Origin of the sequence: Fodinibius sp., from assembly GCF_034521915.1 — a bacterium.
Lineage (GTDB): Bacteria > Bacteroidota > Rhodothermia > Balneolales > Balneolaceae > Fodinibius.
In genome coordinates, this window is the sequence record NZ_JAXHLU010000004.1 from 230,686 (window position 1) to 288,016 (window position 57,331).

57 protein-coding genes, 1 tRNA gene and 3 pseudogenes (2 of these 61 running past the window's edge) are annotated in these 57,331 nt (G+C 41.5%); 26 read left to right on the forward strand and 35 right to left on the reverse strand.

Annotated features, from left to right (window positions below; all coding sequences use genetic code 11):
- The 4 genes and pseudogenes from U5J89_RS03645 to proS form a co-directional block, all read right to left on the reverse strand.
- Positions 1–228: the 5' portion of a VanZ family protein gene (locus U5J89_RS03645; RefSeq protein WP_322574247.1), read on the reverse strand. It extends 177 nt beyond the left edge of the window; 228 of the gene's 405 nt are visible here — the first part of the coding sequence; its start codon is at positions 226–228; its stop codon lies off the left edge, out of view.
- Entirely contained in the window at positions 225–1,742 is a 1,518-nt protein-coding gene (locus tag U5J89_RS03650; protein WP_322574248.1) for an NAD(P)H-hydrate dehydratase, read from the reverse strand. Before U5J89_RS03650 ends, U5J89_RS03645 begins: the two co-directional genes overlap by 4 nt.
- Entirely contained in the window at positions 1,736–2,410 is a 675-nt protein-coding gene (locus tag U5J89_RS03655) for a hypothetical protein (RefSeq protein WP_322574249.1), read from the reverse strand. Before U5J89_RS03655 ends, U5J89_RS03650 begins: the two co-directional genes overlap by 7 nt.
- Before the next feature lie 12 nt (positions 2,411–2,422).
- A pseudogene (gene proS, locus U5J89_RS15885) lies at positions 2,423–3,890 on the reverse strand (proline--tRNA ligase).
- 185 nt (positions 3,891–4,075) lie between these two features.
- Here proS and U5J89_RS03670 point away from each other — a divergent pair.
- Positions 4,076–4,149, forward strand: a tRNA-Met gene (locus U5J89_RS03670).
- Positions 4,150–4,213: 64 nt separating this feature from the next.
- On the opposite strand, the gene U5J89_RS03675 is transcribed toward U5J89_RS03670, so the two are convergent.
- Together U5J89_RS03675 and U5J89_RS03680 are read right to left on the reverse strand one after the other, a co-directional pair.
- Complete coding sequence (locus U5J89_RS03675) at positions 4,214–4,783, reverse strand: M23 family metallopeptidase (protein WP_322574252.1); 570 nt, start codon at positions 4,781–4,783, stop codon at positions 4,214–4,216.
- 359 nt (positions 4,784–5,142) lie between these two features.
- Positions 5,143–5,796, reverse strand: coding sequence for a response regulator transcription factor (locus U5J89_RS03680; RefSeq protein ID WP_322574253.1), 654 nt, complete (start codon positions 5,794–5,796; stop codon positions 5,143–5,145).
- A 197-nt stretch (positions 5,797–5,993) separates the two neighbouring features.
- On the opposite strand from U5J89_RS03680, the gene aspS reads away from it, so the two are divergent.
- Both aspS and U5J89_RS03690 read left to right on the forward strand, forming a co-directional pair.
- On the forward strand, positions 5,994–7,799 hold the full coding sequence (gene aspS, locus U5J89_RS03685) for an aspartate--tRNA ligase (RefSeq protein ID WP_322574254.1): 1,806 nt from the start codon (positions 5,994–5,996) through the stop codon (positions 7,797–7,799).
- 12 nt (positions 7,800–7,811) lie between these two features.
- The gene (locus U5J89_RS03690) at positions 7,812–8,522 is read left to right on the forward strand and encodes a DUF429 domain-containing protein (protein WP_322574255.1); all 711 of its coding nucleotides are present in this window, start codon (positions 7,812–7,814) and stop codon (positions 8,520–8,522) included.
- 35 nt (positions 8,523–8,557) lie between these two features.
- Here the strand turns inward: U5J89_RS03690 and sthA are convergent, their stop codons facing one another.
- Positions 8,558–10,015, reverse strand: a complete 1,458-nt coding sequence (sthA, locus tag U5J89_RS03695; RefSeq protein ID WP_322574256.1) for a Si-specific NAD(P)(+) transhydrogenase — start codon at positions 10,013–10,015, stop codon at positions 8,558–8,560.
- Between the two features lie 238 nt (positions 10,016–10,253).
- On the opposite strand from sthA, the gene U5J89_RS03700 reads away from it, so the two are divergent.
- The 6 genes from U5J89_RS03700 (at position 10,254) to hflC (ending at position 16,249) form a co-directional block, all read left to right on the forward strand.
- Positions 10,254–10,862 carry a superoxide dismutase gene (locus U5J89_RS03700; RefSeq protein ID WP_322574257.1) on the forward strand — a complete coding sequence of 203 codons (609 nt, stop codon included), beginning with the start codon at positions 10,254–10,256 and terminating at the stop codon, positions 10,860–10,862.
- A gap of 135 nt (positions 10,863–10,997) precedes the next feature.
- Positions 10,998–11,459 (forward strand): BrxA/BrxB family bacilliredoxin, encoded by a 462-nt coding sequence (locus U5J89_RS03705; protein ID WP_322574258.1) that lies wholly within the window; start codon positions 10,998–11,000, stop codon positions 11,457–11,459.
- Positions 11,460–11,691: 232 nt separating this feature from the next.
- Positions 11,692–13,182: a hypothetical protein gene (locus tag U5J89_RS03710; RefSeq protein ID WP_322574259.1), complete on the forward strand. Its 1,491-nt coding sequence runs from the start codon at positions 11,692–11,694 to the stop codon at positions 13,180–13,182.
- Entirely contained in the window at positions 13,124–14,227 is a 1,104-nt protein-coding gene (locus tag U5J89_RS03715) for a PP2C family protein-serine/threonine phosphatase (protein ID WP_322574260.1), read from the forward strand. Before U5J89_RS03710 ends, U5J89_RS03715 begins: the two co-directional genes overlap by 59 nt.
- A gap of 52 nt (positions 14,228–14,279) precedes the next feature.
- Positions 14,280–15,299, forward strand: a complete 1,020-nt coding sequence (gene hflK / locus U5J89_RS03720) for an FtsH protease activity modulator HflK (RefSeq protein ID WP_322574261.1) — start codon at positions 14,280–14,282, stop codon at positions 15,297–15,299.
- 2 nt (positions 15,300–15,301) lie between these two features.
- Positions 15,302–16,249 carry a protease modulator HflC gene (hflC, locus tag U5J89_RS03725; RefSeq protein WP_322574262.1) on the forward strand — a complete coding sequence of 316 codons (948 nt, stop codon included), beginning with the start codon at positions 15,302–15,304 and terminating at the stop codon, positions 16,247–16,249.
- A 73-nt stretch (positions 16,250–16,322) separates the two neighbouring features.
- On the opposite strand, the gene U5J89_RS03730 is transcribed toward hflC, so the two are convergent.
- From U5J89_RS03730 to U5J89_RS15890, 3 genes and pseudogenes are all read right to left on the reverse strand, one after another.
- Positions 16,323–17,654, reverse strand: coding sequence for an AarF/ABC1/UbiB kinase family protein (locus U5J89_RS03730; protein ID WP_322574263.1), 1,332 nt, complete (start codon positions 17,652–17,654; stop codon positions 16,323–16,325).
- 3 nt (positions 17,655–17,657) lie between these two features.
- The gene (locus U5J89_RS03735) at positions 17,658–18,356 is read right to left on the reverse strand and encodes a TetR/AcrR family transcriptional regulator (protein ID WP_322574264.1); all 699 of its coding nucleotides are present in this window, start codon (positions 18,354–18,356) and stop codon (positions 17,658–17,660) included.
- 28 nt (positions 18,357–18,384) lie between these two features.
- Positions 18,385–18,660 (reverse strand): annotated as a pseudogene (locus U5J89_RS15890) (LexA family protein); the annotation flags it as partial.
- 243 nt (positions 18,661–18,903) lie between these two features.
- Between U5J89_RS15890 and U5J89_RS03740 the strand changes: the two are divergent.
- On the forward strand, positions 18,904–19,350 hold the full coding sequence (locus U5J89_RS03740; protein WP_322574265.1) for a sterol desaturase family protein: 447 nt from the start codon (positions 18,904–18,906) through the stop codon (positions 19,348–19,350).
- Here U5J89_RS03740 and U5J89_RS03745 read toward each other — a convergent pair whose 3' ends face one another.
- Entirely contained in the window at positions 19,351–19,932 is a 582-nt protein-coding gene (locus tag U5J89_RS03745; RefSeq protein ID WP_322574266.1) for a DinB family protein, read from the reverse strand.
- Positions 19,933–20,059: 127 nt separating this feature from the next.
- On the opposite strand from U5J89_RS03745, the gene U5J89_RS03750 reads away from it, so the two are divergent.
- Positions 20,060–20,953 (forward strand): YihY/virulence factor BrkB family protein, encoded by an 894-nt coding sequence (locus U5J89_RS03750; protein WP_322574267.1) that lies wholly within the window; start codon positions 20,060–20,062, stop codon positions 20,951–20,953.
- Between the two features lie 17 nt (positions 20,954–20,970).
- Here U5J89_RS03750 and U5J89_RS03755 read toward each other — a convergent pair whose 3' ends face one another.
- The gene (locus U5J89_RS03755) at positions 20,971–22,086 is read right to left on the reverse strand and encodes a glycoside hydrolase family 3 protein (RefSeq protein WP_322574268.1); all 1,116 of its coding nucleotides are present in this window, start codon (positions 22,084–22,086) and stop codon (positions 20,971–20,973) included.
- A gap of 367 nt (positions 22,087–22,453) precedes the next feature.
- On the opposite strand from U5J89_RS03755, the gene U5J89_RS03760 reads away from it, so the two are divergent.
- Positions 22,454–23,188 carry a hypothetical protein gene (locus U5J89_RS03760; protein ID WP_322574269.1) on the forward strand — a complete coding sequence of 245 codons (735 nt, stop codon included), beginning with the start codon at positions 22,454–22,456 and terminating at the stop codon, positions 23,186–23,188.
- Positions 23,189–23,300: 112 nt separating this feature from the next.
- Here U5J89_RS03760 and U5J89_RS03765 read toward each other — a convergent pair whose 3' ends face one another.
- From U5J89_RS03765 to U5J89_RS03785, 6 genes and pseudogenes are all read right to left on the reverse strand, one after another.
- Positions 23,301–25,445 (reverse strand): CHAT domain-containing tetratricopeptide repeat protein, encoded by a 2,145-nt coding sequence (locus U5J89_RS03765; protein WP_322574270.1) that lies wholly within the window; start codon positions 25,443–25,445, stop codon positions 23,301–23,303.
- Between the two features lie 33 nt (positions 25,446–25,478).
- Positions 25,479–25,670: pseudogene (locus tag U5J89_RS15895) on the reverse strand (tetratricopeptide repeat protein); the annotation flags it as partial.
- 44 nt (positions 25,671–25,714) lie between these two features.
- Positions 25,715–26,521 carry a hypothetical protein gene (locus U5J89_RS03770; protein WP_322574271.1) on the reverse strand — a complete coding sequence of 269 codons (807 nt, stop codon included), beginning with the start codon at positions 26,519–26,521 and terminating at the stop codon, positions 25,715–25,717.
- A gap of 97 nt (positions 26,522–26,618) precedes the next feature.
- Positions 26,619–26,804 (reverse strand): hypothetical protein, encoded by a 186-nt coding sequence (locus U5J89_RS03775; RefSeq protein WP_322574272.1) that lies wholly within the window; start codon positions 26,802–26,804, stop codon positions 26,619–26,621.
- A 57-nt stretch (positions 26,805–26,861) separates the two neighbouring features.
- The gene (locus tag U5J89_RS03780; RefSeq protein WP_322574272.1) at positions 26,862–27,047 is read right to left on the reverse strand and encodes a hypothetical protein; all 186 of its coding nucleotides are present in this window, start codon (positions 27,045–27,047) and stop codon (positions 26,862–26,864) included.
- Between the two features lie 54 nt (positions 27,048–27,101).
- Positions 27,102–27,287 carry a hypothetical protein gene (locus U5J89_RS03785; protein ID WP_322574273.1) on the reverse strand — a complete coding sequence of 62 codons (186 nt, stop codon included), beginning with the start codon at positions 27,285–27,287 and terminating at the stop codon, positions 27,102–27,104.
- A gap of 452 nt (positions 27,288–27,739) precedes the next feature.
- Between U5J89_RS03785 and U5J89_RS03790 the strand changes: the two genes are divergently transcribed.
- On the forward strand, positions 27,740–28,306 hold the full coding sequence (locus tag U5J89_RS03790) for a sigma-70 family RNA polymerase sigma factor (protein WP_322574274.1): 567 nt from the start codon (positions 27,740–27,742) through the stop codon (positions 28,304–28,306).
- On the opposite strand, the gene U5J89_RS03795 is transcribed toward U5J89_RS03790, so the two are convergent.
- The 3 genes from U5J89_RS03795 to U5J89_RS03805 all read right to left on the reverse strand — a co-directional run bounded on the left by U5J89_RS03795 (position 28,307) and on the right by U5J89_RS03805 (position 32,163).
- Positions 28,307–28,921, reverse strand: coding sequence for a DUF6992 family protein (locus tag U5J89_RS03795; protein WP_322574275.1), 615 nt, complete (start codon positions 28,919–28,921; stop codon positions 28,307–28,309).
- 4 nt (positions 28,922–28,925) lie between these two features.
- Positions 28,926–29,597, reverse strand: a complete 672-nt coding sequence (gene pdeM, locus U5J89_RS03800; RefSeq protein ID WP_322574276.1) for a ligase-associated DNA damage response endonuclease PdeM — start codon at positions 29,595–29,597, stop codon at positions 28,926–28,928.
- Positions 29,598–29,700: 103 nt separating this feature from the next.
- Positions 29,701–32,163 carry a ligase-associated DNA damage response DEXH box helicase gene (locus U5J89_RS03805; protein ID WP_322574277.1) on the reverse strand — a complete coding sequence of 821 codons (2,463 nt, stop codon included), beginning with the start codon at positions 32,161–32,163 and terminating at the stop codon, positions 29,701–29,703.
- 158 nt (positions 32,164–32,321) lie between these two features.
- Between U5J89_RS03805 and acs the strand changes: the two genes are divergently transcribed.
- Complete coding sequence (acs, locus tag U5J89_RS03810) at positions 32,322–34,220, forward strand: acetate--CoA ligase (protein ID WP_322574278.1); 1,899 nt, start codon at positions 32,322–32,324, stop codon at positions 34,218–34,220.
- Between the two features lie 60 nt (positions 34,221–34,280).
- Here the strand turns inward: acs and U5J89_RS03815 are convergent, their stop codons facing one another.
- The 3 genes from U5J89_RS03815 to U5J89_RS03825 form a co-directional block, all read right to left on the reverse strand.
- A complete protein-coding gene (locus U5J89_RS03815; RefSeq protein ID WP_322574279.1) occupies positions 34,281–34,649 on the reverse strand; it encodes a hypothetical protein in 369 nt (122 codons plus the stop codon).
- A complete protein-coding gene (locus U5J89_RS03820; RefSeq protein WP_322574280.1) occupies positions 34,618–34,932 on the reverse strand; it encodes a hypothetical protein in 315 nt (104 codons plus the stop codon). The genes U5J89_RS03815 and U5J89_RS03820 overlap by 32 nt, the downstream gene beginning before the upstream one ends.
- Positions 34,933–35,052: 120 nt before the next feature.
- Complete coding sequence (locus tag U5J89_RS03825) at positions 35,053–36,267, reverse strand: alanine dehydrogenase (protein WP_322574281.1); 1,215 nt, start codon at positions 36,265–36,267, stop codon at positions 35,053–35,055.
- A gap of 190 nt (positions 36,268–36,457) precedes the next feature.
- Between U5J89_RS03825 and rsmA the strand changes: the two genes are divergently transcribed.
- From rsmA to U5J89_RS03845, 4 genes are all read left to right on the forward strand, one after another.
- Positions 36,458–37,234, forward strand: a complete 777-nt coding sequence (rsmA, locus tag U5J89_RS03830) for a 16S rRNA (adenine(1518)-N(6)/adenine(1519)-N(6))-dimethyltransferase RsmA (RefSeq protein WP_322574282.1) — start codon at positions 36,458–36,460, stop codon at positions 37,232–37,234.
- Positions 37,235–37,489: 255 nt separating this feature from the next.
- Entirely contained in the window at positions 37,490–37,783 is a 294-nt protein-coding gene (groES, locus tag U5J89_RS03835; RefSeq protein WP_095606959.1) for a co-chaperone GroES, read from the forward strand.
- Between the two features lie 55 nt (positions 37,784–37,838).
- The gene (gene groL, locus U5J89_RS03840) at positions 37,839–39,527 is read left to right on the forward strand and encodes a chaperonin GroEL (protein WP_322574283.1); all 1,689 of its coding nucleotides are present in this window, start codon (positions 37,839–37,841) and stop codon (positions 39,525–39,527) included.
- Positions 39,528–39,703: 176 nt separating this feature from the next.
- Entirely contained in the window at positions 39,704–41,488 is a 1,785-nt protein-coding gene (locus tag U5J89_RS03845) for a sodium:solute symporter family protein (RefSeq protein ID WP_322574284.1), read from the forward strand.
- An 86-nt stretch (positions 41,489–41,574) separates the two neighbouring features.
- On the opposite strand, the gene U5J89_RS03850 is transcribed toward U5J89_RS03845, so the two are convergent.
- The 6 genes from U5J89_RS03850 to U5J89_RS03875 form a co-directional block, all read right to left on the reverse strand.
- The gene (locus U5J89_RS03850; RefSeq protein ID WP_322574285.1) at positions 41,575–42,528 is read right to left on the reverse strand and encodes a hypothetical protein; all 954 of its coding nucleotides are present in this window, start codon (positions 42,526–42,528) and stop codon (positions 41,575–41,577) included.
- A gap of 45 nt (positions 42,529–42,573) precedes the next feature.
- Positions 42,574–44,322, reverse strand: a complete 1,749-nt coding sequence (locus U5J89_RS03855) for an ATP-dependent DNA ligase (RefSeq protein ID WP_322574286.1) — start codon at positions 44,320–44,322, stop codon at positions 42,574–42,576.
- A gap of 168 nt (positions 44,323–44,490) precedes the next feature.
- A complete protein-coding gene (locus U5J89_RS03860) occupies positions 44,491–45,474 on the reverse strand; it encodes an MBL fold metallo-hydrolase (RefSeq protein ID WP_322574287.1) in 984 nt (327 codons plus the stop codon).
- Entirely contained in the window at positions 45,471–45,908 is a 438-nt protein-coding gene (locus U5J89_RS03865; RefSeq protein ID WP_322574288.1) for a hypothetical protein, read from the reverse strand. Before U5J89_RS03865 ends, U5J89_RS03860 begins: the two co-directional genes overlap by 4 nt.
- Positions 45,909–45,918: 10 nt before the next feature.
- Positions 45,919–46,866 carry a TerC family protein gene (locus U5J89_RS03870; RefSeq protein WP_322574289.1) on the reverse strand — a complete coding sequence of 316 codons (948 nt, stop codon included), beginning with the start codon at positions 46,864–46,866 and terminating at the stop codon, positions 45,919–45,921.
- 85 nt (positions 46,867–46,951) lie between these two features.
- Entirely contained in the window at positions 46,952–47,890 is a 939-nt protein-coding gene (locus U5J89_RS03875) for a hydrogen peroxide-inducible genes activator (protein WP_322574290.1), read from the reverse strand.
- Positions 47,891–48,061: 171 nt separating this feature from the next.
- Here U5J89_RS03875 and U5J89_RS03880 point away from each other — a divergent pair, with 171 nt between their 5' ends.
- Genes U5J89_RS03880 through U5J89_RS03895 form a run of 4 tightly spaced genes read left to right on the forward strand, consistent with a single transcriptional unit; the run spans position 48,062 to position 50,183 of the window.
- Complete coding sequence (locus tag U5J89_RS03880; protein WP_322574291.1) at positions 48,062–48,337, forward strand: acylphosphatase; 276 nt, start codon at positions 48,062–48,064, stop codon at positions 48,335–48,337.
- Positions 48,338–48,345: 8 nt separating this feature from the next.
- Entirely contained in the window at positions 48,346–48,888 is a 543-nt protein-coding gene (gene thpR / locus U5J89_RS03885; RefSeq protein ID WP_322574292.1) for an RNA 2',3'-cyclic phosphodiesterase, read from the forward strand.
- Between the two features lie 55 nt (positions 48,889–48,943).
- On the forward strand, positions 48,944–49,759 hold the full coding sequence (locus U5J89_RS03890) for an alpha/beta hydrolase (RefSeq protein ID WP_322574293.1): 816 nt from the start codon (positions 48,944–48,946) through the stop codon (positions 49,757–49,759).
- Between the two features lie 4 nt (positions 49,760–49,763).
- A complete protein-coding gene (locus U5J89_RS03895; RefSeq protein ID WP_322574294.1) occupies positions 49,764–50,183 on the forward strand; it encodes a secondary thiamine-phosphate synthase enzyme YjbQ in 420 nt (139 codons plus the stop codon).
- 13 nt (positions 50,184–50,196) lie between these two features.
- On the opposite strand, the gene U5J89_RS03900 is transcribed toward U5J89_RS03895, so the two are convergent.
- From U5J89_RS03900 to U5J89_RS03910, 3 genes are read right to left on the reverse strand one after another with little or no spacing between them, the layout of a single operon-like run.
- Positions 50,197–51,081, reverse strand: coding sequence for a glycerophosphodiester phosphodiesterase (locus U5J89_RS03900; RefSeq protein WP_322574295.1), 885 nt, complete (start codon positions 51,079–51,081; stop codon positions 50,197–50,199).
- On the reverse strand, positions 51,071–51,403 hold the full coding sequence (locus U5J89_RS03905) for a hypothetical protein (protein WP_322574296.1): 333 nt from the start codon (positions 51,401–51,403) through the stop codon (positions 51,071–51,073). The genes U5J89_RS03900 and U5J89_RS03905 overlap by 11 nt, the downstream gene beginning before the upstream one ends.
- Position 51,404: 1 nt before the next feature.
- Positions 51,405–51,752 (reverse strand): hypothetical protein, encoded by a 348-nt coding sequence (locus U5J89_RS03910; protein WP_322574297.1) that lies wholly within the window; start codon positions 51,750–51,752, stop codon positions 51,405–51,407.
- An 80-nt stretch (positions 51,753–51,832) separates the two neighbouring features.
- On the opposite strand from U5J89_RS03910, the gene rlmB reads away from it, so the two are divergent.
- A complete protein-coding gene (rlmB, locus tag U5J89_RS03915) occupies positions 51,833–52,582 on the forward strand; it encodes a 23S rRNA (guanosine(2251)-2'-O)-methyltransferase RlmB (protein ID WP_322574298.1) in 750 nt (249 codons plus the stop codon).
- 3 nt (positions 52,583–52,585) lie between these two features.
- Here the strand turns inward: rlmB and U5J89_RS03920 are convergent, their stop codons facing one another.
- Both U5J89_RS03920 and ndk read right to left on the reverse strand, forming a co-directional pair.
- A complete protein-coding gene (locus U5J89_RS03920; protein WP_322574299.1) occupies positions 52,586–53,767 on the reverse strand; it encodes a DUF1343 domain-containing protein in 1,182 nt (393 codons plus the stop codon).
- A 63-nt stretch (positions 53,768–53,830) separates the two neighbouring features.
- On the reverse strand, positions 53,831–54,262 hold the full coding sequence (ndk, locus tag U5J89_RS03925) for a nucleoside-diphosphate kinase (protein WP_322574300.1): 432 nt from the start codon (positions 54,260–54,262) through the stop codon (positions 53,831–53,833).
- A 136-nt stretch (positions 54,263–54,398) separates the two neighbouring features.
- On the opposite strand from ndk, the gene U5J89_RS03930 reads away from it, so the two are divergent.
- The 3 genes from U5J89_RS03930 to U5J89_RS03940 all read left to right on the forward strand — a co-directional run.
- The gene (locus U5J89_RS03930) at positions 54,399–56,246 is read left to right on the forward strand and encodes an adenylate/guanylate cyclase domain-containing protein (protein WP_322574301.1); all 1,848 of its coding nucleotides are present in this window, start codon (positions 54,399–54,401) and stop codon (positions 56,244–56,246) included.
- 147 nt (positions 56,247–56,393) lie between these two features.
- Positions 56,394–56,837 (forward strand): methylglyoxal synthase, encoded by a 444-nt coding sequence (locus U5J89_RS03935; protein ID WP_416208496.1) that lies wholly within the window; start codon positions 56,394–56,396, stop codon positions 56,835–56,837.
- A protein-coding gene (locus tag U5J89_RS03940; RefSeq protein ID WP_322574303.1) for a thioredoxin domain-containing protein crosses the window boundary here: on the forward strand, positions 56,838–57,331 show its 5' portion. Its footprint extends 1,597 nt past the window's final position; 494 of the gene's 2,091 nt are visible here — the first part of the coding sequence; its start codon is at positions 56,838–56,840; its stop codon lies beyond the right edge, outside the window.

A 57,331-nucleotide genomic window follows, 5' to 3' on the forward strand; every position in this document is an offset into this window, starting at 1 on the left:
TACCCTTTTTGATTTATGTATTTGATAGTATAATCCCACGGATAGTGACCAACTACCAAAAAGCACGGCGTGGCCTAATTTGTCGTAGCTCCAAAGTTTATTTTGTCCCATAACATCGGCGGGCAGCAATGTTAGCAGCAGCATTCCGAGAGTCAGAGTAATTACCCCAATTGGCAATAAATAACTGTGATCCGATAAAAAGGAATAAATAGAAGAAGATATATTCATATAAAATCGCTTGGTTCAGGTAAATCCTGATGGTGTTTTAAATAATTTTCAAGTTTTTGTTTTCCATTTAATAAGCCTTGAGCACAGCTCGTAGCAGGTTCTTCACCTAATGCCAATCGAGCACTAACTTTGCCGGCCAATACATCACCGCTTCCGGCTCTGGAAAAATATCTGGTGTTGTAGTTTGTTAGATAACATTTGCCCGCCGGTGTTCCGATGATTGCGGGCATGCCCTTTGCAAGTAAGGTAACGCCAGTAGTTTGGGCATATTTTCGAACAGTCTTTAGCCGGGATTCTTTTTGTAGCCCGGTACTTTTTATCAAGCGATTTAATTCCCCCGGATGGGGTGTTAAAATCCATTCTGACTGCTCAGGTTTGGGAAGTTCATCCAGCTGTGCCAAACACCAGAGCCCGTCAGCATCAATAACGGTAGGACTCGTAATTTGAGTTAGCACTTCTTGTACAAAAGTAACAGTGGATTGTTCGCGTCCCAATCCCGGACCAAGTAGCAGGCTACCCTCTTTTTCAGATATTATTTCAACAACTTGGTTTGTATGATCATCTTTGAAAAAGAAGTCATTTCGACTTCCTACCGGTTTTTTTATGATGGATGGCAGTGTTTGCTCATAAATAGGCAGTATTCCTTTGGGGCAAATCAGAATTACAGCTCCCAACCCTTCAGCCCAGGCACTTTGGGCAGCCATAATCGCAGCTCCCGTTAAACCCTCAGATCCGGCTACGATATAAAGTACGCCGGAATTATACTTGTGCTGGCCGGGAGTAGGAGATTCTATCTGAATCCAACTTTCATCAAGCAGGTAGGTATTACAATCTTCTTTAAACTGGTTCGGGAATGGAAGTTCACAGTAATGAATAGTGCCCGCATGCTTTGGACCATCTTCGAGATAGAGTCCTAATTTTTGACCGCCAAAAGTAAACGTAGTGTCAGCGTTGATGACAGTTCCCATAATTTTTCCGGAGTCTGCATGGAGACCAGTCGGAATGTCCATCGCAAAAACAGGCTTAGGTTGTTGGTTTGCCCATTCTACGGCCTTGACATAATCGCCTCGAACATCGCTGGTTAACCCGGTGCCGAGCATGCCGTCAATAATAAAATCGAATTGTTCTGGCGAATTGAATTCTTCCCAACTTTCAAAAAATGTTAGCTTTTCATTGGAATTGAATTTCCTGAGAAGCTCCAAGTTTTTCTGGGTATCAGGGGAGAGATCATCTGATCCGCTTAAAAATACGATGGTTGCGTCTACATTGTGTTGGAGCAGGTATCGTGCTACTACAAGAGCATCACCGGCGTTATTTCCTTTACCACAGAGAAAAACACCGTGCGTTAATTCTTTTTGCTGAAGCAGTATTTTCGCAGCCGAAGAGCCGGCAATTTCCATCAGCGTAAAACCGTCGATTCCCATCTCTTCAATGGTACGCCGATCAATTTTTTGGCTCAGTTCAGCATCGAAAAGATAATGAGAATAGGGCGCGTCAAGTATCTCCTTTACCATATATTTATAAATATGATTAGCTCAATGATTGTAAGTAGAATTCCGGCAATAGCTCCGCCAAATAATTCGGTTAGTGAGTGGACACTAAGATGATACCGTGCCCACATCATTACGGGTAAAAGTAGTAAAAGGTGGATTAAGGATAAAATTAATGTGATGAGAGAATATTCTGTTATCCCCCAAAGAAACATCAGGTAGTAAATAGTACCTGCTACCGACACCGATGCTGAATGCACACTCACTTTCCATCTCAGGTTTAGAAGGAATGAGATCGTCAAATTGGCCAGGAAAACAAATGAGAGTATAAATACAAAAAAATGAAGCGTTGAGGTGAGCTGGTAGATAATAAGGGAAGCGATGGCAGCGCTGATAATCGAAAAAGCATACAGCAAGGTCCGCGTTTTTCGCAGGGGCAAATCCAGGGAATGGATAATTCCACGTCGAAACATAAAAAGGGTAAGCAGAAATGGTAATACGCTGTAGCAAATCACAGCGATACCGGTAACTTTTAGTGTCGTAAATAGTGATTGGCCTAAAAGAAGGCAGGTGCCCAAAAATACGGCGGGCGGCATCAATAGAGGATTGCCGAGATCAGAAATCAGACGTGCTGAACCTTCCTCGGCAAATCGATCAAAAATATTAAGCGTATTATCTACGGGCGATTGCACTATAGCCACTGTTTAATAGGCACGAGCAAAAAGAACTTTTTGCTTGGATGGTTTCCCCGTGACCATACATTCACCCTCTTCGCCATCTTCAAGTGGAATACAGCGGATCGTTGCCTTTGTTTCGTCCTTGATTTTTTCTTCGGTTTCGGCCGTTCCATCCCAGTGTGCATAAACAAAACCACCTTCATTCTCGATGACCTTCTTGAATTCATCATAGGAGTCGACGGTGTGCGTGTTTTCCTGAATGCGGTTTTGGGCCGACTCGTAAAGATCTTCCTGAATGGTGTCCAACAGCTCATCAACTTTTTGGGCAATGCCCTCCCGACTGACGATATTTTTGTCCAACGTATCGCGACGGGCTAATTCTACATTGTTGTTTTCTAAGTCACGTGGACCGATAGTCAAACGCAAGGGGATGCCGGCTGCCTCATGCTCATTAAACTTCCAGCCCGGACTCATATTTTCGCGGTCATCCAGCTTGATACGGATATTCAGAGCGTCAAGTTCGTCAATGATTTCCTGGCAATATTCAAGTACTTGTTCCTTTTCTTCATCACTTTTCCAGATAGGAACGATAACGACTTGGTTTGGGGCCAACTTAGGAGGTAATACAAGTCCCTGATCGTCGGAGTGGGTCATAATCAATCCGCCAATCAATCGTGTAGAAACGCCCCAGCTGGTGGCCCATACATATTCGTGCTCACCGTCTGAGCTTTGGAATTTTACATCGAATGCTTTGGCAAAATTTTGTCCCAGAAAGTGAGAAGTACCGGCCTGCAAGGGCTTTGTTATCCTGCAGCAGCGTTTCAATACAATAGGTGTCTACGGCTCCGGCAAATCGTTCTGATTCCGTTTTTACGCCTGTCTTTACCGGCATGGCCATATATTCCTCGGCAAAGGTGCGATAGACTTCCAGCATCTGCCGGGTCTCCTCAACGGCCTCTTCTTTAGTGGCGTGTGCGGTATGTCCTTCTTGCCACAGGAATTCCATAGTACGAAGGAACAGGCGCGTGCGCATCTCCCAGCGAACAACATTGGCCCACTGGTTAATAAGGATGGGGAGATCACGATACGATTGAATCCAGTTGCGATAAGAATCCCAGATGATCGTTTCAGAAGTGGGTCGGACAATCAATTCTTCCCCGAGTTTAGAATCGGGATCCACCTCTACACCGTCATCGGTACTTTGCAGGCGACTGTGTGTAACCACTGCGCATTCTTTAGCAAAACCCTCGACGTGCTGGGCTTCTTTTGATAAAAATGATTTTGGGATGAACAGCGGGAAATAGGCATTCTCATGGCCGGTATCTTTAAACATCTGATCCAGCGTATCCTGCATGTTTTCCCAAAGGGCATAGCCGTTGGGACGTATGACCATGCAGCCGCGCACAGGAGAGTGGTCGGCCAGCTTGCCTTCACGAATTACATCTTGATACCATTGTGAAAAATCTTCGGTTCTTTCGGTAATTTTCTTTGCCATGAGAAATAACGGAATTCAGTGCTTAGGATGTATTTTAAATTTGTAAGCTGGAAAATAAGGCGATTTCGAAGAGCCTCAAAAAAAGATGTCGGTTTTCCATTAGATGGATTGAAAAAAGTTAGAGGCAGGACTTAATATTTAATCAGAATTGCTTTATATTTGGCAACTCTTGATTTGATCGGCATGCCGTGGTAGCTCAGTTGGTGAGAGCGTCGGATTCATAACCCGGAGGTCGACGGTTCGAATCCGTCCCACGGTACAGTAACAACAAAACCCGAAGTTTCAAAGCTTCGGGCTTTGTTATTTTAGGAGCGTAAAATCGGTTACTTAGAATCCGATTTTTTCTCTTTTTCATTTCGTTTTTCTGCGTATAAGTCTACCTGAATCTGTAGCGGCGTGTCATCTTTCCAGGCGCCGACATGGATGTGGGGACCGGTGGAGATGCCGTTGTTGCCCACTTTGGCGACCACGTCTCCGGCGTCAACCTGTTCTCCTTCCTCAACCTTTATTTCACGAACGTGAACGAGGATCACCTTAGTACTGTCATTATTTTCAATGAAAATCCTACCGGGCTCGGCATCCCGATTCATTTTGCCCGGGGTGTTGGTGATTTTGGGATGATTAACTAACGTAACGGTACCGCTGACAGGGGCCAATACGTTCTTTCGCCAGCCGATGTAGTCTTTGTTTTCTTTTCCGTCGTTCTTGAAAGCTTGCAAAATTCCATTTTCGGTAGCTGTAATAGCAATGAAGTCACGTGCAAGCTGATCACCCAATCCCAGATGATCTTTGTAGGTATGTTCCCGGGAGAATATCAGTTCACCGTCATCGGTTTCTATGACGGGATGGATGAGCACTGTTTTTGTAAGCGTGTCATTTTGAACATCAGACAAAGCATATTGAGCTGTTGCTGGGCTGGAAACAAAGATTAAGATCGACAAGGAAATACAAATTGATGCTAAAGAGAGACGGTTATTAGATGTTGTATGCATAGTCAATTCCAATGATTTGTTATTGGATTTTATGAATAAACAGGTAATTGACTACGAGGTGATGGGTGGGATGTTTCGGTGAGAAGAAATGGAATACAGAGGTATAAAAAAAATTAGCAGTTATCCTGTCACAGATAACTGCTAAATATCATCTACAGACGGCTATTACCCCATTTGCATCTATAATGTAATTCACATGGGTTCCACGGTCAATAGCTATAAGTTGGTATTTTTGCTACGAAAAAGTACGTACGTAGAAATTAATCAACTGAAACCAAGTTGTGTTGGATAGCATAACGCACCAACTCTGCGATATTATTAAGTTCCAGTTTTTCCATCAGGTTGGCCCGGTGCGTATCGACGGTACGGGGACTGATATACAGTTCTTGGGCTATCTGTTTACTAGTCAGACCATCCACAATGAGCTGTAAAATTTCTTGTTCGCGATCGGTTATATGTTGATGGTCGTAGCTTACAGATTGACTACTTTTATTTAAAAACGATTCTTTCATTAAATTAGAAATCGGATCGCTAAACACCTGTTGTCCTTTTACAATAGCTCGAATGCCATGCAGCAAATCGGCTTTTTCGGTATTTTTTAAAAGATATCCATCAACGTTGGCCTCAAGTGCATCACGTAAAATATCTTTGTTAATGTGCATGGAGAGAATGAGAATTTTTGTATCTCCCTCTAATTCCCGGATCTCTTTTGCCGTTTCAATTCCATTTTTATCGGGCATATCAATATCGAGGATGCAGATATCGGGGTGGGTTTCTTGGAATAGTTGAATGCATTCCTCTCCTGTTGAGGCTTCACCTACAATTTCAATACCCTCCGATGAGGATAAATAGGTACTGATACCGAATCGTATGATCTCGTGATCATCTGCTATGAGTATAGAGATTTCAGTCATGGGTAAGCCTCGTGTATACCAACCCGGCTAATGATATTTTTTATTTGGGGTACTCTTTAATGGTATAAAGTAAACAAAGCATTTGAAATTCAGAAATGACTGCTGAATTAGAAATAACAATAAGCGATTGGTTGTCATATTACTTATTTTCAAAACTTCTTAAACCGATTTGAAATTATTAGAAAGTAGAAATATTTATGACCTGGAAACGAACGCATCATTGCTCAGAGTTAACATTGGAAAATACCGGCGAAGAAGTTGTACTCAATGGGTGGGTAGCAACACGACGCGATTTAGGCGGTGTAATATTCATTGATCTGCGTGACCGTCGGGGCATCACGCAAATTGTTTTTTATGAAACGAATGAACAGCTTCATGAAAAAGCCGAAGAGCTGCGAACGGAATATGTTGTTGGGATTAAAGGAGTAGTTGAAAAACGCGGCGAAGAAAATATTAATCCGGAATTGACAACCGGCGGTATTGAAATCCGCGTTACTGATCTTGAAATTTATTCCGAGGCTGAAACAACACCTTTCGAAATTAAGGACGGTATAAAAACCAGTGAAGAACTCCGACTTAAGCACCGTTATCTGGATCTTCGACGTCCGGAGATCCAGGAAAATATGATCATGCGTTCTGATTTCTATCAGTCAACACGTTCGTTTTTCTATGACAATGATTTTTTGGAAATCGAAACACCTGTGCTGATGAAAAGTACCCCCGAAGGTGCTCGTGACTATCTGGTACCCAGTCGTGTAAATCCCGGTAGATTTTTTGCTCTTCCCCAAAGTCCGCAGACCTATAAGCAGTTGCTGATGGTTTCCGGTTTTGATCGCTATTTCCAAATTGTTAAGTGTTTCAGAGATGAAGACCTGCGTGCCGACCGGCAGCCGGAGTTTACACAGATTGATGTAGAGATGTCTTTTGTGGATGAAGAAGATGTCATGGAGACCACCGAGGGTCTCATGAAAAAAATAATGAGTGAAACGGTTGGAGAAGAGATCGAGACTTCATTTGATAGAATGACCTATGACCAGGCAATAAAAAGATATGGCACCGATAAGCCGGATACGCGATTCGGTCTTGAGTTTGCCGACTTTTCTGATCTTGTTGCTAATTCTGAATTTAAGATATTCTCCAATACTGTTGACAAAGGTGGAGCGGTACTGGGTATCACCGTTCCCGACCAGGGAGATATGGGACGCGGCGCCATAGACCGTTTAACTGAGCGGGTAAAAGAAGAAACCGGTGCGGCAGGGCTTATCTATATCAAGCTGAATGAAGATGATGGTGTAAAATGCAGTGTGGGTAAGTTTCTAAAGGACGAAACGGTTGATGCGATGGTTGAAAGGGCTGATGCAGAGATGGGTGATCTTGTGCTCATTCTTGCAGGACCTTCTCCCGAAGTGCATAAACAGATGGGACAGCTCCGCCTTATGATGGGTAAAGAGCACAACCTGATTAATGAAGATGAATATAAGTTTTTGTGGGTTACTGATTTTCCATTGGTAGAATACAGTAAAGAAGATCACCGATATCATGCCCTGCACCATCCCTTTACAGCACCAAAGCCCGAGGATTTGGATAAGCTCGATGATCAGCCTGAAAAAGTTCGATCCCGGGCGTATGACTTGGTGCTTAACGGTTACGAGATTGGCGGTGGTTCTATTCGTATTCACGATCGGGAACTGCAAACCCGCATGTTTGAGTTGTTAGGAATTGAGAAAGATGAGGCTCAGAAACGCTTTGGATTTCTACTGGATGCGTTTAAATACGGGGCACCGCCTCACGGAGGTATAGCACTTGGTGTAGATCGTATTGTAATGATACTTTGCGGTGGAACCAGTCTGCGCGATGTGATTGCGTTTCCTAAAAACCAGAAAGCGCAGAGTCTGATGGATAATAGTCCCGATTTTGTGGACGAGGAGCAGTTGGATGATCTGCATATTGAACTAAAAAAGTATGCCAGGGAAGCGGCACAAGAACAGGAATCAGAAAATTAAATTTTGGTTGATTTGAAAACATTAGGAATTGACGGATGCCGGGCGGGATGGATTGCCATTAGCTTAGATGATGAAGGAGCCGGTTATTGGCTACTGGAATCAGATCAGCAGTTAAAAGAGTATTTTGAGGAGTTTGATCGCATTTTTATAGATGTACCGATTGGTTTGGCTGAAGAGGAGTATGTAAGAGAGTGTGATGATGAGCTTCGCGATATCTTGGGACCCGATTACCAGGCCAGTGTTTTTAACCCGCCTATACGTCCGGCTTTGTATTCTCCGACCTATGGCGAAGCATCAATGACGAGTTACGAAATTACGGGTAAAAAGATTTCTACCCAGGCCTGGAATATCACTCCGAATATCAAAACGGTAGATCATTTTTTACAAAATAATGAAGAACTGCAGGATAAAGTTTTTGAGAGTCATCCCGAGCTTCTATTTCGCATTTTAAATGGTAATAACTCCATCCTGCAAAAGAAGGCAACAAAAAAGGGATTGCGCCACCGGTTAAAATTGCTGAAAGATCGAAGCGAATATGCGGATGATTTTTTCCGGGATATTAAAGAGGAGTACCGACGCAACCAGGTGGATGAAGATGATATCGTAGATGCAATGGTTTTGGGTTGGTTTGCTCTTCAATCAACCGAGAAAGATATGAAGACCTTGCCTGAAAACCCTCCTACAGATTCTGCCGGATTGCCTATGGCTATTCACTATGTGTAGAATTTCCTGGATCAGAAAAGAGAATGAGAAAACTATTACTCATTCTTATCCTCAAGAATATTCTTGTATTTAACACCTGCTTTATAAACGCGGTTTACTCCGTTAAAGGCGGCAATACGATAGGCTTCACTTAGTGTAGGATAATTCATTACGTGATTGATAAAATATCGGATATCGCCATCATATGACATGACTGATTGTCCCAGGTGGATAAGGTTGGCAGCATCTGCTCCTAAAATATGTACGCCCAGCAGTTTCAGGGAATTAGTGCTAAAGACCAGCTTAAGCATACCGTTGGAATTATTGCTCATATTTCCTTTAGCAATATTTTTGAAATAGGCTCGTCCAACAGTGATATCCAATCCCATTTCTTCGGCATCCTGTTCTGTAATACCAATGTTTGAAATTTCTGGAATAGCATAGATGCCGTATGGTATCTGGTCGGGTACCTCCAGAGTCGGAATACCAAACATGTTACAGGCTGCCAACCTGCCTTGCGAAAATGAGGCCGAAGCCAGACGTGGAAATCCGATTACATCTCCTGCGGCATAAATATTGTCAACATTTGTCTTATATGAGTCATCGGTTACGATAAAATTCCTGTCATCGGTCTCAACACCAACGGTATCCAGGTTAAGGCCCTCGATATTTGGTTTTCGGCCTCCCATAAAGAGTACGTGTTCTGTTTCGATAACTTGCAGGCGCTTATCCTCCGATTTGGATCTGAATTTTACCTCAGTATAATTTCGCAAAGCGCTGAAAGATACATCTTCAACACTCACATTCTTCTTTATCGTAATACCTTTTTGTTTTAAAGAATCTTGCAGATGCTTTTTAATTTCGTGATCTAAAAAGGTGAGATAGTCTTTTTTTCCACTCAACAGCGTAACACGAGTTCCCAGCGCTGCGAAAATAGTGGCGTATTCTATAGCATTAACTCCAGATCCAATAACTACCAACCGGCGGGGAATGTGCGTGATTTCCAAGATGGATTTATAGTCAAGCACTTTGTCATTATCTACCTCGAAGTTCTGGGGTGGAATGGGGCTACTTCCTGTACTGATCAGAACATAATCTGCGGTATAGGTTTCTGTAGATCCAATATGTGTTTCTACCTCTACCGTATGTTTGTCTTTTAGGCTGCCAAAACCGCGGGCTACATCCACCTTATTTTTGATCAGGTCATTTTTGACTTTCTGATTTTCTTTCTCCAGGATTTCCTGCTTGTATTGCAGTAAATCGCCCATCTTAAAGCGTTCATAGGGCTTTTTGTGTTCGTGATCGCCAAATTGCTCATTAAAGTCGAGGATATTTTTTGCAGCCTCTCGGAGGGCCTTGCTGGGGACAGTCCCCGTATTGATCCATGTTCCCCCTAGGTATTTTTTATGGGATTCAACAACTAAAACGTTCTTATCAAATTTTGAACTTTGCATGGCACAGGAAAAGCCTGCGGGTCCTGTCCCGATAATAATGATATCGTAATCTCGACTCATAATGGAATATGAAAACTAAAAAGTGAAATTGAATTTATATCTCAAAAATAGAACAAAATGATGAGCAAATCTCCATTTTTTAGATTCAATCAAGTAACGTAAAATGGAACGATTTACAATCTATTTTTGATTGGTACTATGCATTAAAGGTGCTAAATTTAAGGTATTGCACCGAAACGAGATAACATTATTACAATTTATTTTATTAACAACTATTTAAAACCAAAAACTTATTATTATGGCTTACGAACTACCTGATTTACCATATGATTACGATGCACTGGAACCGCATATTGATGAGCGGACGATGAAAATTCATCACGGCAAACACCATCAGGGATACACCGATAAGGTAAATGCTGCCTTAAAAGGATCTGAATTTGCCGATCTGCCTATCGAGGAAGTTCTGCAGCGTATTACAGAGGTACCTGAAGATATTCGACAAGCCGTGATTAACAATGGCGGTGGATATGCAAACCATAAATTGTTCTGGACTATTCTTTCTCCCAATGGCGGTGGAGAACCCACAGGTGATATTGCAGGTGCTATTAAAGAAGATTTTGGGAGCTTTAAAGATTTCAAAGAAGCATTCAACAATGCAGCCACCGGTCAATTTGGGTCTGGCTGGGGTTGGTTGTGCGTGAACAGAGATGGTAGCCTTGAAGTACTTTCTACGGCCAATCAAAATAGCCCGTACATGAATGGACTAACACCTATTTTGGGCGTTGATGTTTGGGAACATGCTTACTATCTGCACTATCAGAATGAGCGTGGTAAGTACGTCAAGAATTTCTGGAACTTGGTCAATTGGGATCAAGTGAATGAATATTACAACGACGCTACCTAAATAATTAGTTGTGTGTTGAAAAAAAGTATAAAAGCACTCCGTCGTTTAAAACGGAGTGCTTTTTCTTCTTACATACTTCATATATGAGCCTTATATTTGATCTTTAACACAAAGCCGAAATAAATACATTTACTTATGCAATTTGGACTTGGAGCAGGCCCCGACGTTTCTTGGATGCGAGAAGAATTAACAGACTTGGGTATTGAGGAGTTGGAAACTGTTGAAGATGTGGATCGTGCTATGGATGAATATGATGATGGCACGATGCTGATGGTGATAAATTCTGTTTGTGGATGTGCTGCAGGTAATGCGCGTCCGGGTGTAAAAATTGCGCTTGAAGAATCGGAGATTCAGCCTGATCATATGGTGACGGTTTTTGCCGGTCAGGATAAAAAGGCCACAGAACGGGCCCGGGAGTATTTTAGTGAGTACCCACCATCTTCTCCCGCTTTCGCCTATTTCAAGGATGGCGAAATTAAGGCAATGATTCCGCGCCATCGTATTGAAGGACGCACCAAAGTAGAAATTGCCGATGATTTAAAGATGGTGTTCAAAGCTTTTGACGGTGAGGAGGAAACCGAAGAAGCAGAAAACTAAGTCTGTACAGTTATTTTACAGTTTTAAAGCCGGTGGGGTTTATCCTATCGGCTTTTTTATTTTTGAGAAGCCGCTATTTGCATTTCCACTGGATTGCATAAAAAAATAGGGAAACAATAGAGTCGGAATTCCGTAGGGTATTTTCGATGATGATTGTATATTGAATTCTACTTCATTTTTATATTAAAATAGCAGTTACAGAGGGATTGTAAGAAACGAAAGTCACTATTATATGGGGCAACGGTTATCATATTGGATATTCTTGGGTGTTATTGGATTTGCAGTATTCTTTGTACTGCACTCTTTTATTGCTTTTAACGCCGGAGCTCCCATAGAGCAGAGCAAGTCTACGATTGAGCATAAAACCGCTGAGCTTTCTCAGCGTCTTGGCTTTTCGATAGATAGCCTGCAAATTATGACTGAGAGAACCCAGCATTTGAATTATTATAAAATGCTGCAGGACTCAGCCAAGGAAGACCTCCCGTCACCGGCAGAACTCAACAAGAATGGCGTGCATCTTACAGGATGGAAGGTGAGTATCGGAACCGCCCAGGATGAGGATGATGGTTTTTCGCACGAAGCAAATAATTTTATGAGTGAGTTGGGACGTCTTGATATCCGTTACGATCAAGAGGGAAACGTGCGCCGGCTGTCGAAATATACTGATAATCCCAATCCAACATTTGTTCCGGGCGATTCCCTGTTCTCAATTGCCAATCGGATTGTGCAGGATATATTAGGATACAATCTTCAGAATTATCAGCTTGATTACGTAGATATAAGGGATACGCTGCTAACAACAGAACCCGGGTTTGGGCAGCAATCAATGGAGTTGTCTGATTCTCGTGTTGGTAATAATATGGTATTCCGATGGAATAAGAAGGGCGTGGATATATCAGGTCCCCAGGAGCTGTCACTCGAAGTCAGGCCCATTATTCGGGAAAATAATACGCCCAATATGGCAAGTATTCAGTATGGGGTTTCCATTGAGAGTTTTAAGGCATTGGATAAACTTGAGCCCGAACAGATTGATCCGGTTCAAAGTATCAGTTATGTGGATTTGGCAACAACGTTTGGCTCACTGGCAATTCTGGCTATCCTTGTCGTTTTCCTGGGGATAAAGTATATAAATAAGGGACAGGTAGAGTGGCGACGGGCAATTTTTATGTTGGTTAGTGTTCTGCTGGGTGTTTTGGGATGGAGAGTATTTTATCTCATAAATACTATGAATGATTTCTGGAATCAAACGAGCGAAGCCCTCTTTATACTGAATAATCTCATCGTTGCCGCAATTTTGGGATTATATGCAGCTTTAGCCTATATCGGATGGGAAGCGATGGCACGATCCCGAGATGAAGAGCAGTTACATTTGATAGATACCTTTTGGCGAAAACGATTTTTCTTTCGGGAAACCGGAGAAGGGCTCCTTCGTGGATACGCTTTGGGTGGCGGATTATTGGGAATACTTAGCGTTAGCTTATTCTTACTGGGTACTCAATATTATCAGGCGGATAGCCAGAATAGTTTTACAGAAGCAATTATGCAGCCCAAACTGTTGACTATAAATATGGCTATTTGGATTAACGTGTGGTTGGTTTCGCTGGGACATGTAGGAGTAACGTCTGGATTTCTGCAGTCAAAAATCAACAATCGCTGGCTGTTTTATGGAGCTGGAATGCTGCTTGCTTGGAATTCTTTTTTCAGGATCAGGCATTCTATTTGAGCTCATAGGGACAGAATGGTACGACTTAGTAGTTTTCTCAGCTATAGGAGGAGTAACGCTTTTTGCGGTGCAAGGATCGGGACTTCTGTCATTTGCAACAGGCTGGTGGGTATTTATGTCGGTATTACTGGTCATGCCGTATTGGGGCTCATCAAGTATGAATGTTGCCTATATCGCGTGGACACAATTCTTTATTCTGGGATTACCCCTGATCTATGGATTAATTGCTTATAAATATGGAAACTCCATTTCCGAAATGGGTGGATATATTCCCGAATATCAAGAGCGGATGGCAAATCACTTGCGAGTTGAAAAAGAGATTGAGATTGCTCGCGAAAGTCAATTTAAATTAATGCCTCTTCGTCCGCCAACTGCAGAAGGAATTGATGTATATGGATTTTTTATGCCATCATTCGAAGTGGGGGGAGATTACTACGACTATATCATAAGTAGTAATGGTACGGCAAATAGTCAGGTCTTAAATATGACTATTGCCGATGTTTCCGGAAAAGCAATGAAGGCGGCGATGCATGCCGTTTTTACCAGTGGATTATTGCTCTCACGTCTGCATAAAGATGCCCCGGACTCCATTTTGCGAGAAATTGCCCCAACTCTTCATACCCGTACTGACCGGCAGACATTTATTACTTGTATAATCGCACAATATCATCTTGAAAGCAGAATACTGAAATTAGCGAATGCGGGCCATTGCTTACCCATTCTTAAGCGCGATGGAAAGGCAGAATTTATCAATACGCCGGCCCCCAAATATCCCTTGGGATTACAATCGTCCGTTGATTATCAGGCGTATGAGGTACAGCTACAGAAGGGAGATTTTCTCTTACTATATTCTGATGGATTGCCTGAGGCTGTAAATCCCCAGGGCGAACGTTTCGGTTTCGATAGTTTGGTTACCCTTGTAGAATCACTGGATACCGATAACCTTCCCAGCAACGAAATATCGATGGATATTAAACGGAAAGTTCAGAAATTTAGCGACTATCAATTGGCTGATGATACCACTATCATATGCCTCAAGATATAGGGACGTGTGAATCGAAGATTTGAACATTTTCTAACAAGAAAACCAATTTTATATGGCACAAGACAATAATTTTTCCGGCATGGATATGCCGCCACAGCTCAAGAAGTTGGGCAGCAATATTCAATATATCATATTGGGAGCATTCGTTGTGGTATTAGCTTTTTCCTCCTTTTTTACGGTAAATCCTGAAGAGGTGGGAATTGTAACGCGATTTGGTGAGTTTACACGAACGGCTTATCCCGGCCTAAATTTTAAGGTACCTTTTGTTGAGGATGTTCGCTATGTACCCATTCAACGTCAGTTAAAACATGAATTCGGATACCGAACAACGAGCGCCGGAGTGCGGTCTAGTTATCAAAAACAGGGGTACAGGGATGAATCGCTTATGCTTACCGGAGATCTCAATCTTGCGGATGTAGAATGGGTTGTGCAGTATAGAATCGACGATCCGTATGATTTTCTCTTTAAAATTCGGAATCCCGAACAAACACTGCGCGATATTTCAGAATCTGCAATGCGTCAAATTGTTGGAGATCGTACCGTAAATGAGGTTCTAACTGTGGGACGTGCTGAAGTTGCTATGAAAGCACAGGAATTAATCCAGAAGATTTGTACCGAGTATGAATCGGGTATTCAAATAGAGCAAATTGTTCTACAGGATATTAATCCACCCGATCCGGTAAAACCATCTTTTAATGCCGTTAATGAAGCTCAGCAACAAAAAGAAACGCTGATCAATGAGGCAAAATCTGAATATAACAAGGTAATACCCCGTGCTAAGGGACGAGCTCAGGAAACGATTCAGCGAGCAGAAGGTTATGCGGTTAATCGCGTAAATCGTGCCCAGGGTGAAGCCTCTCGTTTCAATCAACTTTATCAAGAGTATGTGAAGGCTCCCGAAGTTACGAAGCGGCGTCTATATCTTGAAACGCTGGAGGAAATTCTCCCCAAATTAGGCAACAAAATTGTAACCGATCAAAACGGAAATAGCGTTTTGCCGTTGCTGCAGATGCAGATGGATGGCGTGAACGTCAATAAGTCAAATGCTAACTCAAACAATCAGGGTAATTAGATATGAAGAACTGGAAAAGCATTTCACTACTTGTTGTTTTAGGAGCATTATTTCTTGTAGCATTTGATGGATTTTACATTGTGGATGAAACTGAGCAGGTAGTCATTACACAGTTTGGCGATCCCGTGGGTGATACGGTCTCTGATCCGGGTATGAAATTTAAAATTCCCTTTATACAGACAGCCCACTATTTTGATGAGCGGTATCTGGAGTGGGACGGTGATCGTAATCAGGTTCCAACGAAGGACAAAAAGTTCATTTTTGTGGATACCTATGCCCGTTGGCAGATTACCGATCCGCTTCAGTTTTTTAAGCGACTACGCGATGAGCGGGGCGCCCAATCTCGTCTTGATGATATTTTGGATGGAGAAACCCGGAATGCGGTAGCTTCTCATGATCTTGTAGAAGTAGTACGGACCTCCAACCGTGATCCAAAGTCGGATGCTACAATTACAGAAATTGTGGAAGATACGTTGGCTGATATTTCGTTTGGCCGTGACTCTATCCAAACTGTTATTCAGCAGTTGGCAAACGAACGAGCTTCGGACCTGGGCCTGAAAGTGCTTGATTTTAGGTTTAAACGGATCAACTATGTTGAAGATGTGCGTCAAACGGTTTACGATCGAATGATAAGTGAACGTAACCGTATTGCTGATAAATTTCGGTCAGAAGGTGAGGGTGAGGCCGCCCGAATAAATGGTGAAAAAGAGCGTGAATTGCAGACGATAGAATCTGAAGCATTTCGTGAAGCAGAAGAGATCCGCGGAGAGGCTGATGCTCGTGCGACGGCCATTTATGCAGAAGCATATAACCAAACGAATGCGGCGCAAAGACTCTACAACTTTACCCGAACAATGGAGTCGTATAAGAAAGCACTTGATAGTCAAACATCGCTTATTCTTTCAACGGACAGTGACTTCTTTAAATTCTTGAATGATATTCAGGAATAATAGAGAATGAATATCTAATAAATAATTAGCCTGCGGTTTAAACCGCAGGCTTTTTTTATTACCTGAACTAAATTTAAGCCTGTTTTTCTCGGCTCATAGTGTCAACCATACTGTGAGTAAGTCTTTTACTGCGTTTAGTATTAATCTGGGCTTTTAACTTCATCAATATACTGTAAAGGCCCATGTGGACTCTTGTACTATAGATGAAGTTTTTGTCGCCGCGTGGCTCATTTTGAATAGGCAACTCCTGAGAAAAACGCGTTATTTTTTGTTTAAAATCGGGATCACCGAAATCGAACTCATCTCCCATATAGGGTTTGGCAAAAATATCGCCATAGGCTTTGCAAAATTGGAAAAACTCTTCTTCTGCTTCCGGATTTTTAGGATTTTCTTTGATGATATCCAACTTGTAGTAAAGTTCCCGAATTTCCTGTTCATCCTGCTTCAAATGTTTGGGCAACAGCTGCATATAGTTGTGCGTGAATTCCTCAGAGAATTTTTTAACGCAACCAAAATCAATTACGCCCAGCTTTGCATCATCACGAAAGAAAAAGTTGCCCGGATGAGTATCAGCATGGATGAAATCCCGCTGCTCAACTTGATCGTGAAAGAAATCCCATAGCAGTTGGCCAAAGTGATTGCGTGCTTCCTGACTTGGATTTGTGGCTAAAAACTCTTTGAGATGCTGGCCCTCAATATAAGTCATAGTCAGCACCTTGTCAGTAGATAGCTCTTCAACATATTCAGGCGTAATAATTTCACCATCAGAAAAGCGCTTGTTAAAATATTTCAGGTATTCCGCCTCCTGATGGTAATCCGTTTCTTCCATCAGTGTTTTTTCAATCTCTTCAAAATACGCATCAAAATTACCGTTAGCGCTGACGATTCTCTTCATTAACGTTTTCGCCATCGACATATCTGAGTGGATGGTATTTTTGACATTGGGATACTGAATTTTAACCGCTACTTTCTGCCCGTTTTTAAGTTGCGCTTCGTGTACCTGCCCAATGGATGCGGCAGCGATAGCTTCAGTATTAAAATAGGCGAATAGATTTTCGGGATAATCTCCAAGCTCCTTTTTGATAATTGATCGGGCCAGCGCTTTATTGATGGGAGGAACGCTGTACTGCGATTCGCTCATCACTTCGGCAAACTCTTCAGGCAGTATCCCCTCGTCCATACTAAGAGATTGTGCAATCTTCAGGGCTGTGCCGCGTAGTTTCGTAAATTCATTAAATACTTCACGTGCATTCTGGGTGTGGAACTGCTTGCCTTCTTCCTCAGACTCCTTTTTCCCAACCGACTTTTTGAGGTATCGCTTGGCGTAGTTCGTTCCTACTTTGAGTCCGGTTTTTGCAAATATTTTGCCGCGCTGAAGTTTGGAGGATGGAAAATCATTACTCATAAATTATCGTATTTCTATTTTAGAACAGAGTTGTTTTACAATGGGAATATTGTTGATAAAGGCTTTTTTGTTGGCATTTACAAATTTTGCTAAATCAAAGCTTTTATCGATTACAGGATTATACATTAGTTCTTCGAGCACGGCGGTAGCTTTATCGGTGAGCTCCATGCTAAGCTCCTTATCTTCGCTCGTATCATTTAACCAGAACCGAAGCAGTTCAAGGTATTGTCTTCGTAGAAAAGCGTATGAATAGGAATTTAAAACCAAGGTGGATGAGACCGATATACGGTCATCATTTTGAAGAAACTGCTTGATAAGTCTTTCCAACTCTTTTTCATAATCTGTTTTGGTAAAACTATTTAGAATAAAATCAGAGAGCGTGGCTTCTACAAAAGCTTCTTTTTCTTGAAGCATATCAAAATTGGAAAACGCAAAGTTCGAGAGTTTTTCGCTCAGAGTATATGATTCAAAATCGTCAATTTCGTCGATCATCATCTCATAGCGGATAACCAGCGAAGCGTAATAAAATTTGAGAATCGACTTTTTATTGGGAAAATAGTTAAAAACCTCGGCAGGGGTAATATCAATTTCTTTAGCAATATCCTTGATGTAGAACTGGCCATCACCCTGCATAAACAGATCAGTAGCAGTGTCAGATATTGCAAATTTTGTCTCAAATGTTTCAGGATCAAAAGTGCTCATACTTAAATTTATTTGTGGATGGCATGTGTTACCACACCCCGGATTTCAAATCAGTCTTTCTGGTGATTTTTTTCTTGTCAGGTTGATTATCTTCACTCGTTAAAAATACACTGCCACTTTCTTTTATCAGTTTGCGAACAGTCATCTCGCCTTCGAGTATTGCTATAATAAGATGATAAAAAACTGCTTTAATTGACCGGTCTATAACGAGAATATCATCCGAAAAAATTCCAATATTATTGAGTCTGTTACCTTTTACATGCATAAAAAACGTAGCGGCCGGTCGTTTTATGATATAATCATCGAAAGAAAGCGGTTTTTCAAAATATTAACGTGTCAGTAATGGAAATCTTGTCTATTTCCGAAAGCGGTTGGGATCTTTTTTGGGGTCACGATCTATATTTCCAGAATAGATATCGGTAATGCGAAAATCTTCCATATCCTTTTTACATAATTTCTTTTATTAATAACAAAGGCTACTTGGGATTAAGTCCCGATTTTGATATTTATATCGAAAATCAGGACTGAAAACTGAATACATACTGTCATGGAAATTCTAATATTTTTGGGCTGGTTGTGTCTTGGCTTTGCCGGAATGGAAATTATATCGTACTTGGTTCACCGATTTATCTTTCATGGATTATTATGGAAAATTCACCGGTCCCACCACGAATCAACTCATGGAATATTTGAGCTCAATGATGTTTTTTCGTTGTTTTTTGCAGCCGTATCAATCTATTTAATGTACAGCGGAAGTGCAGCGCCCCTTCAATCAGCAGTATTTGCGGTGGGAACGGGAATTGCTGTTTATGGAATTCTCTACTTTATAATTCACGATCTATTTGCCCACAAACGATTTATGCCGTTTAAAAGTGACAGTAAAATTATGCGTCTTGTCAGATATGCTCACCAGCGACATCATCAGTCAATTGACAAGGATGGACAAGAGCCCTATGGATTATTTTTATTTCCATACGATAAATATAAAAAGTGATTATTCTGACTGGTTGTTTTGAAGGGCTTTTAATGTTTGTTCGGCCTGCCACTGGTGCCTCCGCTGATGTGCCTCAAGCAGAAGGAAACATTCAGAGAGCGTCATTTTAATTATTGAAAAGATAGGATGGGAAACTTTCGATCGCCCCAAGTGAACGTTTTTCTGGTGTGCAGTTTCGAGTTGTGCAATCAGGCGATTCTGTAAATTAAGGTACTCATCGAGCAAATCCATGCGATTATATCCTGATGTATCAACAGGTTTCATCGATTTAATTGTTTTCAATTTTATTTTGTACGGTGGTTCAAAATATGAAATAATTTTTTGGGCAAGCCATCTGGGTGGGAATGACCGGTTGACAGAATTAGCAGTATCGGCATTTTTAGATATTGCTGATGCAATATTGTCGAAATACAGATCCCCGTAATTTATGAGATGACTGTAACATTCTGCAATACTCCACCGGCCTTCTGCGGGAGCTTTTAGAAATAGGTTTTTATCAACAGATAAAATAAATTCTTCGGCAGTATCCTTGGTATTTTCAAACTGTTGTATAAACCATTGATAGCTGTATTGTTGAAGCATAACACATTCTGTTTTTGCTTACTAAAATCAGTTTACAAATAATTCGCCACCGGTATCAGAGAATCCTTTTTATCTCTTACATTAAGATAATTTCGGAATAAATAAAATCTTCATAAAAAAGGTATTGATGAAGTTATTAAAGATTATTTGGGAATTGTTAAAGAAAACCTATGATCAAGCAGGTCAAATAAACATTGGTTTACACGGCGCTGCCATTGCTTTTTATGCTATATTTTCGACGGCTCCCTTAGTCATAATCACTTTATGGATATTAAATATGGTGATTGGGAGTCAATTGGGGACGATGGAGGTTGAGCAAACAATGGAATCGGTGGTTGGAGCTGAGCTGACAGATACAATAGAACAGATTGTAGCATCAGCAAATGAGGGAACATCGGGATTATGGTCGTCAATAGTTGCAATTATTACGTTGCTTTTTGGTGCAACAACCTTGCTTTCGCAGATTAAACAGACATTAAATGTAATTTGGGGAGTTAAAAATCCTAAATTGAATTCTGTCTGGCTTTTTTTGTGGGATCGGTTAACGGGATTATTATTCATAGGTGCGCTAAGCCTGCTTTTTTTGACTGGATTAGTTTCTGAAAGTATTATTTATGGATTAGGCGATCTCTTAATTCCTGTTTTGGGTAGTACAAACGTATACCTCATTCAGATAGGAACATCACTTACAAATGTTGTGCTTGCCATTACGTTTTTTGCAGCAATGTTCAGGATACTGCCAGATCTTGATGCCCGATGGAGAGATGTGGCTGTTGGTGCAATAGTAACAACCGTTTTAGTATTAGCAGGAAAATCACTTGTTGATTGGTATTTGAGTGCTGCTGCGCTGGAACCTATGTATAAGGCGGCTGGCTCATTTGTAATATTTCTGATTTGGATTTACTATAATGTACAAGTGGTTCTTATTGGCGCTGTTTTTACCCGGGTGTATACCAGTCGATACGGTGGAAAAATAAAACCTTATTGGGAAGCAACACTTGATGAAGATTTGTGGTTATAGAACATTCCTGCTACTATTTATTCATCCTGCCTTTTTAATTCCATAATTCTATTGTAGGATCGCTCAATCTGATTACGGTTAATTTCACCGGCATCGAGCAGTTCTTTGATGATTTTGTGTGCTTTGGGAACAATATCAGGATCGTAAATGGAGTTGTTGGCAAATACCAGAATATCAACTCCGGCATTCACAGCTTTTTTTATAGTTGTTTTGAGGCCATATTCATTTCGAATCGCTCCCATCATGAGATCATCAGAAATGACCACACCGTTATAGTTTAACTCGTTTCGCAGTAATCCGGTAATGGTAGGTTTGGAAAGGGTTGCAGGATAATCGGGATCAATATTACGGTTAAAGATATGCGCAGTCATAATGGCGTCACCCAAGTCCCTATTGATAAGCTTCCGGTACGGGATCAATTCCTTTTTAGACCAGGTTTCGGTTACGTCAACCACGCCCAGGTGGGAATCTTTTTTTGAGCTTCCGTGTCCGGGAAAATGTTTTAGCACCGACCATATGCCGTGTTTGTTTAACGTTTTGATATAGATAGAAGCATGCTGTACAACTGTCTGAGGATCCGCAGAAAAGCTGCGTTCTAAGCCGCCAATGACAGGATTATCTGGATTGGTATTAAGATCAACAACCGGCGCAAAATTCATATTGATTCCCAAATTTGCTAATGTCTGACCCATTTTTTGAGCATAGAACCTGGTGCTGTCAATATTATCCACTTGCCCAAGATATTCTGCTGATTTGATTTCGGGAAATCCCATTGACGACTTAAGTCGGGCTACCTTTCCTCCTTCTTGATCAATAGAAATGATAAGTGGAATATCGGATAATTGTTTTAGATCGCTGATAAGTCTTTTAAGCTGTCTCGGTGATTGTATATTTCGTTCCGAAGATTTTGAGGGAACGTCATAGTCAAAAAGGATAATTCCACCCAGATGATATTTTTTTATATCACGTACAATATGATTTGTATCAGCCAGCGTAGTTCCGCGAAATCCTGCTAAAAGCATCTGCCCGATTTTCTCATCAAGAGATACATCTTTTTCGGCTGATAAAGTTTGACTGAAGGAAGGATTTGTAATCAGAAGGGATAGAAGACTAATCAGTAATAATCGAAACATATAGTGGCTTTACTTGATATTGGAGTTTAAAAAAGAAGTAAGATAGCATGTTAATAGTATTTTATTTCGTTGGGTAAAAAATGACAACAAATCTCGGCAAAATATGGTGTGAAATTGGATGGTTGTTGCAATGTAAATCATTAAAATTTTTTAATATTCAAAGTGTAAAGCACCGTAATTAAGTTTAAAGCAATGTACAGTAAATAGTAATTTTGATTAGGATGATTGTGAAGGAAAATTCTGTAACAAATAAGTAACAATTAACTCTTGTAATATGAACAAAAAGGAAAAGAAATAATGAGGTTCTTTAACATATATATACGCGCGAGCAGACTGATTTTGCGTGTTAAATTTTAGGAAAAAAGCCATGATTGAGAGTTTTAATAAAAAAGAGTTGGAAGAGAAAATTGACCAGTATGTAAATGGGAAGCTTTCCGCTCAAGAAGTTGATGAATTATGGGCTGAGCTAATTCAGGATGGTTATCATTTGGATTATCTCAAAAGCGTAGCTAATCTCAAAGCAGTAATTGAACAGAAAAGGGAAGAGCAAAAAGAGCATACAAATCAAAAGCCATATTGGTATTATGCGGCAGCTGCAGCTATTGCTTTACTTATTGCTGTTGTTGGGGTAATGAATATTTCCACACAGCAACAATCTTCAGTGGAACCAATATCGAGTATAGAACTGGATTATTATCGTTCTGGCGATGGTATGATTTCTTCATCGTCAGATAAAGAGGTAATACGAAATGCAATAAAGCTTGCGAATACCGGCCGTGAAAACGAGGCGATATCATTATTGGAGTCTGAGCTGAAAAACGCTTCAGAGCCTGGATGGATTGCAGAACTGAGTCTTAATTTAGGCTCTCTGCAGTATAACAATGGCAATTATCGTAAAGCTATTGAGCATTACGAAAGAGTAGTAGCTCATAAAGATAATGTAGATGTGCTCATGTTAGAGAAGGCATACTGGTATATCGGAAATGCACACTTCCATTTAGATCAGCTGGTTGATGCAAAGATGAATATTGAAAAGGCCTATGAGTTAAATGGAGCTTATCGCCGAGTTGCTAAAAGTTATTTAAACGCTTTGTCAGATTGATTTGATACTGTATAGTATTTTAATGACGAACATATTCAAGTAACTATTCATCATTCCTTGTTTGTCTGAGAGAGAAGATCAACTTTCCGTTAAGAAATTACCAGTCATCCAATTAGTGTTTTGAAAAGATAATTCCTTGTTGGGTAAGATAAGAAAGTCCAACCATGAGCAGGAAGTAGAAGATAAATATTCCGGCCATTGCCAGGTTTTTATTCTGCTGAGGTTCCACAATAGGATCAGTATTTCCGATTAACATATAAGGACCCCAGAAATGTGGATCAGCATTTTTAGTGTTTAAAAAGTGTTTTTTAGCAGCTCTTAAAGCTTCAGCTTTTGATTTTCCCTCATTTAGGTGAGAATAGAACTGAATAGCAAACTCCGAAGCAAGCATATCATTAACCGACCATAAGTTGAGTATTAATGATTCGGCGCCTGCATACCGCAGTGCCCTGCTGATCCCCATTACGCCAGTTCCCTGTATATATGATCCGGATCCCGATTCACATGAGTTAAGCATTACCATTTCGTTACTGAGATCCAGCTCAAATAACTCATAGGCAAAAAACCGATCCTCAAAAGTGCTGTCGCTGCTAGCCGTAGATTTGCTAAAATAAACAGTAGAAAACATTGGGTCGCGTTCCGATACTTCGCTGTGTGTGGCTAAATGGATGACTTGAGAATGCGGGGCGGTTCGCTTAAAAGTAGATTTAGTTGATTGCTCATTGATGAAGGTTTCTACCTGTGATAAATTAGTAAGACTTTTTGCAATCTGGATGACTTCGGATTGAGCATAAGGTAGTGGTACTAATGATTGATTATTGTAGTTGTCAAAGTTTGATACCCCGTATCCCACATAATTCATTTGAGCTTTGGAAGCTGATGAAGAACGGGTTGGGGTCTTAAAATCCTCCAGGGTGGTCAGGTATTGTGTTTTAAATTTTTCGATGGCATAGGTTGTTTCACCGTAGCTGTAGCTTTTAGACGGCTTTTCCATGGGGAGGATATCCAGCGGAAGCTGATAGAAGTAACTGTCGGGGATAAGGGTGATTTTATCGATGTAATCGGGAATCTCTTTTAGGTCCAGGATTTGGGAAATCTTATAAAGAGAGTCAAGATTTGTTTTATGTGTTGCAATCTGTTGAGCTGCATTACTAAACAGCTCTCTCATATTGTCATCCAGATCAATCGTTTTAAGATCAATATCAGTGCGGGATATTTTTGCGATATAGTATTGATCTTTGAGTTCTGTTATATGCAGCAACAGTTCCCGGGCCGATAGTTTATTTTGAATTTGGCGAATAGAGGTAGGGTTCAGATCGATATTTTTACTCAGTCGGCGGTCGTACTTGCGCTTCTTGGTATTTAGCTGATTGATCTGCTGTCGAATTTGAAATTGCTCTTCTTCAGGTGCTGTTAAGAGTTTTTTGCGAACGACGTCGAGCTGATTAGTGATCTGCTTATATTCTGTTAGTTCCGATTCATTCAGGAGACTCGATTTAACCAACGGATTTTGATAAAGCGAAGCATCATTAATGGTTTTTAGCTGATCAAGTTTTTCAACGGCCTTGCCGGGTTGCCCCGTATCCATATAAATAGATGCAGCAAGTTCAAAAGCATCGAGATATTCATCCTCAACATGCCAAAACCCGGATTTGAGGTCAGTGCTGCTCTGTGCTCTTACAACAATTTGTTTAAGCGTAGGCTCAAGAATATCAAGTGCTTGATTTTCGCTACCAGTTTTAGATAGATAATCAGCCTCAACCTTTTTGGCTTTTACAATTTGATTGAAATCGAGCTTATTTAAATCAAAAGATTTGAATTTGTCAATTAGGGTTTTGGCTTGATCTAAATTCTCTTTTTTTAGGTAAATTTGTGCTTTGTTAATAAGGGCATCGATATAGCTTATTCCCTTATCTTCTGAAGTTAATCCTAAAATTTCGTCGTAAGTTGTTAAAGCCTTTTTATATAAACTTTGATCTTCAAAGTTTGATGCAATTTCATTTAATAGTCTTGTATATAAAGGAATATTATTAACAGGATCTAAGTATTTTTTAGCTTGGCTATAATTATACTGTGCTTTTTTAAAATTCTGTTCTGATTTTCTATAAAATGAACCATAGAGGGTGTATACTGAGCCTAAATCTGACTTATTACCTTTATCAGAAGCTAACCTTAAAGCAGAATCTAAATATTTAAGTGCATTTTGGTAGTTCTGTGATTCACGGTAGAAAACAAATAGGTTCCGTAATATTTTCAAATGATGTTCATAATTTTCCTGTTTTTTTGCTATTTCAAGGGATTTGAATTGTAAGTTTAAGTATTCATCATATCTGCCAAGTTTATTATATGTTAATGCAAGGTTATTGTATAAAGAGGATTTAGATATAGTAAGATTTTTTTTATCAATCTCATTGAGAACCTGCTTATAAATTTTTTCTGCTGCTTTTACTTTACCAATGCTATAAAGATAAACCCCCTGCAATTGTTTAATATTGATTTGTTCTTGTTCTTTGTTGAGATATGTGACTAATGGTAAGTGTATGCTTGACGAACTATTTGAAGGCTTCGGTCATAAAATCCCAAGCGGTACATGGAATAATCAAGGTATCGATATACTTTAAGCCTGAGATTAGAATTAGGGAATAATCTATCCTTAATCAGATTGTCATATAGTGTAGCTGTTTGCCCGTAATTATAGTTTAAGTATAATACTCGCAAATAGCTTGCATTGTAGAAGGTAGATAAAAGGCTCTGTTCATTATTGTTTTTGGACCAGTTTTCTTCTAAGGCTGATAAAAGGGAGTTGCTTAATTGGTCATGAGCTCGGAAAAGTAAAAATAGATGGGTGAGAGTAAATGTACCACTTGATACTATAGATTTATCGATAGTATCTTTATTAATAATAGCTTCGAAAAGCGCTCTAAAGTCAATATCCTTTTTATCAGACTTTAACTTGAAGTTTGATGAATATTGTTGATATAGATCTTCTCGATTTTCATCTGATATTAACAGGAGTTCTGTAAATAACTGGGCTGATCCTGTTTTAAATACAACCTTTTTGAGCTGATCGGAATAATTATGTTCTATATTCTGAAAAAGATGCCCTAAATTATTTGAAAAATTTCCTCCCTGAACCTTTTGTTCAACAGCTTGTCGAACATTGGGATTGCTGGTGGTCAAGATTGTCAGCGCCCAGATATTTTCTTCGACGTTTTGGCCCTGTTCAATATTACTGAGATAGTAATTGGCCTGTGTTCTTGATTGCTCGACTAAACTATTGTCCGCAGCTGCAACACTGACTTGAAGAAAGCTGATTAATAATGTCAGTAACATATCGCCAGGTTTGGGCTTATTTTAGTACTTAGGGATAATTGAAGCTATTATATTTTGACCGCAAATCCATAATTAATTTAAGTAGTTTGAAAAATAATTATTCGGGACGATCGACAATAGGACTCATATCAGATTCGGAACCGAAGTCAGGATTCTGAACTTCGACAGCCGGCTTGTCGGTGTCGGGCTGGGTGTCGAGGCCGGGATCGGTAACCGAGGCGCAGCCGGTGAACAGTGCAATGGAAAAGACGATAGCGAGAAGTTTGTGTGTAAGAGATTTCATAATGCTAAGAGTGATTTATAATTAAGAGAGAGTATTTTAAAATAGGACATTGAATAATTATTCGGGACGATCGACAATGGGACTCATATCAGATTCGGAACCAAAGTCAGGATTCTGAACTTCGACAGCCGGCTTGTCAGTGTCGGGCTGGGTGTCGAGGCCGGGATCGGTAACCGAGGCGCAGCCGGTGAACAGTGCAATGGAAAAGACGATAGCGAGAAGTTTGTGTGTAAGAGATTTCATAATGCTAAGAGTGATTTATAGTTAAGAGAGTATTTTAAATAGGACATTGAATAATTATTCGGGACGATCGACGATAGGTTCCATACCGGCATCGGTACCGAAGTCAGGATTCTGAACTTCGACAGCCGGCTTGTCAGCGTCGGGCTGGGTGTCGAGGCCGGGATCGGTAACCGAGGCGCAGCCGGTGAACAGTGCAATGGAAAAGACGATAGCGAGAAGTTTGTGTGTAAGAGATTTCATAACTAATTGCTGATTTTGTGTTTAGATTAAATTTGTAACGTTTTGATTAAAAAGCATCTCCGAAAAGCCAAATCTGTACTTTGGAGATATATTAATGGTTGATAACAAGAGTAATCAAAGTTTTATTTGTTACAAAAAAAGCTTTGTCTGGAAGCCATGCTGTCTAAAATTATTTTGTAACAAGTTTATATTATAATTTAAATTTTTATTTCTAGCTACATTTCATACCAGATCACAAGAGTAATAAACAATAAAATGTTACAAGAAATATTCATATCTAAGTAAGTAATTTTTTAAATAATTAAAAATTACTTCAATTTTATTATAGAATTACATTCTAATATTTGTTTGCCAATTCAATAGTTATATATTAGAAGCCACAATCACTACAGAAGGTTTTATTTATTCATTTCGTGATGAATGGGTCAGTTAATTTAGGTTTATAGGGTACCTTGAGTAACTCCAGAGTTGATTATTCGGAATTAGTATATGCTTTACAGCAGAATAGGGAAGGTGAGGCTAATGAGCTGCTGGAAGAGCTAATGCATAGACTTAAGGATTACTTGCAAGTGGTACTTAATGCCGATGAAAAAGATGCAGAAGAATGTACCCAGCAAGCTTTTCTTAATGTATATGAACAAATACAGAAAGATAATATTCGTGAGGAGAAATATATTTTCAGTTATATGATACGTGCATGCCGGCACGAGTATTTTCGTCTCTCCAAAGAGCAGCATCGTTTTAATAATCCTGTTGAAGATCATAAGGATCATCTGGTGGATCCCGCCGAACAGGTTCAGAACTTAATGGATAAAGATCGCCAGGCTATTCTGGAAGCTTGCCTGAATGAACTCAGGGAGAAGTCACGCACCTTTATCGAGTATTTTATTGATAAGCCCGATGCAACTACCAAAGAAGCCAGTGCCCATTTTGATATCAGCGGCGCCAATGTACGTACAAAAAAATCTCGTATTCTAAGTCGATTGCATCACTGTTTTAAAAGAAAGTGGCGGCAGTGATTAAAGGGGAATTGAAACTGTAAGCTGAGATCCCTGAATAGAAATTGTTTCGATTATTGACTGAAGTTGTTCATTATTTGATCGATTTAGCAGGTAGAGTGTAGAGTCGAATAGAAGTAAGAAACCTCCCTGAATGATTAGTGATTGGCCATACCCAACAAGTCGATTGTTTGTTTTCCGAAGTCCTCGTTCCCACATAAATCCACCGGTGGCAATATATCCAACATTCAGACCCATATTGAGAAGCAAAATATTTTCAATTGATTTAGCTTCTGCAATGCTCTGTGCAAGCGTGAAAGATGTAGGATCAACTTGTGAGGACTGGTAGAGTGCTCCACCGGCAATAGCAAGGTTTACGATGTTCCAACCCACATTCATTTGGTGCAGATATTTTGTACTACCGGTGCTTTTGAAGTACCCGATGGAACCGACAGCTATATTTGTTAGTGCCCATCCTGAGAGTACGTACATGCCGTTTGTATTCAAGTTGATCCGCTGCTCGTTAAATGAGGTAAGAGAGTCAGACAAGGTTTGAGCCGGGCTTTGTGCTACCACTAAAAATAGAAGAGCAGTCAGTAAAATCGATAACTGAAATTGTTTATTTTCAATAACCATACTATCAGGAATTAAGTTGACGGGCAGGTAAAATATTGGAATCGGCGATTATAAATATATCGTCTTTTTCTTGGGGTTCAATCACATGCGTGCCGGTAAAACCTCCAAAGGCCGGAAGGATTCCATATTGTTGACCAAAATAAAAGCAGGGCAACTTCATTGCTTGTCGGCCACGGCCTTTTAATTGTACTGCAGGATGGATATGTCCGCTTATAATATACTTGTTTTTATCTTGATCGGTAAGAGCATTAATATCGTGTACAAATAGAAAAGGGTTTATTGATAGCTTTTTGAATACATTTATAATTCCCTGATGATAGTTTTTGGTTTCCAGGATATCATGGTTGCCTATCACCAGGCTAACTTCTAACTGGGAATATCCTTTTCGCCAATGGATAAACTGTTTCCATTCCTTGTTAATATCGCTGTGAAAAAGATCTCCAAGAATAACCAGATGCTCAGGATCTGTAAGCTCAATTATAGTATCCAAGTTATCAAGATTAGATTCTGCCACGTCATCAGGGACTGCAATTCCATTTTTACGAAAATGAGATGTTTTACCAATATGAGGATCAGCTACTAAAAGCGTTTTTTTCTTCTGCCAGTAAAGGGCGTGTTGAGGCAAAAGCCAAAGACGTTGGTGTTTTAAATTGAAGGCACGAGAATTAGGAATCATAGGTGGAAAATGACAATAATCTTATTTCAAAGCGAATTTCTATTGGGGTCGCATAAAGATATTTGTTGTGGGTGAACGGCCAGAAGTTTTTAGTTAATGCTTTCTATGTATGCTTTTCGAGCTGAAGCTGCATTTTTTTGACCCGGTCAAGGAGATTTTCAGAGCTTAATCGTTCTCGTAGCCGGTCAACCATTATTGGAAACGCCAGTGGAGTAAAGCGCTCAGTATTCTTAAGTGTTATCTTTTGAGATTGAATTCGTTTCAGCGCCTTCCGCAACCGTACTTCATCCAGCTGATGTGAAAGCACTTCATCATAAGCCTGCTGGAGTAATAGGTTGTCTGGCTCATATTGATCAAATACATCAAAAAATAGACTCGACGAAGATTGCAGATGACGGCTGGCCTTTTGTTGGCCGGGGAATCCTTTAAAAATAAGTCCGGCAATGTGACAGATTCCTCGGAAACGACGTTTGGCAAGTTCGGTATCGTTCAGGCTTGAAAAGATATCCTCAACGAGATTTTCATCAGAAAAAAGATTTTGCTCAAGTGCTTTTTTTATTGGGATCTTCTTGTCTGATAGCAGTTCAAAGCCGTAATCATTCATTGCAATAGAAAAAGTGATGGGCGTAAGCTGTGAAATACGATAGGCAATTAAAGCCGACATTCCCTCGTGAACATAACGCCCCTCAAATGGATAAAAGAATAGATGATGACCCTCGCGGGAAGTGGTTTGCTCAATAAGCAACTCATTTTTATCGGGAAGGATGGACCAGTTTTGCTGAACATCAAGTATTGGTTGGATGGCTTCAAGTTCGATATCGTTGGCCGATCCTTCAATGGCTTGATGCATTTTACGGCGAAGCAAGTTACTCATATTTGAGGATAGCGACATACGTCCGCCCATCCAGCTGGGTACTTTTGCTTTGGATGTATTAGCCCTCCGCACATAAGCAGTCATCTGTTTTGTTCGCACAAGCTCCAGACTTCGTCCTGCAAACCAAAATTTATCTCCCGGATTTAACGAGGCAATAAACCATTCTTCGATACTGCCCAGATGTGCCCCTTTCAAGTATTTAACGCTCATCATCGTATCGCTTGTTATTGTACCAATTGACATACGATGGCGACGCTTAATTTTATTATCAACAACCTTATAAAGACCATTATCTTCAACCACTTTGGAGTATTCATCATAGGCTGACAGTGATTGTCCACCCGTAGTTATAAAATCCATAATCCAATTCCACTCTTTTTGTGTGAGTGTCTGATAGGCAAAAGTCGTTTTAACTTCTTCATAGATTTGCTCGGGTTTAAATCCATCTGAAACAGCAAGAGTAATCAGATATTGGATCAGGACATCGTATGGTTTCAGGATAGGGTCTCTACTTTCCAGCGCTACTTTTTGGGTAGCTGCCGTCTTTAGCGCAGCCGCTTCGATGAGTTCAAGAGCATTGGTTGGCACAAAGTAGATGCGACTGGTAGATTCCGGTTGGTGACCACTGCGTCCGGCCCGCTGTAAAAAGCGTGCAACTCCCTTTGGACTACCAACTTGTACTACCGTTTCTACAGGGGCAAAATCGACGCCGAGATCGAGGCTCGACGTACAGACAACTGCTTTTAGGTTACCTTTATGCAGTGCATCTTCAACCCAGCGCCGAACTTCTTTGCTTAGCGATCCGTGGTGCAAGGCTATGGTACCAGCCAGTTCAGGCTTAGCCTGTAATAGTTTTTGAAACCAGATTTCTGATTGAGAGCGGGTATTAGTGAAGAGGAGTGTAGAACGACTTTCTTTTATAATGGGCAAAACTTTTGGCAATAACTTTGTTCCAAGGTGTCCCGACCAGGGAAATTTTTCGACATCATAAGGCAACACAGACTGGATTTTCAACTTCTTTTCAACATCAGCCTTGATGATCACAGAATCTTCTTTGTTACCATGAATTCCGAGTAATACATCGCGTGCTTCCCGTAGGTTGCCGATAGTTGCAGAAATGCCCCAAATGTTAAGATTCGGGCGTAGGTGTTTGAGTCGAGATAATCCAAGCTCTACCTGAATACCGCGTTTGGATCCCAAAAGTTCGTGCCATTCATCTATTACTACTGCATCCAGATCAGAAAAATAGCTGGGATAATTCTTCTGTGCCATCAAAATGTGCAGGCTTTCTGGTGTGGTAACGAGCACCTCCGGCATCTGCTCCTTCATTTTTTGCTTTTGATAGGATGAGACATCGCCGGTCCGCCGGGCAACCTGCCAAGGTATTTCGAGATCATCAACAGCCTGCTGAAGCGCTTGCTCAATATCTCGGGCCAGTGCCCGCAGCGGAGTAATCCACAGAAGCTGGAGTCCGTTATCAGCAAGCTCGTTATATGTTTCCGGATGCTCATTAATCCAGTTGATGAGCATAGGCATATAAACGGCATACGTTTTACCACTGCCGGTGGGGGCATTCAACAGTCCATTCTTTCCGGATAAAAAAGCTTTCCAGACCTCCCGCTGATAGTCAAACGGCTCCCATCCCCGTTGGGTAAACCATTTTTCAATTTTTTGATAGCCGTCGCTTTTCATTAAGATGGAAATCTTGTTTATTTCAGATCGGATAAGGCTTATTAACGGAAATGATTTGAATATAATTTGTTTCTTCGGTTGACTTGCGTATCTGCTTTAATTATTTAAAATACAATGGTCTGTGAGACAAGAATATTATCAACTAAAATACAATTGCCATGTGGTTAAATATTGATTCGTTTGAAGAGTACAAAGAAGTCTATAACGATAGTATTAAAAATCCCGAGAAATTTTGGGAACATGAAGCCGGTACATTTTATTGGCGCGAGCGATGGGATGAAACACATAGCGGAAGTTTTGAGGATGGAAATGTGAAATGGTTTGAAGGTGGGAAGCTGAATATTACCGAAAATTGTCTGGATCGCCACCTGAATACCATCGGTAACAAAACAGCATTTATCTTTGAGCCTAATCACCCGGATTCTTTTCGACGAACGATTACTTATCGGCAGTTGCATGAAGATGTTTGCCGCTTTGCCAATGTTCTCGAATCCAAAGGTATTGAAAAAGGCGATCGCGTAGCAATTTATATGGCGATGACGCCGGAGCTAATGATTGCGGCCTTGGCTTGTGCACGCATCGGAGCCGTGCACTCTATTGTATTTGCCGGATTTTCTGCCCAGGCACTGGCCGGTCGAATTCAGGATTGCGATGCTAAAATGCTGATTACCAATGATGGGTTGCGCCGCGGTGAAAAGCACGTACCGCTAAAAGATATTTCAGATGAGGCGCTTGAAGATTGTCCTACCGTCGAAAAGGTAATCGTGTGCCAGCGTACGAACCGTGATATAGATTGGGTGGAAGGACGCGATGAATGGTGGCACCTGCTGATTAGAAATGCCTCCAAAGAGCATGAAGCCGTAGAAATGGATGCAGAAGATCCACTTTTTATTCTCTATACCTCGGGATCTACGGGTAAGCCCAAGGGTCAGGTTCATACCTGCGGGGGATATATGGTCTACACCAGCTATACTTTCCGTAATGTGTTTCAGGTTGAAGAAGATTCAGTTTATTGGTGTACGGCCGATGCGGGCTGGATTACTGGGCACTCCTACATTTTATACGGTCCATTGCTAAATGGTGCAACCGGTATCATCTTCGAGGGTACACCCACTTATCCCGATCCCGGTAGACTGTGGGAGGTTTGTGAAAAATATAACGTAACGCACTTTTATACATCCCCAACAGCTATCCGTGCGCTGATGAAAGAGGATATCGAGTATGTCAACAAGTACGACCTAAACTCACTCGAAGTTCTTGGAACGGTAGGTGAGCCGATTAACGAAGAGGCCTGGCACTGGTATCATGATAAGATTGGAAATGGGAAATGTCCGATTGTAGATACTTGGTGGCAAACGGAGACAGGTGGTATCATGATTTCCCCGCTGGCGGGAGTTACGCCAACAAAGCCCGGATTTGCTACGCTGCCGTTACCCGGCGTCGACCCTGCTCTTATGGATGATGATGGCAAGGAAATCAGTGGTAACGGAGTTCAAGGCAATCTTGTAATTAAGCAGCCATGGCCGGGTATGACGCGCGGAATATGGGGCAATCAGGAGCGCTATATGGAAACCTATTTTGAGGATTATCCCGGCTATTACTTCACGGGTGACGGTTGTCGACGCGACGAAGATGGCTACTATCGTATTACTGGTCGTGTTGATGATGTGCTTAATGTTTCGGGTCACCGGTTAGGTACGGCCGAGATTGAGAACGCCATTGATGAACATCCCAAGGTGGTAGAGGCTGCCATTGTGGGATATCCACATGATGTTAAAGGGGAAGGTATTTTTGCCTTTATGACGTGTGATGATGGTGTTTCTGAACCAGAAACGTTTAAAAAGGAAATCGATGACTTGGTTTCTAAAATAATTAGTCCGATCGCCAAACCGGATAAAATTCAGATTGTTGATGGATTGCCAAAGACACGATCAGGTAAAATTATGCGCCGTATTCTCCGCAAGATTGCGGCAGGAGAAACTGATGACATGGGCGACACTTCAACGTTGCTTGATCCCAGTGTGGTAGAAGAAATTATGGATGGAACCGCGTACTGATTGTCGCAAAAATTAATGAATAGTAAATGGGGACACATCATTAAGTTGATGTGTCCTTTTTTAAATCGAGAGGAAAAATCCAACAATGAAAAGCAAAATACTTACTACTAAAAGGATAAGTCGAAATCTTGTGCGCATCATCATAGGATGAAAAAATAAGCCGTACGTGAGGGGTTTACTGCTCAGCCAATCGTAATAGTGATGCCGATGTGCTTCCCCCAGTGCCATTGTTACATGTCCGTGAAGAATGGTAATCATAAACGGGATGGAGAAAAGACAAGATCCAGCGTAAATGATGAACTGCTCAATTCCTGACAAATTTGCTAAATACCAATAGGGCCAGGCAAAAAGTAGAAAAAAAGGCACGCTGAGCATCCAATTGATGATGCTGATGCGCTTAAAATTTTGGGGATTGAGCTCTTGGTTCATAGTACTCGTCTGTTAGATCATCACCTTTGGTTGCTTCGGCCGAGTCGTTTTTCCAGATATGAATGTACCAATAAATGGGTATTGCTATCCCATAGGCAAGAAACACTACAGCGATCCACAAAATTCGCTTTTCGGTATCCAAAATAGGGTTTCGAATTATGTGGACGATGTAAAAAACAAATAATCCCAGTGCAAGTAGAATAATGGGAAATACATAGGGAAGGATATAACTCAAATAGGAAAATAACATCATGGGCATTGCCGGCTCCTGCGAAAAAAACATTGAGAAAAAATTTAAAATGACAAAGCCCAGAATACTAATTGCAAATAACAGGGGAAGGAACGTCAAAACCCCAAGAACAATTTTAGCAGTTTTATTTAAATTCATTGAAATATTTGATTGTTAAATTTGACTGGCAATCAGCATCTCAATTTCTCGGTAGGGCATATCAAAAATTTTGGAAAGTGATTTTTTAGTGAGATGTTTTTTGTAAACATAGGTACCGTTGCGCAATGCGGTGTTTGTCCAAAGACATTCTCGAATTCCTCCCGCATCACCTATAGCCAGCAGGTAGGGGACAATCACGTTATTTAGGGCATAGGTAGCGGTGCGGGCAACATTAGATGGAATATTGGGCACACAATAGTGAATTACATCGTGTGCCATAAATGTAGGCTGTGAATGTGTGGTTGCCCTGCTGGTAGCAATACAACCGCCTTGATCAATTACGGTATCCACAATAACGCTGCCGGGTTTCATAGAGGCAACCATAGGTTCGGTGACAAGTACAGGAGCGCGTTCCCCCTCAAACATGGCCGCTCCGATTACGACATCAGCATATTGCAGGGCTGAAGACAGGTATTGGTAATTAGCTGTGGCTGTAATAATACGACGATCAAGGGCATTTTCGAGGTGACGTAATTTTGCAAGATCGTTATCCATCACAAATACCTGCGCGCCATACCCCAAGGCTGTTCGTGCGGCATATTCGGCCGTAATGCCGGCTCCCAGAATTACAACCGTAGCAGGGGGGATACCCGAAATGCCCCCCAGCATAATACCCTGTCCACCCTCTGTTTTTTCCAGATAGTGAGCACCTATTTGTAATGACATTGATCCGGTAATTTCGTGCATCATCCGAACAATGGGGAACTCTTTATCTTCTCCCTTGATAAATTCGAAGCCAATAGCGGTAATATTCTTTTTGATTAAAAGATCGATAAATTCTTCGGTGGTGTTGCCAAGATGCAGTGCAGAAAGGAGGGTTTGGTCTTGCTCAAGAAGTTCAAATTCAGAATCTGACGGTGGTGCAACTTTAACAATCATGTCAGATTTTTTATAGACCTCATCAATACTAAGAGCAATTTCAGCGCCGGCGTCGGCAAATTCCTGATCGGTAAAGTTAGCTTCGCCCCCGGCATCCTGCTCAATAAAAACCTCATGTCCGTTGGCTATTAAAACCGAAGCCCCACCGGGAGTTAAACAAATTCGGCGCTCATCATTGGAGACTTCGTTTGGTACTCCTATCTTTAGGGAGATATTGGATTCCGATTTCATCAGGCGCTTTTCCAGCGTCTGTATTCCAATTTGTTCTGTTTCCAGGGGATTAATATCCATATTTGATTATTTTACGAGAAGTAACGTAGCTTAATTTAATCTACCTACTGACGCTAAGCAAAAAGACTATTTTAATATTTAAGATGGATAGGATTTTATATCGTAACAATTGGGAAATACGAATTAGGATTTAATATTAAAAACTAAATAATTCCTAATTCTTCATTTCACATTATTAATTATACAAACAATGAGTATTCGCCCGAAAAAAAGTTTAGGACAGCATTTTCTTACGGATGAGAATATCATCCAGAAAATTGCCGATGCCATTCCTGCCAAAGTGGGAGATCGTGTGATCGAAATTGGACCCGGTACGGGAGCTCTGACGGGCGCATTGCTAAAACAGTTTGAAGATGTGGTTGCTGTGGAACTGGATCAGCGGGCAATAGAAGTATTGGAGCAAAAGTTTGATGATCTGGAAATCCGTCACGAAAATGTGCTGGATGTAAATTGGGAAGAGCTTTCTATCGGAAAAGAGAAAACCCATGTGGTCGGGAATCTGCCGTATTATATTACCAGCCAGATTCTATTCTCGTTACTTGAGAATCGTTATTTAATGGCCGATGCGCTACTGATGATGCAGAAAGAAGTGGCCGAGCGATTGGTAGCCAATATTCGAACCAAAGATTATGGAATTTTGAGTGTGCAGACACAGCTCATGTGTACTCCTGAAATTTTATTTCCCGTTTCTCGTCACTGCTTTAGTCCTCAGCCTAATGTGGAAAGTGCCATAGTAAAACTGACTTTTGATAAAGGAGAGCTAAACTGTTCGGATAAGAATTTAAAAACCGTTGTTCGTACGGCCTTTAATCAGCGGCGAAAAAAGTTAAGCAATGCCCTAAAGCCAGTGGTCGGTAAAGATAAGCAGCCCAGTGGGTTTAACTTTGACAAGCGAGCCGAGGCATGGGAGCCGTCCGAATATGAAAAGTTGACAGCACAACTGGTCGATGATGGCATTTTGACCTGAAATTTCGACCACTCTGTTTTTCAGATTTGACCATCAAGATTTAAATTATTGTTATTTGGTGATTTTAAGACTTTTGATGGCGGTTTTTATATAAAAAGACATTTCTCCTAAAGTTTGGTATGGTACTTGCTCACCTATAACCCTGTTGAAATTGATGTGATTTCAAACAGAAGAATTTCAAAAGTATTAACAGCAATATTGCTGGATTCAAGAATTTCAAATTTCAACTAATAACTAAAATTAGGAGTCATACTTATGGCTAAATCTAAGATTAAACCGTTAAGCGATCGTGTTCTGGTTCAGCCAGCACCTGCGGAAGAGAAAACTGAATCTGGAATTATTATTCCCGATTCTGCAAAAGAAAAACCTCAGGAAGGAACTGTAGTTGCTGCAGGTCCTGGCAAGGTTGAAAACGGTACCAAGATTGATATGTCGGTAGCAGAAGGCGACAAAGTGCTGTACGGAAAGTATTCTGGCACGGAAGTTACGCTGGATGGCGAAGAGTATCTGATTATGAGAGAATCCGACATTCTTGGAATCGTTGACTAACGCAATTCTTTCAACATTTTTTAAACAAAAACTCAAAAAAATTAAATAGGCAATTATGTCTGCAAAATTAGTTCATTACGATATGGAAGCGCGCGATGCTCTCAAGCAGGGCGTTGACAAGCTTGCGAATGCTGTCAAGGTCACCTTGGGACCGCGTGGACGAAACGTAGTAATCGAAAAATCATTCGGTGCACCAACAGTTACAAAAGATGGTGTTACTGTAGCAAAAGAAATTGAGCTGTCCAACAAGCGACAAAATATGGGCGCTCAAATGGTAAAAGAAGTTGCTTCCAGAACCAGCGATAATGCTGGTGACGGTACAACAACAGCTACCGTTCTTGCTCAGTCCATCATTCAAACCGGATTGAAGAATGTTACCGCTGGTGCTAATCCGATGGAATTGAAGCGAGGTATTGACATAGCAGTTAAGGCTATTGTCGAAGAGCTTCGTAAAACAAGTCAACCTGTAGGTGACAGCCTCGAAAGTATTAAGCAAATTGGTACTATTTCGGCCAACGGCGATGAAGAAATTGGCCAAAACATTGCGGATGCAATGGAAAAAGTTGGCCAAGACGGTGTTATCACTGTTGAAGAAGCCAAAGGTACTGAAACCTATCTCGAGACGGTTGAAGGTATGCAGTTCGACCGCGGATATCTGTCCCCTTATTTTGTGACGGATTCTGAAAATATGGTAGCAGAGATGGAAGAGCCTTATATCCTGATCTTCGATAGTAAGATCAGCAATATGAAGGATCTGCTTCCTATCCTGGAAAAAGTTATTCAAACCAGCAAGCCTCTGCTGATTATCGCTGAAGATATTGAAGGCGAAGCACTGGCTACATTGGTTGTTAACAAGCTGCGCGGATCGCTCAAGATTGCAGCTGTTAAAGCGCCTGGCTTTGGTGATCGTCGCAAGCAGATGTTGGAAGACATCGCGATCTTGACAGACGGTACCGTGATTTCTGAAGAGCGTGGATACAAGCTCGAAAATGCTACTCTTGATTTCTTAGGTACTGCTGATCGCGTCAATATCACGAAAGATGATACGACGATTGTTGGCGGCCAAGGAAAAGAAAACGATATCCAGGCTCGTGTAAATCAGATTAAAGGACAAATTGAGTCCAGCACTTCTGATTATGATCGCGAGAAGCTGCAAGAGCGTCTTGCTAAATTGAGCGGCGGTGTTGCAGTGCTCAACATTGGAGCTGCTTCTGAAGTAGAAATGAAAGAGAAGAAAGCTCGTGTTGAAGATGCACTCCACGCTACACGTGCCGCAGTTGAAGAAGGCATTGTAGCAGGTGGTGGCGTTGCGCTGCTCCGTGCTCGCAAAGCAATTGAAGAGTTAGAAGCTGAAGTGCCTGATCAGAAAGTTGGCTTCAACATAGTTCATCGCGCTCTTGAAGAGCCGCTTCGAATTATTGCCAATAATGCCGGTGCTGAAGGTTCTATCGTTGTACAGAAAGTCCTTGAAGGCAAAGGTGGCTTTGGATACAACGCTCGTACCGAAACATATGAAGACCTCATTGAAGCCGGTGTAATCGATCCTACAAAAGTAACACGAACAGCACTTGAAAATGCTGCTTCTGTTGCCGGATTGATGTTAACTACCGAAGCTATCATCTCTGATAAGCCTACAAAAGGCGATGACGATGATGATGACGGTGGACCTGGCGGAGGCGGTATGCCAGGCGGCATGGGAGGCGGTATGCCCGGAGGAATGGGCGGAATGGGTGGCATGATGTAAGCCAGCCGTTCTTAAGTAACCGTCTTTCATAAGACGATTTGAAGCCTCGTCCCGTTTAGGGACGGGGCTTTTTTATTTGAAAATATCCAGAGTGGAAAAAAACCGTTGAGCATCTCAATAAAATTACGTTTGTTAGTGTTCTTTCGGATTATCAACCTCAATCTTAATAAACATCTATGATTCTTGCTCCCATCGATTGGGCTATAATTGGAGCTTATCTATTGTTTTCTTTGCTCATTGGCGTATGGGTAATGCGCAAAGCGGGTAAAAATTCAGAACAATTTTTTGCCGCCGGTAAAAATATGCCTTGGTGGCTGTTGGGGATATCGATGGTAGCTACTACATTTTCAACCGATACGCCCAACCTGGTTGCCAATATTGTGCGCACTGATGGTGTGTCTGGAAATTGGGTGTGGTGGGCCTTTCTTCTTACAGGTATGCTCACCGTTTTTGTCTATGCCAATCTTTGGAAGCGATCGGGGGTATTAACTGATGTCGAATTTTATGAGCTTCGATACAGTGGTAAAATGGCCGCTTTTCTGCGCGGTTTTCGTGCCGTATATCTTGGCTTTATTTTCAATGTGGTTGTGATGGCAACGGTATCACTGGCGGCGATAAAAATTAGCGGCGTATTGATGGGGTTAACGCCCGTTGAAACCGTAGTAATTGGTGGACTTATTACGGTTATTTACAGCTCTCTCGGGGGATTGCGTGGTGTATTGCTCACCGATTTTTTCCAGTTCTTTTTGGCCATTGGTGGAAGTCTAATTGCTGCATATGTGGCATTAAATCATCCTGAAGTTGGCGGACTAAGTGGATTGCTGGAACACAAAGAAGTAGTAAGTCAGCTAAATATTTTGCCCGATTTCTCTGATCCTTCGCAGGCTATTGGTATTTTTATTATCCCGCTGGTTATACAGTGGTGGAGCGTTTATTATCCGGGTGCTGAACCGGGAGGCGGGGGATATATTGCTCAGCGCATGTTTGCTGCTAAAGATGAGAATAACTCCATTGCTGCAGTGTTCTTTTTTAATGCCGCACATTACGCCCTGCGTCCCTGGCCATGGATTATAGTGGGATTATGTTCGATTATCGTTTTCCCTGAAGTCGCTGATTTGAAAGAGGCGTTTCCCGATGCTTCGGGCGTAGCCGATCATGATATGGGATACCCGGCGATGCTTACATTTATTCCAACGGGTTGGCTGGGATTAGTGGTTGCATCACTCACGGCTGCCTATATGTCAACTATTTCTACACATCTAAATTGGGGATCTTCTTATTTAGTTAACGATTTTTATAAGCGGTTTATACGACCCGAAAGCTCAGAAAAAGAGCTTGTAACTGTGGGGCGTATTTCAACCGTAATTTTAATGATTGTAGCCGGGGCACTTGCGTTACTTTTGCAAAATGCGCTCGACAGCTTTCAGATTATTTTACAGATTGGTGCCGGTACCGGGCTTTTGTTTATTCTTCGCTGGTTTTGGTGGCGTATTAATGCTGGGAGTGAGATCGCCGCCATGTTTATTGCTTTTGCCGTTGCTTTATATTTCCAGTTCGCTCATTCACATACCGGACTTCCGGAAGTTACCGGATGGCAAGAACTTATTATTGGAGTAATTGTAACTACTATCGGGTGGCTTGGCGTTACATTTGCTACTCGTCCCACGAATAAGGAAACATTAATTAACTTCTGTAAAGTAGCACGACCTGGCGGACCCGGATGGCAAAAAGTTATTGAGGAAGCTCGTGTTGAAGGAAAAGATACTGAACCCCTGGAAGATGAAGCATGGCGCGTCCCCCAAGGGCTGCTGTGTATGGTTTTAGGATGTATTGCCGTTTACGGGGCCCTTTTTGCTACTGGCTATTGGATTTATGGAAAGTGGGTTTTGGCTTCGGTTATAACAATTATTTCTATCCTTGCTTCAGGATTGCTGTACAAAGCCTGGCGCAAAGCTAATTAAAATTCGTCCGGATGAGGAGCTTTTCGAAGCTGAATAGATGAAATTTATTACTGAAAGGATCCAAAACCCAGTCAGGATGACTCTAACTAATCTTTTTGCTGTTTTTCCTTTTCGCTCATCACCCAGTCAATGAACAGAAACTCAAGTCCGGCGGCCTCGTATCCTTTCCAATTTTTGATCATCTCCTGGAATTCATCTTCGGAAGTATTATCGGGATCACCACCATAATTAAGGATAATCCACCGGCGGTGCCCTTTTTCTTTGCCCTTCTTTTTATTGCTGGGAAAAACAGCATCCGGGCGTTCGCGAAACAGCATCAGCTGCTGGGCCGAAGTAGGACCAATACCTCGAACCTTAGATATAGTGTTGTAAAATACTTCTGGTTGACATGTTTCAAGATGATGTAGATCACGTTCACCGGAAAGCAAGTCTTCAGCAAAACCAATGATAAATTCTCCTTTTCTTTTGGTAGGGCCCGGATCGAGCTGTCGGATACTCATAGGCGTGGCCTTGATAAGCTGATGCGGACGCGGCCAGGCCGGTATGTTATCATTCCCCGTATTGATGAGCGATCCATAATTTTTACGCACGTTATAGACCATCTTTTTAGCAGTAGGCTTATGCGAAAGTCGCATTTGAATAATGCGATTAACGGTATCCTCAAAAATGTTGGCTCGGGCCATGCGCTTAAATCCATAATATTCCTTAAGAAGTGGGCCCAATACCGGATCATCAGCTGCTTGTTCATATAAGGGGCGCAAATCGATACGCGTGCCAAAAATGCGAGCTAAACTCTTGTTTGCTTCTTTGATTTCATTCTTACTGAGTGCTTCCGGAGACTCAAAGTGAAACTCCGGGTTTTCCGGATCCCCGTTGAAAAAGCAGGTTACTAATATATCCCGATCATCTAATGGGATGGGACGTGTAAATCCCTCTTCAAAGACCTTTTCGGGATCGTGTTCGTGGTCGAAGTACTGATCAATATCTAAGCATAAAAACCAGTCGTGCGGGGGTGTGGATTTAAGTGTCCAGTTACTCATAGTAATGAAAAATTAGATATGATAAATTGATATAATTTAATTCAACTATTGTCGTCCTGTACTTGTTTCAGGATCTCCCCTTTCAATATAAAAAGATGGATTTTCTTCTTGCTTCAATCGTGCTTTATTAATTTTCTGCTGATATAATTTCTCCACATCTTTTAGCGTGTCGACATCTTCGGGAGAAAGATCCCAGCGAATGGCTTTAAACCGAGGCAGTCGCAGCGAATAATTTGCCTTGGTACGTTTGTTTTCCTGAATGTCATCGAATTCGAGCTCAATCACAATTTCGGGAATGAGTCCTAAGGTAGGCCCGTATTTTTCGACAGTCAGATCTTTAATGCGTTTGTTTAAGCGTTTCATCTCTTCATCCGTATAACCGCCATACGCTTTGCCAATTGGGATGAACTCCTCTTCGTAGCGCTCGTCTTCTGCGACTCGTATCCCCAGCGTGAAATCAGAATAGTATCCCCCGCGTTTACCGGAACCGGCATGAGCATACATCATTACCGTATCGAGTGTACCTCCCGGCTTTTTGACTTTGAGCCAGGATTTTCTTCGCTGCCCGTATTCATATGTGCTGTCAACTTTTTTGAGCATTAATCCCTCATTGCCGTGGGCCAAAGCACGTTTAAATAACTCATCAAGATGGTTACGGTCCTCTACTTCAAATTGATTAGTTATAGGAAGGTCATGGCTTTGGGATAATTTGGCAAGTAAATTACGGCGTTCCAGGAGCTTTTTTTCAAAAATAGGTTGATCGTCATAATAAAGGAGATCATAAGCTATAAATAAGACTGGGTATTTTTCGATAATATCTTTGCTTGGCTTTTTGCGTCCCATCCGTTTTTGGAGTAGCTGGAATGGTAGAATTTCATCATCTTTAAATACGCATATTTCACCATCCAAGACCACATCGGGTAAGTCTTTTTTTACGAAAAACTGTATGATTTCAGGGAATGAATGAGTGATATCATTGAGATCGCGAGAATAAAGTTCTACCTGTTTTTCGCTTAGGTGTGCCTGCGCTCGCATACCATCAAATTTTTCTTCGGCTATATATCTATTCAAATTTTCAACGGAACGGCTCTCTATTGGGGAAGCAAGCATAAACGAAAGGGGATGGAAAAGCTTAAAGCTTGCTTCATCCAGTTTATTATTCTTACAGAGAACTGCTGTTTTTCCAATGCTTCCGGTAATCATGTGAGCATAGCGAACGTCATCTACATTTTTGTCGAAAGCTTTGGCCAGTGTCGATACCACACTTTTGGTTTCAAAGCCGATACGCAGAGATCCCCGCGTCATTATGCGAATAAAAAATTTTATTTCGACCGGGGTCATCTGTTTCCATGCATCGCGTAAAATTTTCTGTTTGTCGGCGCGTGAGGATACCCGATAAATATCTTCATAAATTGATTCTATTTCTCGAAGACTTAGTTGTGCCGGTTCGCGTTTTTTGCGAGCTATTTTAATGTTGTGCATCAGTTTTTCGATCGCTTCGGAAGCACTACCCAGGGCCGTTTTACAAGGCTTAAAAACTTTTTCGTAGTCAATTTCACAGAACTGTGCTGCACAGGTGGAGTAGGTACGGCTGCCAACGGTGGCTCGCTTTCCTGATATTGATGAAAAAGCCCCTTCCCCTAAGAATTGAGCTGCACGGTTGAGATCTCCCTCATTTTTTAAGGAACGAAAATATTCTGCGCACAACGATATTTTAGTATTAGTGCTGCGCGTCTCGTTGATAGCTTGGGCCGTATCAGCCAGCTTTTTAAAGGAATTTGTCTTGAGATTCATTGGCACAGTAATTTTAATGAATCTTTTGATACATCCCCCTGATTCTTAGTTAAAGTCAGCTGAGAATCTTTCCCCCTTCGAAGGGGGACTTTTTTAAAAATCTTCCCTCGAGGGGAGTACTCTGGCGATAGCCAGAGGGAGGGGTGTTTATATATGTACGTGCTATTACTAATCATCTTCTTCGATCTCCATATCCAAAAATCGTGACTCGATATTTCGTTTATCCAAATAATGTTGAACAACATCGGCATTGGGAGTATGGGTGATATGCACTTTTTTGGGATTTAGTTTTTCACAAAGACGTATCAGTTCAAAAAAGTCGAGGTGATCGGAAAGCGGAATAAGTTTATGCACGGTCAACTGACTGCGAGCTGCTTCGCGGGTTGCCCAGCCTGAACAATAGGCAATGCGCATTTTTCGGGCGTTAGATGCAAAGCCGTTGTTGAGTGCTGAGTTGGTCGTAATCAAAATTTTGCCTTCACAGGTATCGCGGTCATAAGATTCGTAATTGCCCAAATCGATTCCGGCCTCCTCATATACATCACACATTTTATATCCTGCCCCGTGAATTTGAACTTGGTGTCCAAGCGGTGCCAGCAGGTGCATCACCTCTTGTGCCTTGCCTAAGTTATAAGCTAAAAATATTGGTGTGTATCCATTATCAAGGGATTTTGAGGCGAATGAACGGATTTCCTGTCCGAGGTTTTCGTGGGTATCCCATTTATAAATAGGCAGTCCAAAAGTGGCTTCCGTGATAAAATGATCGACCTGATTGGGAATGGAAAATCCCTCTGAAGCCGGAGATGGTGGGGTTCGATAGTCACCGGTATAGAGAACCGAACCTTCATCCGATTCTACATATATCATTGCCGAGCCCAGAATGTGTCCCGCCGGATAAAGGGTGATACGAGCTTTTTCTGTTTCTATGGATTCCCCAAAATCAAGGACTGTAGCATCGCCCTTATAACCGCGTCGCTGCATTAGCTTGAGGGTGTTGGGTGAACAATATACGCTGCTGTCGCGATTGCGGGGCATGTGATCGGCGTGGGCGTGCGAAATGAAGGTATGTTGGGTGGACGTACCATTGTAGTCGAAGCCAATGTTTAGATCCGGGAGCAGAATTCCGTGATATCCTGCCTTGGTGATATTCATGATATTGGGTGTCGGGTGATTACTAAGTATGCCAGCAGGAATATAGCTGATCCCACTGCCACCATAATGGCACCACTTCTTTTAATGATACTGGGCAGCTGTTGGCTGGCTTTAATGAGCGTGCGACTTTGCTCCCACCGCACCAGTTGAAGTCCTGCTATATACACAACGAATAAACTCCAAATAGTAAAGAGAAGTTCAATCCATGAGAAAGGAGTGAATGAAAGTACGAGTCCGGGAAGAGTGAAAAAAAGGAGATATTTTAAAATCCTGATAAACAGGGCCGGTGGTTTTTCGTAATCTGCCTTATCGAGTAAATAGTCAGCAATCTGATTCTTTTTAAGGGTGATATATCCCCCGGCTCCAATCAAACAAATAGCCAGTACCGAATAGTAAAGAGCAAACCATTTTGTTGAGAAGCTTTCCAAATCCATAATTACTGAATTATTCGTCTGGAAGATTTTCGGCTTCTACTGGTTCTTCCTCTTTGGGATATAAGATAGAAGCAATAATTGAGAGAGTAAGTGCACCGGCAATAAATGCTAATGCATATGGGGTAGGGATGTGATAAAAGTCGGAAAGCAGCATCTTAACTCCCACAAAAACAAGAATGAGGGAAAGTCCATAGTGCAGATAGTGGAAAAGACGCATGATGCCAGCGACGGCAAAGTATAGGGCTCGGAGTCCCAATATGGCAAAAGCGTTGGAACTGTATATGATAAATTCATCTCGCGTAATCGCTAAAATGGCGGGAATAGAATCGAGGGCAAAAACGAGGTCGGTTGTTTCGATGACCACTAAAACAATGAACAGGGGCGTGGCAATAAGCCGACCCATTTTTCGGATAAAAAATTTGGAGCCGTGATAGCTCTTGGTGGTAGGGAAAAAGCGCCGGACTAATTTTAAGACTGGGTTCCGTTCGGGGTGGACTTCTTTATCTTTTTCCATGGCCAGTTTTATACCGGTAAAAACGAGGAAGCCCCCAAATACATAAATAATCCAGTGGAAGCGTTCTATAAGCGCCACGCCGGTAAAAATAAAGAGCAGACGCATGACAAGAGCTCCAAATATTCCCCAGAAAAGTACTTTGTGCTGGAATTCATCCGGAACTTTGAAATAGGTAAACACCAGCAGGAAGACGAATATATTATCAACGCTGAGCGATTTTTCGATCAGGTAGCCGGTATAGTAGTCAATGGCCGTCTGGGAACCCATGTAGTAATAGACTCCAATACCAAAGATTAGGGCCATGACAATCCAAGCACCTGTCCAGTAAAGGGCTTCTTTGATGCTGACAGGTTCATCTTCTTTGTGAAGTACAACGAGGTCGACAATGAGCATCGCAATGATGAACACATTGAATACCGACCACAGCAGAATGGAATGATCCAAAACGAAGATCTACTTTTAAGGTTGAAAAAATAAGCCTCAAAAGTAGCTAATATTTGACAAAATTAATAGCTGAGTGGGGCACAAACTATTCGACTAAAAATCCCTCCTCCTCTTTTGTGAGTACATCAGGGATGACTGCCATTACTTCTTCTTTGAAAGCCTCAATAATATTCTTTTTCAGGTATTCGCGCCCGTATACAATGCGTACTTTCCGGCGTGGAACTGGATCGTCAAACTCTCGTAAATGGGCTTTAGCGCATTTTTCATTGATCTGATTTTTTGCAAGGTAAGGCAGGAGTGTCATCCCAAAGTTTTGTTCGACCAACTGTTTTAGTGTTTCCAGATTTCCGCTTTCAAATTCAATTTTGGGATTATCGAGCTTATTTTTTCTGAATTTCTTACACAACTTAACGGTTTGATCGCGAAAGCAATGTCCCTCGTTAAGCAGCCATAAATTGGTGACTTCCAAGTCATCTACCGAAAGACGATCTTTCTTTGCAAGCGGATGGTCCTCAGATACATAACCCAAAAATGGTTCGTAATAGAGATCTTCCTCAAAAATATTACCGCGATCAGCCGGGGTGGCTATGATACCGATGTCAAGATGATCCTGGTTAAGCAGATCGAGAAGTTCATCGGTTACCACTTCTTCAAAAATGAGGTGAACATCGGGATGCTTCTTCCGGAAGTTTCGTAAAAAGAGGGGCAGCAGATAAGGGGCAACCGTGGGGATAATTCCGATGCGAAAAGTACCTCGAAGCTCATCATCATTCAGGGCGGCCAGATCCTCAATATGTTTCGACTGCTTAATAATTTTTTTTGCCTCGGCAATAATTTTTTCACCTATCTCGGTAGGTATAACGGGCGATTTGGATCGATCAAAAATGGTAATCCCGAGTTCTTCTTCAAGCTTGTGAATCTGCATGCTGAGAGTAGGCTGAGTTACATATGATTTTTCTGCAGCAGTGGCAAAATGGCGGTAACGGTCAACGGCAATAATATACTTGAGTTGGGTAAGAGTCATAGTAAATCTATTTCAAAGCAAAAATTGTAACAAATTGTTTGACGGAATTATACAAACTTTAGAACTTTAATTCGTGAAAGTTCGAGATTTCCTTTCAGATTAGTACATTCCCCGTGAATCACTAATCAATTGAGCGTTAACGATTTAATAAAAAGCATAGATATAACAATTATGCAACAGGCGCATGTATTTATCGAAGGACGGGTACAAGGTGTTGGATTTCGTCATTTTGCAAGAGTAAATGCCGAAGAAGTAGGAGTTTTCGGGTGGGTTAAAAACCTGCCGGATGGTCGTGTAGAAGCTGTTTTTGCCGGACCAATGGACCACATCAGGGAGATGGTAAACCGTTGTGAGCAGGGACCGGGGGCCAGCCGAGTTGATAATATTGACGTTACGGTTGAGGAAGCCGATGAGGAATACGAAGAATTTGAGGTCCATTACCACTAACTTTTTCTATGCGTTTATTTATCGCAATTCCTCTGCCGAAAGGAGTTAAACAACAATTACTGGATTTACAGCAACCTATTGAGGGCATACGATGGCAGTCGCAAGAGCAGATGCATCTGACGCTAAAATTTGTGGGAGAAGTGGATAAGACGACTGTCAGTGAGCTTCGGGAAGAGCTGGATAACATTGTTCATTCAGACTTTTCAATGACAATTTCAGGGATTGGGTATTTTCCGGAGGGCAAGCAACCCAAAGTGGTGTGGGCAGGTATTAAAGAAAATGCGAATCTTCAGGAGTTGCATAAGAAAGTGGAAAATCGCTGCGAGAAAATGGGAATTGCTCCCGAAAACCGACCTTATAAACCGCATGTTACGATAGGGCGAACGAAAAATGCCTATAAACGATCGGTTACTTCATTTATCAATCAGCATAAAAAGTTCGGCATTCAGAATATTCAGGTCAATGAGTTTGTACTTTTTGAGAGTGAGTTGCATCCTGATGGAGCCCGCCATCATCCGTTGCAAACCTATTTACTAAACTCGGGTGAATAGTTTTTGTTATTTTTGGATTAATTAATTCCAATTTACCTAACGAATGTTGCGAATTGTGCAGTCATTTTTATGGATTCTGTTAAGTATTGCTGTCGGATATCTTTTATTGGTTGTCTTGATGTACTTGCTGCAGTCGCAGATGATTTATTATCCTCAAAAATCAATCACTTATACGCCCGAGGATGTTGGTTTATCGTATGAAGATGTCACATTTACAACAGAGGATGGGGTAAGTCTTCACGGCTGGTATATTCCAACTAGTAGCAATATTACAGTCTTATATTTTCATGGAAATGCAGGAAATATTTCGGGACGCCTGCAAACCATTCAGCTCTTGCACAATTTGGGACTCAACGTTTTTATTTTTGACTACCGGGGATATGGCAAAAGCGAGGGGAAACCCAGCGAGCAGGGAACCTATAAAGATGCCCGAGCGGCCTGGAATTATTTGGTGGCAGAAAAAGATATTGATAATGATCAAATTGTAATAATGGGACGGTCGCTGGGTGGAGCAGTTGGTTCGTGGCTTGCGGTACAAAAACAGCCGGCGGCTACCATTCTCGAATCTACATTTACCTCGGCCGCTGATTTGGGAGCCGACTTGTATTCTTGGCTGCCGGTACGTTCCATCATAAGATATGACTATAATACATTGGAGAACGTCAAACAGATTCGTTCACCTCTCTTTATGGCGCACAGCAGAGAAGATGAAATTGTTCCATATGAGCACGGAGAAAAACTTTTTGAGGTGGCTAATGAACCTAAAACGTTTGTTGAATTGCGAGGTTCGCACGGTTCCGGTTTCTGGGAGACAGGGGAAAAGTATCGCACAGCACTGCAGGAATTTTTAAATGATAACATAACGAATTAGTGATATGGATATAATTAGCAAAGAGATTACGATTGGAGCTGAGGGATTTTCGGATATTAAAAATATTACCGAGCATGTAACGGAATTTGCTGAGCAAAGCGGGTTTTCAGAGGGGATCATTCATATTTTTCCGATCGGTTCTACGGCTTCGATTTCAACGATAGAATTTGAGCCAGCGCTGGTGCAAGATATGAAGGATAAGCTGGACGAATTCGCTCCACATGACCAAACAACGCGTCACGGCGAAACCTGGGGCGATGACAATGGTTTTTCGCATATGCGGGCTACGATGATGGGACCGGGAATAACGGTGCCCTTACACGATGGTAAGCCGGTGCTGGGAACGTGGCAGCAGGTTGTGATTTTAAATCACGATAATAAATCGAGGGATCGCAGAATATTTTTGCAGGTAATGGGCAAATAATTTAAGAAAAGTACTAATCTGTTGTGCTGTTGAGATGATAGCTTTGAACGACAGATTTCAGGAGGTCGGGTTTGTTAGTAAAAATTCCGGTAACGCCACCTGCAATGAGTTTTTGCATTCGCTTTTTGCTATCCACGGTATAAATAAAAGTCGGGATATCATGCTTGTCGAGATCAGCCATCCATTTTCTTTTTAGTTGTCGATAGCTACAGTTAAACGCATCAACATTATATTTTTCAACGAGCTGATGTGGCAGTAATCGGTTTGATTGCTTTTTCTCGTAGAGTAAAGCTGCAGGAATATTAGGATCTAATTTTTTGAGATGGCGAATGGCTCGATAGTTAAAACTGGAAAATAAGACATGCTTTTCCATCCCATATTTTTTGACAAGCTGAAGTGCTTTCTCTTCTATCCCGTTTTTAATCTCATTAGAAACAGCTTCGGTTTTAATTTCGATATTGAGAGCAATATTTTCTGATGCAAATTTCAGTACTTCTTCGAGAGTGGGAATCTTTTGATCAGAAAATTCAGCGTCAAACCAGGAACCGGCATCTAGCTTTTTTAGGTCTTCGAGCGTGTAATATTTGACGTAGCTGTTGCCGTTGGTATGCTTGTTAAGCTTAGCATCATGAAAAACGATTGGAACGCCGTCTTTACTCATCATAATATCAAGTTCAATCATCTCTGCGCCCATTTTTACCGCTTTTTTAAAAGCGATCATTGTATTTTCGGGATAATAAGCGCTGGCACCGCGGTGGGCTATGATCACAAAATTGTCGCCATCATCGTTATAAAGTGCAGGTAAATTATGCTTTTGAGTCATAGATGATTGGGCCTGACAGTTAATAGTTGCAATAGAAGCAAATGTCAAGATAAGACAGAGATGCTTAATTCTCATGCTGTATTTTCCATTGCAAGTATTCCAGCAACTCATCGATTTGATTTTTTTGATAGAATATTAATCCCACGTTTATTGCAAAAACAGCCAAAATGATGATGAAAAATGTTTGGCTGAGCTGGGTAATATCAAAATAAAAGGAGTAGCCAAAAAATAATATAGCCGCAATATTTACGGCAAGTTGAATCCATTTATTCCGTTTTTTCTTGTGAAGGGCATCCACTTGTTCGCTTTCGGGCAGCGACAGTTCGTCTTTCTTGAGGTGTACAGTAAGGTAAGATTGAAGTCGGTTCTGTGTGTCGGAATCGTTAAAGTCCGTCATATCAGTTTTTGTGTTGCATGATCCGCTGCATGGCGTTACGTAACAAAGATTTAGGGTTGTTTCTTTTTGCAGCCGTGATATACAGAAGATAAAGACCAATCATAGTTGTTACACTGGCGATCATTATTAACGCGGTGGAAATCCATTGTGGCTGGATAAGCCCCAACACGGATACCGTAACTACAGCCAATCCCAGTAAGACCTGTGACACCCCGGCAATCAGATAGAATGCTGAAAGCGAATGGGTTTGTTCAACATATTGAGAAATGGCAGAATTATGTATGGAATCCTTTATATTGGATGATTCCGAGGATGGAAACGAATCATCTTTTGGGTTCTTATTTTTCATAGGTATACCCGTTATTTAATAGATCGTTAAGTACTTACAAGTTAAACGAAATTATTAATATTTCAATTCCCTGATTTATCATGACAGAAAGTGATACAAATATTTATGTTTATGGTCGTAACTCTATCATAGAGGCACTGAGGAACGAAGCCGAACGTATGCAAAAGATTTTTGTACGCGATTCGCTGCACGATTCTCAACTCTCAGAGATTTTTGATTTAGCATCCCAACATCGTATACCTATTTCACATGTTCCTGGTTCCAAACTCAATGATCTTGTGGGCAGCGTAAATGATCAGGGCGTAGTAGCACTGATGAGCCAGATATCATATCAGGATTTTGGAAGTTGGCTCGATACCGTTGATACATCCGACTACCCGGCCGTTCTGTTGCTGGATGAAATTGAAGATCCCGGAAATCTTGGGGCTATGCTCCGTACAGCTGCGGCAGCGGGGATATCGGCCGTCTTGGTTCCCAAACATCGACAGGCGCCGATAAATGCTACTGTTCATAAGACATCGGCAGGAACGGTGGGTCGCATCCCAATTGTTCGCGTTGGTAATCTCAATCAATCCATAATGAAGCTAAAAGATGAGGGATTTTGGATTGGCGGCTTGGATATGGATGGAGATCAAGAGCTCTGGGACCTGGAAGTTGATCGACCGCTGGCATTTGTCGTTGGCAACGAGGGAAGCGGTATCAGTCAAAAAACCCTAGAGCACTGCGATTACAAATTTCGTATTCCTATGGAAAACAATGTTGAGTCGCTGAATGCTTCGGTAAGTGCTGCCCTGCTTTGCTACGAGTGGAAACGGAAAGTACAGAGTTAAGCATTATTCGTAGAGAAGATATTGTTCACGTTGCTCCTTAAATTCAGAAGCTGTTTCCTTCCATTGCTTGGGATACAAATCGTTTTTTAGCTGTTCTTGCAGAGATGAATTATCAATACCGCTAAGCTTGGGCATGTAGTCATTGAGCGAAGCATCGGGGGTAGCATCGAGTAAAGTTGATAAAAGTTCGGCCCCAAGAGTAACCGGGTTAAATGCATCGGGATTGGTTACTTGAATGGCAATACCGTGACACTGTTCGCCCTCAAATTTGGGATTGGATGCTTTGCCGGGCATAGATTCGGGAGTGAAAGAGCGCCGCTCTATATTGACGCCGGAAAATTGTCGACGAAGCTGTGCAATATGAGAAGTGGTAAGTTTAGTTTTTGGGGATCCGATTCGAAGAAAGGGATTATCCGTACCGCGTCCTTCAGACATCGTTGTTCCTTCAAAAAGAACGGTTCCCAAATAGACATAAGCGTGATAAAAACTGGGCAGGTTGGGAGATGGGGGAATCCAATCGAGGCCTGTTTCGGGCCATTTCATTGAGCGGTTCCATCCCTCCATGGGAATTACTCGAACGGTTGCCTGTTCTGCATTATCAATCCACTGTTCGCCGACCATCATTTTGGCTAATTCACCGAGGGTCATCCCATGCACCATGGGAATAGGGTATTTTCCCACAAAAGATTGATGTTTGTCTTGCATCATCCATCCTGAAATAAAATCACCGGCGGGATTGGGACGATCTAAAATCCAGACCGGAATATCTTTTGCAGCAGCGGCCTCAATAATATTACCCAGCGTAGCATTGTAGGTATAGAATCGGGCACCTACATCCTGAATATCGAAAAGCAGGATATCTGTCTTTTCAAGCATTTCCTGGGTGGGGGTGCGTGTATTGCCGTAGAGCGAAAAAACAGGCAGACCGGTAGATTGGTCAATGCCGTCTTCAATGGTTTCTCCTGCACCAATATCTCCACGAAAACCGTGTTCGGGAGCAAAAAGTGCTGTAACGTTTATGTCACGAGCAAGTAAGGTATCAAGCATATGCGAGCCTTCTACGCGGGCAGTCGGATTCATCACCAGCCCTACGCGTTTGTCTTCGAGCTCATTAAGGTGATTGTCGAGCAAGACATGAGCACCTACTTTTACCGTTGGCTGCGATTGGATTAAGTTACATCCCATAAGGATTAAACAGGTGCAAACGATAAGTAGGACGGTAGTGGCTCGCATATCCTCGAAATTTACTTAGGCTTTATTAGCTACCACTTCTGCTTCAGAAAAGAAATATGCGGCTTCTTTTTTGCCGTTTTCAACAGAATCAGAGCCGTGAATAATATTTTCGCCTATACTGTCCGCAAAATCGGCACGAATGGTCCCCTCTTCAGCTTCACTTGGATCGGTAGCACCAATAAATTCGCGAAAATCTTCGATGGCATTTTCTTTTTCAAGAATCATGGGTACGCAGGGGCCGCTGCTCATAAATTCAACAAGTTCATCGAAAAATGGGCGTTCTTTGTGAACGGCATAAAATCCGCCTGCGGTATCTTTGGTCAGACGAGTCATTTTCATCGCAACAATGCGAAAGCCGGCCTCTTGAATGCGGCGGGTAACTTCGCCAATTAGATTTTTTCGTACGCAATCTGGTTTTAGGATCGTGAGAGTTCGTTCTACTGCCATAAAATAAATTTAAAGATTTGTAACAGATTAGTGTTTCTATGCTCTTTTAAATAAAGGACATAAATATAACGCATACTGCACTAATTCACGAAGTCAATTGTGCAGAACTTTTTCGCTTATAAAAAGTCACAAATAAATGGTTCATCATAAGACGGTACAATTATCTTGGAGCTGGCAGGTCAATGCTCTACCGCAAGAGATTTGGCCATTTATTACTGATGTCAATCGCTTGTTTAAGGACTTAAATCAGCCAAGCATTCAGAAAGTTCATATTACCCAGTCGGTAGATCAGGATTTAATTCAGCTTTCCTACAATGGAATAAACCGATACGAAGTTTGGGAAGAAGAGCCTTTTGAATGGGAATATCCATTTCGTTTTGGTGTAGTTCGTCATTACCAGTCAGGAGCATACAAGGATTTGAAAATCCAGGTTGACTTAAAGGAAAATGAAAAGGGAAGTCGTGTAATTGTTAAGTTTTGGGCCGTCCCCCGTAATAAACTCCTTTCGTTTTGGAATACCTTAAAACTTAAAATGTTGGTAAAGCGACGTTTTAAAAAGGTAATTGACAGATACGATCAGTTGGCTATAAGCGATCGTCATCATTATCAGATTGCCAATAAAAAAGGATTGGTCCGCGGGGGCGAAAATCGACTACGACAGATTGAGGAAGAGCTGCACAATAGCGAGGTTGATGCTGCCATATTGAAGCGGTTGATTGACTTTATTCGCCGTGCTGATGATTTGGAGCTGCAGCAAATTTCTCCACTCAAACTTGCAGAGCAGTGGGACCTATCTACGGAAAAGGTTTTTAAGGTTTTTATCCATGCGGCCAAAGCGAATCTTCTAAATTTTAACTGGGATCTGTATTGTCCATCCTGCAGAAGTATTCAGGAATCGGTAAAAACGTTAAATCAGATTCATGAGCCGATTTATTGTGATGAGTGTGAGCAGGAATTCAAGGTCAATTTTAATAAAACGGTTCAGCTTAGTTTTACACCGCATCCGTTAATCCGAAAAATAAATAGGGATCAATATTGTATTCGGGGACCACAGCAGAAGTCGCACGTGGTACTGCAACAGTATCTTAAACCCGGGCAAAAGCGCTATTTGATGACAGATTTACAATCAGGGGAATATATTTTGCGATCAACGCAGTCAAAAGGTGCGGCTTTGGTGCATGTGGATAAGCATGGAGATGATACGGTTCATGTAAATATTAACACCTCGGGGCTTACCGGAGAAGAGGTTCATATTGCAAACAGTCCCAATTTGAGTATCGAAAATACAACTGATAAAAATCAACTTATTACTCTCGAGCGCAAGAGCTGGTCTTTGCACGGAGTGAGCGCTGCTCGGGCAACATCGTCGCAGCTATTTCGCAATCTTTTTGCAAATGAAGTACTGCGCAAGGGTGAAAAAATATCAGTCGATAACCTGACGTTGATGTTTACTGATTTGTTTGATTCAACGGGCATGTATAACGAGGAAGGAGATGACAAGGCTGTGGGACAGGTCATCGATCACTTTGAAATCCTGCAACAGGTAGTTTCCAAAGAGAACGGTGCTATAGTTAAAACAATTGGCGACTCGGTAATGGCGGTATTTTGTGAGCCCGACCAGGCTTTACGAGCTTATCTGAGAGCTCAAAAAATGATATCGGACGACGAACGCTTTACCGATGATTTTCAGCTTAAGGCCGGAATTCATCACGGGAGCTGTGTGGCTGTTAATCTCAATAGCCGTATCGATTACTTTGGCTGTACCGTTAATATTGCTTCGCGTTTTGTGGATTACGCATCAGAAAATGAACTCATCATTTCTCAGAAAGTATTTAGCAAGTATAATTTGCAAGAAATGCTTGAGGATTCTGAGAATGAAGGGAGAGTTGAGGATATTAATATTCGCCTCAAGGGATTTAATAAAGAATCGTTTTCCATCAAGCGCATACAAATAAGTGATTCTCCACTTCGACTGGCAATATAAGGTTGTTTGCTCATCTAAATTATAGCTTGAGAGCCACCTCTACTTACCGTAGCTTATCTGCTGACTTTACTATTTTCTAAAAATTATATTTCTGATATGAATGCAAAAAAAGATTCTCAGCAGCCTGTTGCTCCCGGAGCAAAAAAAATGAAAAAAAAGAAGAATATTGCACTTATTGCCCATGATCATCGAAAAAAGGATCTAATTGACTGGTGCGATTTTAACAAGGGATCGCTTTCAAAACATAACTTGTTTGGGACGGGTACGACAGGTGAAATGATTGCCGATAAGGTAGGCCTGGATGTAAATCGCTTTAATAGTGGCCCTCTGGGTGGCGACCTGCAAATTGGAGCCGCCATCGCAGAAAATAAGATTGAGATGATGATTTTTTTCTGGGATCCGCTCCAGGCCCAGCCGCATGATGTAGATGTGAAAGCACTGTTGCGAATTGGCGTGCTTTATAATATTCCTATGGCGTGCAATCGCTCATCGGCCGACTTCATGATTTCAACGGATCTTATAGATGAAGAATACGATCGCTTTATCGTGGATTACAGCGAACGTTTTTCAAAAGATGTAGATAAAGAGTAGATGACTGATTCTCCTGATAACAATCAAAATCGTCTGGCGAATGAATCCAGTCCGTATTTGTTGCAGCATGCCGACAATCCGGTAGATTGGTATCCCTGGGGAGAGGAAGCATTTGAAAAAGCCAAGCAAGAAGACAAGCCGGTGCTGGTATCTATCGGCTATGCGACCTGCCACTGGTGTCATGTGATGGCACACGAGTCGTTTGAGGATGAAGAAGTTGCCGAATTGATGAATCGTGCCTTTGTAAATATTAAGGTAGATCGCGAAGAGCGTCCCGATATTGATAATACCTATATGTTGGTTTGTCAGATGCTTACCGGTAGTGGCGGCTGGCCCCTTAATGTTTTTTTAACGCCTGATAAGAATCCTTTTTATGCGGCAACGTATATCCCAAAAGCCGGGCGACAGGGCCGCCCGGGAATGCGCGAGCTTATTCCATGGATTTCTAAGCTGTGGCAGAATGATCGGGAGAAAATTATCAATTCTACAGATGA

Bases quoted from the DNA above. Each gene is read 5' to 3' on its own strand.
- U5J89_RS03650 (WP_322574248.1), bottom strand. From the start codon at position 1,742: ATGGTAAAGGAGATACTTGACGCGCCCTATTCTCATTATCTTTTCGAT.
- U5J89_RS03850 (WP_322574285.1), bottom strand. From the start codon at position 42,528: ATGAGTAACTGGACACTTAAATCCACACCCCCGCACGACTGGTTTTTA.
- U5J89_RS03880 (WP_322574291.1), top strand. From the start codon at position 48,062: ATGCAACAGGCGCATGTATTTATCGAAGGACGGGTACAAGGTGTTGGA.
- U5J89_RS03780 (WP_322574272.1), bottom strand. From the start codon at position 27,047: ATGAAATCTCTTACACACAAACTTCTCGCTATCGTCTTTTCCATTGCA.
- U5J89_RS03860 (WP_322574287.1), bottom strand. From the start codon at position 45,474: ATGAATATCACCAAGGCAGGATATCACGGAATTCTGCTCCCGGATCTA.
- hflK (WP_322574261.1), top strand. From the start codon at position 14,280: ATGGCACAAGACAATAATTTTTCCGGCATGGATATGCCGCCACAGCTC.
- thpR (WP_322574292.1), top strand. From the start codon at position 48,346: ATGCGTTTATTTATCGCAATTCCTCTGCCGAAAGGAGTTAAACAACAA.
- U5J89_RS03795 (WP_322574275.1), bottom strand. From the start codon at position 28,921: ATGGTTATTGAAAATAAACAATTTCAGTTATCGATTTTACTGACTGCT.
- rlmB (WP_322574298.1), top strand. From the start codon at position 51,833: ATGACAGAAAGTGATACAAATATTTATGTTTATGGTCGTAACTCTATC.
- acs (WP_322574278.1), top strand. From the start codon at position 32,322: ATGTGGTTAAATATTGATTCGTTTGAAGAGTACAAAGAAGTCTATAAC.
- U5J89_RS03895 (WP_322574294.1), top strand. From the start codon at position 49,764: ATGGATATAATTAGCAAAGAGATTACGATTGGAGCTGAGGGATTTTCG.
- U5J89_RS03875 (WP_322574290.1), bottom strand. From the start codon at position 47,890: ATGACTCTTACCCAACTCAAGTATATTATTGCCGTTGACCGTTACCGC.
- ndk (WP_322574300.1), bottom strand. From the start codon at position 54,262: ATGGCAGTAGAACGAACTCTCACGATCCTAAAACCAGATTGCGTACGA.
- aspS (WP_322574254.1), top strand. From the start codon at position 5,994: ATGACCTGGAAACGAACGCATCATTGCTCAGAGTTAACATTGGAAAAT.
- rsmA (WP_322574282.1), top strand. From the start codon at position 36,458: ATGAGTATTCGCCCGAAAAAAAGTTTAGGACAGCATTTTCTTACGGAT.
- U5J89_RS03735 (WP_322574264.1), bottom strand. From the start codon at position 18,356: ATGAGCACTTTTGATCCTGAAACATTTGAGACAAAATTTGCAATATCT.
- groL (WP_322574283.1), top strand. From the start codon at position 37,839: ATGTCTGCAAAATTAGTTCATTACGATATGGAAGCGCGCGATGCTCTC.
- U5J89_RS03910 (WP_322574297.1), bottom strand. From the start codon at position 51,752: ATGAAAAATAAGAACCCAAAAGATGATTCGTTTCCATCCTCGGAATCA.
- U5J89_RS03805 (WP_322574277.1), bottom strand. From the start codon at position 32,163: ATGAAAAGCGACGGCTATCAAAAAATTGAAAAATGGTTTACCCAACGG.
- U5J89_RS03820 (WP_322574280.1), bottom strand. From the start codon at position 34,932: ATGTTTTTTTCGCAGGAGCCGGCAATGCCCATGATGTTATTTTCCTAT.
- U5J89_RS03825 (WP_322574281.1), bottom strand. From the start codon at position 36,267: ATGGATATTAATCCCCTGGAAACAGAACAAATTGGAATACAGACGCTG.
- U5J89_RS03700 (WP_322574257.1), top strand. From the start codon at position 10,254: ATGGCTTACGAACTACCTGATTTACCATATGATTACGATGCACTGGAA.
- U5J89_RS03730 (WP_322574263.1), bottom strand. From the start codon at position 17,654: ATGAGTAATGATTTTCCATCCTCCAAACTTCAGCGCGGCAAAATATTT.
- U5J89_RS03785 (WP_322574273.1), bottom strand. From the start codon at position 27,287: ATGAAATCTCTTACACACAAACTTCTCGCTATCGTCTTTTCCATTGCA.
- U5J89_RS03740 (WP_322574265.1), top strand. From the start codon at position 18,904: ATGGAAATTCTAATATTTTTGGGCTGGTTGTGTCTTGGCTTTGCCGGA.
- groES (WP_095606959.1), top strand. From the start codon at position 37,490: ATGGCTAAATCTAAGATTAAACCGTTAAGCGATCGTGTTCTGGTTCAG.
- U5J89_RS03745 (WP_322574266.1), bottom strand. From the start codon at position 19,932: ATGCTTCAACAATACAGCTATCAATGGTTTATACAACAGTTTGAAAAT.
- pdeM (WP_322574276.1), bottom strand. From the start codon at position 29,597: ATGATTCCTAATTCTCGTGCCTTCAATTTAAAACACCAACGTCTTTGG.
- U5J89_RS03900 (WP_322574295.1), bottom strand. From the start codon at position 51,081: ATGAGAATTAAGCATCTCTGTCTTATCTTGACATTTGCTTCTATTGCA.
- U5J89_RS03770 (WP_322574271.1), bottom strand. From the start codon at position 26,521: ATGTTACTGACATTATTAATCAGCTTTCTTCAAGTCAGTGTTGCAGCT.
- sthA (WP_322574256.1), bottom strand. From the start codon at position 10,015: ATGAGTCGAGATTACGATATCATTATTATCGGGACAGGACCCGCAGGC.
- U5J89_RS03705 (WP_322574258.1), top strand. From the start codon at position 10,998: ATGCAATTTGGACTTGGAGCAGGCCCCGACGTTTCTTGGATGCGAGAA.
- U5J89_RS03750 (WP_322574267.1), top strand. From the start codon at position 20,060: ATGAAGTTATTAAAGATTATTTGGGAATTGTTAAAGAAAACCTATGAT.
- U5J89_RS03930 (WP_322574301.1), top strand. From the start codon at position 54,399: ATGGTTCATCATAAGACGGTACAATTATCTTGGAGCTGGCAGGTCAAT.
- U5J89_RS03865 (WP_322574288.1), bottom strand. From the start codon at position 45,908: ATGGATTTGGAAAGCTTCTCAACAAAATGGTTTGCTCTTTACTATTCG.
- U5J89_RS03935 (WP_416208496.1), top strand. From the start codon at position 56,394: ATGAAAAAAAAGAAGAATATTGCACTTATTGCCCATGATCATCGAAAA.
- U5J89_RS03920 (WP_322574299.1), bottom strand. From the start codon at position 53,767: ATGGGATGTAACTTAATCCAATCGCAGCCAACGGTAAAAGTAGGTGCT.
- U5J89_RS03710 (WP_322574259.1), top strand. From the start codon at position 11,692: ATGGGGCAACGGTTATCATATTGGATATTCTTGGGTGTTATTGGATTT.
- U5J89_RS03680 (WP_322574253.1), bottom strand. From the start codon at position 5,796: ATGACTGAAATCTCTATACTCATAGCAGATGATCACGAGATCATACGA.
- U5J89_RS03845 (WP_322574284.1), top strand. From the start codon at position 39,704: ATGATTCTTGCTCCCATCGATTGGGCTATAATTGGAGCTTATCTATTG.
- U5J89_RS03905 (WP_322574296.1), bottom strand. From the start codon at position 51,403: ATGACGGACTTTAACGATTCCGACACACAGAACCGACTTCAATCTTAC.
- U5J89_RS03755 (WP_322574268.1), bottom strand. From the start codon at position 22,086: ATGTTTCGATTATTACTGATTAGTCTTCTATCCCTTCTGATTACAAAT.
- U5J89_RS03715 (WP_322574260.1), top strand. From the start codon at position 13,124: ATGGAGCTGGAATGCTGCTTGCTTGGAATTCTTTTTTCAGGATCAGGC.
- U5J89_RS03855 (WP_322574286.1), bottom strand. From the start codon at position 44,322: ATGAATCTCAAGACAAATTCCTTTAAAAAGCTGGCTGATACGGCCCAA.
- U5J89_RS03760 (WP_322574269.1), top strand. From the start codon at position 22,454: ATGATTGAGAGTTTTAATAAAAAAGAGTTGGAAGAGAAAATTGACCAG.
- hflC (WP_322574262.1), top strand. From the start codon at position 15,302: ATGAAGAACTGGAAAAGCATTTCACTACTTGTTGTTTTAGGAGCATTA.
- U5J89_RS03775 (WP_322574272.1), bottom strand. From the start codon at position 26,804: ATGAAATCTCTTACACACAAACTTCTCGCTATCGTCTTTTCCATTGCA.
- U5J89_RS03815 (WP_322574279.1), bottom strand. From the start codon at position 34,649: ATGAACCAAGAGCTCAATCCCCAAAATTTTAAGCGCATCAGCATCATC.